General features: G+C 44.2%; 47 protein-coding genes. 34 read left to right on the top strand and 13 right to left on the bottom strand.

What is annotated here, in order from left to right; genetic code table 11:
* The first annotated feature begins 482 nt into the window (after positions 1–482).
* Positions 483–1,799, top strand: a complete 1,317-nt coding sequence (gene hemA, locus AAV90_RS06185) for a glutamyl-tRNA reductase (protein ID WP_046496700.1) — start codon at positions 483–485, stop codon at positions 1,797–1,799.
* A gap of 167 nt (positions 1,800–1,966) precedes the next feature.
* Here the strand turns inward: hemA and AAV90_RS06180 are convergent, their stop codons facing one another.
* The 4 genes from AAV90_RS06180 to AAV90_RS06165 form a co-directional block, all read right to left on the bottom strand.
* Positions 1,967–3,274 (bottom strand): cyclic 2,3-diphosphoglycerate synthase, encoded by a 1,308-nt coding sequence (locus AAV90_RS06180; protein ID WP_242847498.1) that lies wholly within the window; start codon positions 3,272–3,274, stop codon positions 1,967–1,969.
* A gap of 101 nt (positions 3,275–3,375) precedes the next feature.
* Entirely contained in the window at positions 3,376–3,813 is a 438-nt protein-coding gene (locus AAV90_RS06175; protein WP_052729633.1) for a GNAT family N-acetyltransferase, read from the bottom strand.
* Positions 3,814–4,078: 265 nt separating this feature from the next.
* Positions 4,079–5,419: an FAD-dependent oxidoreductase gene (locus tag AAV90_RS06170; protein WP_046496698.1), complete on the bottom strand. Its 1,341-nt coding sequence runs from the start codon at positions 5,417–5,419 to the stop codon at positions 4,079–4,081.
* Between the two features lie 276 nt (positions 5,420–5,695).
* Positions 5,696–6,856, bottom strand: coding sequence for a double-cubane-cluster-containing anaerobic reductase (locus AAV90_RS06165; RefSeq protein ID WP_046496697.1), 1,161 nt, complete (start codon positions 6,854–6,856; stop codon positions 5,696–5,698).
* A 222-nt stretch (positions 6,857–7,078) separates the two neighbouring features.
* Between AAV90_RS06165 and AAV90_RS06160 the strand changes: the two genes are divergently transcribed.
* Positions 7,079–7,861, top strand: coding sequence for a S1C family serine protease (locus tag AAV90_RS06160; protein ID WP_046496694.1), 783 nt, complete (start codon positions 7,079–7,081; stop codon positions 7,859–7,861).
* A gap of 69 nt (positions 7,862–7,930) precedes the next feature.
* Here the strand turns inward: AAV90_RS06160 and AAV90_RS06155 are convergent, their stop codons facing one another.
* Positions 7,931–8,392 (bottom strand): C-GCAxxG-C-C family protein, encoded by a 462-nt coding sequence (locus AAV90_RS06155; protein ID WP_046496693.1) that lies wholly within the window; start codon positions 8,390–8,392, stop codon positions 7,931–7,933.
* Positions 8,393–8,858: 466 nt separating this feature from the next.
* Positions 8,859–9,461, bottom strand: coding sequence for a hypothetical protein (locus AAV90_RS06150; protein WP_046496691.1), 603 nt, complete (start codon positions 9,459–9,461; stop codon positions 8,859–8,861).
* Positions 9,462–10,051: 590 nt separating this feature from the next.
* Between AAV90_RS06150 and ttdA the strand changes: the two genes are divergently transcribed.
* The 3 genes from ttdA to AAV90_RS06135 all read left to right on the top strand — a co-directional run bounded on the left by ttdA (position 10,052) and on the right by AAV90_RS06135 (position 13,788).
* Complete coding sequence (gene ttdA / locus AAV90_RS06145) at positions 10,052–10,951, top strand: L(+)-tartrate dehydratase subunit alpha (protein WP_046496689.1); 900 nt, start codon at positions 10,052–10,054, stop codon at positions 10,949–10,951.
* Positions 10,948–11,565, top strand: coding sequence for a L(+)-tartrate dehydratase subunit beta (gene ttdB, locus AAV90_RS06140; RefSeq protein ID WP_046496687.1), 618 nt, complete (start codon positions 10,948–10,950; stop codon positions 11,563–11,565). Before ttdA ends, ttdB begins: the two co-directional genes overlap by 4 nt.
* Before the next feature lie 801 nt (positions 11,566–12,366).
* Positions 12,367–13,788 carry an amidase gene (locus AAV90_RS06135; RefSeq protein WP_198142827.1) on the top strand — a complete coding sequence of 474 codons (1,422 nt, stop codon included), beginning with the start codon at positions 12,367–12,369 and terminating at the stop codon, positions 13,786–13,788.
* A 179-nt stretch (positions 13,789–13,967) separates the two neighbouring features.
* On the opposite strand, the gene AAV90_RS06130 is transcribed toward AAV90_RS06135, so the two are convergent.
* On the bottom strand, positions 13,968–15,584 hold the full coding sequence (locus AAV90_RS06130) for a class I adenylate-forming enzyme family protein (RefSeq protein WP_046496685.1): 1,617 nt from the start codon (positions 15,582–15,584) through the stop codon (positions 13,968–13,970).
* Between the two features lie 47 nt (positions 15,585–15,631).
* On the bottom strand, positions 15,632–16,435 hold the full coding sequence (locus AAV90_RS06125) for an N-acyl homoserine lactonase family protein (RefSeq protein WP_046496684.1): 804 nt from the start codon (positions 16,433–16,435) through the stop codon (positions 15,632–15,634).
* A gap of 314 nt (positions 16,436–16,749) precedes the next feature.
* Between AAV90_RS06125 and htpG the strand changes: the two genes are divergently transcribed.
* The 24 genes from htpG (at position 16,750) to glnA (ending at position 43,217) form a co-directional block, all read left to right on the top strand.
* Entirely contained in the window at positions 16,750–18,630 is a 1,881-nt protein-coding gene (gene htpG / locus AAV90_RS06120) for a molecular chaperone HtpG (RefSeq protein WP_046496682.1), read from the top strand.
* A 12-nt stretch (positions 18,631–18,642) separates the two neighbouring features.
* Complete coding sequence (gene ymfI / locus AAV90_RS06115) at positions 18,643–19,383, top strand: elongation factor P 5-aminopentanone reductase (RefSeq protein WP_046496679.1); 741 nt, start codon at positions 18,643–18,645, stop codon at positions 19,381–19,383.
* A 64-nt stretch (positions 19,384–19,447) separates the two neighbouring features.
* A complete protein-coding gene (locus tag AAV90_RS06110; protein WP_046496677.1) occupies positions 19,448–19,663 on the top strand; it encodes a hypothetical protein in 216 nt (71 codons plus the stop codon).
* Positions 19,664–20,123: 460 nt separating this feature from the next.
* Complete coding sequence (locus tag AAV90_RS06105) at positions 20,124–20,492, top strand: SoxR reducing system RseC family protein (RefSeq protein ID WP_046496675.1); 369 nt, start codon at positions 20,124–20,126, stop codon at positions 20,490–20,492.
* 518 nt (positions 20,493–21,010) lie between these two features.
* Positions 21,011–22,360: a tRNA (N6-isopentenyl adenosine(37)-C2)-methylthiotransferase MiaB gene (gene miaB / locus AAV90_RS06100; protein ID WP_046496673.1), complete on the top strand. Its 1,350-nt coding sequence runs from the start codon at positions 21,011–21,013 to the stop codon at positions 22,358–22,360.
* A 63-nt stretch (positions 22,361–22,423) separates the two neighbouring features.
* Positions 22,424–22,813, top strand: coding sequence for a YlbF/YmcA family competence regulator (locus AAV90_RS06095; RefSeq protein ID WP_046496671.1), 390 nt, complete (start codon positions 22,424–22,426; stop codon positions 22,811–22,813).
* 203 nt (positions 22,814–23,016) lie between these two features.
* Positions 23,017–25,590 carry a DNA mismatch repair protein MutS gene (gene mutS / locus AAV90_RS06090; protein WP_157609501.1) on the top strand — a complete coding sequence of 858 codons (2,574 nt, stop codon included), beginning with the start codon at positions 23,017–23,019 and terminating at the stop codon, positions 25,588–25,590.
* Between the two features lie 18 nt (positions 25,591–25,608).
* The gene (locus tag AAV90_RS06085; RefSeq protein WP_046496669.1) at positions 25,609–27,303 is read left to right on the top strand and encodes a hydantoinase/oxoprolinase N-terminal domain-containing protein; all 1,695 of its coding nucleotides are present in this window, start codon (positions 25,609–25,611) and stop codon (positions 27,301–27,303) included.
* Positions 27,300–28,652, top strand: a complete 1,353-nt coding sequence (locus tag AAV90_RS06080; protein WP_046496667.1) for a histone deacetylase family protein — start codon at positions 27,300–27,302, stop codon at positions 28,650–28,652. The genes AAV90_RS06085 and AAV90_RS06080 overlap by 4 nt, the downstream gene beginning before the upstream one ends.
* 17 nt (positions 28,653–28,669) lie before the next feature.
* Entirely contained in the window at positions 28,670–30,385 is a 1,716-nt protein-coding gene (gene mutL, locus AAV90_RS06075) for a DNA mismatch repair endonuclease MutL (protein WP_207642047.1), read from the top strand.
* Between the two features lie 149 nt (positions 30,386–30,534).
* The gene (locus AAV90_RS06070) at positions 30,535–31,314 is read left to right on the top strand and encodes a class I SAM-dependent methyltransferase (RefSeq protein WP_052729632.1); all 780 of its coding nucleotides are present in this window, start codon (positions 30,535–30,537) and stop codon (positions 31,312–31,314) included.
* 52 nt (positions 31,315–31,366) lie between these two features.
* Positions 31,367–32,281, top strand: coding sequence for a tRNA (adenosine(37)-N6)-dimethylallyltransferase MiaA (gene miaA / locus AAV90_RS06065; RefSeq protein WP_046496723.1), 915 nt, complete (start codon positions 31,367–31,369; stop codon positions 32,279–32,281).
* A gap of 52 nt (positions 32,282–32,333) precedes the next feature.
* On the top strand, positions 32,334–32,585 hold the full coding sequence (hfq, locus tag AAV90_RS06060; protein ID WP_046496663.1) for an RNA chaperone Hfq: 252 nt from the start codon (positions 32,334–32,336) through the stop codon (positions 32,583–32,585).
* A 167-nt stretch (positions 32,586–32,752) separates the two neighbouring features.
* Positions 32,753–33,640 carry an AAA family ATPase gene (locus AAV90_RS06055; protein WP_046496661.1) on the top strand — a complete coding sequence of 296 codons (888 nt, stop codon included), beginning with the start codon at positions 32,753–32,755 and terminating at the stop codon, positions 33,638–33,640.
* A 203-nt stretch (positions 33,641–33,843) separates the two neighbouring features.
* Positions 33,844–34,545 (top strand): GTP-binding protein, encoded by a 702-nt coding sequence (locus AAV90_RS06050; RefSeq protein ID WP_046496659.1) that lies wholly within the window; start codon positions 33,844–33,846, stop codon positions 34,543–34,545.
* Positions 34,538–35,368 (top strand): ATP-binding cassette domain-containing protein, encoded by an 831-nt coding sequence (locus AAV90_RS06045; RefSeq protein ID WP_046496658.1) that lies wholly within the window; start codon positions 34,538–34,540, stop codon positions 35,366–35,368. The genes AAV90_RS06050 and AAV90_RS06045 overlap by 8 nt, the downstream gene beginning before the upstream one ends.
* Positions 35,338–36,276: an ABC transporter substrate-binding protein gene (locus AAV90_RS06040; protein WP_046496656.1), complete on the top strand. Its 939-nt coding sequence runs from the start codon at positions 35,338–35,340 to the stop codon at positions 36,274–36,276. Before AAV90_RS06045 ends, AAV90_RS06040 begins: the two co-directional genes overlap by 31 nt.
* A 219-nt stretch (positions 36,277–36,495) precedes the next feature.
* The gene (locus tag AAV90_RS06035; RefSeq protein ID WP_046496720.1) at positions 36,496–37,206 is read left to right on the top strand and encodes an ABC transporter ATP-binding protein; all 711 of its coding nucleotides are present in this window, start codon (positions 36,496–36,498) and stop codon (positions 37,204–37,206) included.
* A gap of 25 nt (positions 37,207–37,231) precedes the next feature.
* The gene (locus AAV90_RS06030) at positions 37,232–38,266 is read left to right on the top strand and encodes an ABC transporter substrate-binding protein (RefSeq protein WP_046496654.1); all 1,035 of its coding nucleotides are present in this window, start codon (positions 37,232–37,234) and stop codon (positions 38,264–38,266) included.
* Entirely contained in the window at positions 38,238–39,017 is a 780-nt protein-coding gene (locus AAV90_RS06025; RefSeq protein ID WP_046496652.1) for an ABC transporter permease, read from the top strand. Before AAV90_RS06030 ends, AAV90_RS06025 begins: the two co-directional genes overlap by 29 nt.
* A 104-nt stretch (positions 39,018–39,121) precedes the next feature.
* Positions 39,122–39,964: a ModD protein gene (modD, locus tag AAV90_RS06020; RefSeq protein WP_046496650.1), complete on the top strand. Its 843-nt coding sequence runs from the start codon at positions 39,122–39,124 to the stop codon at positions 39,962–39,964.
* 131 nt (positions 39,965–40,095) lie between these two features.
* The gene (locus AAV90_RS06015) at positions 40,096–41,334 is read left to right on the top strand and encodes a methionine gamma-lyase family protein (RefSeq protein ID WP_076982614.1); all 1,239 of its coding nucleotides are present in this window, start codon (positions 40,096–40,098) and stop codon (positions 41,332–41,334) included.
* A gap of 36 nt (positions 41,335–41,370) precedes the next feature.
* Positions 41,371–41,829, top strand: coding sequence for a DUF456 domain-containing protein (locus AAV90_RS06010; protein WP_242847497.1), 459 nt, complete (start codon positions 41,371–41,373; stop codon positions 41,827–41,829).
* Positions 41,830–41,888: 59 nt separating this feature from the next.
* Positions 41,889–43,217 (top strand): type I glutamate--ammonia ligase, encoded by a 1,329-nt coding sequence (gene glnA / locus AAV90_RS06005; protein ID WP_046496647.1) that lies wholly within the window; start codon positions 41,889–41,891, stop codon positions 43,215–43,217.
* A gap of 52 nt (positions 43,218–43,269) precedes the next feature.
* On the opposite strand, the gene lexA is transcribed toward glnA, so the two are convergent.
* From lexA to AAV90_RS05985, 4 genes are all read right to left on the bottom strand, one after another.
* On the bottom strand, positions 43,270–43,890 hold the full coding sequence (gene lexA / locus AAV90_RS06000; RefSeq protein WP_046496645.1) for a transcriptional repressor LexA: 621 nt from the start codon (positions 43,888–43,890) through the stop codon (positions 43,270–43,272).
* Positions 43,891–43,957: 67 nt separating this feature from the next.
* On the bottom strand, positions 43,958–44,692 hold the full coding sequence (locus AAV90_RS05995; RefSeq protein ID WP_046496644.1) for a tRNA 2-thiocytidine biosynthesis TtcA family protein: 735 nt from the start codon (positions 44,690–44,692) through the stop codon (positions 43,958–43,960).
* Positions 44,693–44,701: 9 nt separating this feature from the next.
* Positions 44,702–45,997 (bottom strand): (Fe-S)-binding protein, encoded by a 1,296-nt coding sequence (locus AAV90_RS05990; protein WP_046496641.1) that lies wholly within the window; start codon positions 45,995–45,997, stop codon positions 44,702–44,704.
* Between the two features lie 56 nt (positions 45,998–46,053).
* Positions 46,054–47,454 carry an FAD-binding oxidoreductase gene (locus AAV90_RS05985; RefSeq protein ID WP_046496640.1) on the bottom strand — a complete coding sequence of 467 codons (1,401 nt, stop codon included), beginning with the start codon at positions 47,452–47,454 and terminating at the stop codon, positions 46,054–46,056.
* Positions 47,455–47,600: 146 nt separating this feature from the next.
* On the opposite strand from AAV90_RS05985, the gene murB reads away from it, so the two are divergent.
* The 5 genes from murB to AAV90_RS05960 all read left to right on the top strand — a co-directional run bounded on the left by murB (position 47,601) and on the right by AAV90_RS05960 (position 52,292).
* A complete protein-coding gene (murB, locus tag AAV90_RS05980; RefSeq protein ID WP_046496637.1) occupies positions 47,601–48,500 on the top strand; it encodes a UDP-N-acetylmuramate dehydrogenase in 900 nt (299 codons plus the stop codon).
* A 27-nt stretch (positions 48,501–48,527) separates the two neighbouring features.
* A complete protein-coding gene (locus AAV90_RS05975; RefSeq protein WP_046496635.1) occupies positions 48,528–50,258 on the top strand; it encodes a B12-binding domain-containing radical SAM protein in 1,731 nt (576 codons plus the stop codon).
* Positions 50,259–50,490: 232 nt separating this feature from the next.
* Entirely contained in the window at positions 50,491–51,135 is a 645-nt protein-coding gene (locus AAV90_RS05970; protein WP_046496634.1) for a phosphatidylserine decarboxylase family protein, read from the top strand.
* Positions 51,116–51,631 (top strand): CDP-diacylglycerol--serine O-phosphatidyltransferase, encoded by a 516-nt coding sequence (gene pssA, locus AAV90_RS05965; RefSeq protein ID WP_046496632.1) that lies wholly within the window; start codon positions 51,116–51,118, stop codon positions 51,629–51,631. The genes AAV90_RS05970 and pssA overlap by 20 nt, the downstream gene beginning before the upstream one ends.
* 37 nt (positions 51,632–51,668) lie before the next feature.
* Positions 51,669–52,292 carry an NUDIX hydrolase gene (locus tag AAV90_RS05960; protein WP_046496630.1) on the top strand — a complete coding sequence of 208 codons (624 nt, stop codon included), beginning with the start codon at positions 51,669–51,671 and terminating at the stop codon, positions 52,290–52,292.
* Between the two features lie 238 nt (positions 52,293–52,530).
* On the opposite strand, the gene AAV90_RS05955 is transcribed toward AAV90_RS05960, so the two are convergent.
* Entirely contained in the window at positions 52,531–54,723 is a 2,193-nt protein-coding gene (locus tag AAV90_RS05955; RefSeq protein WP_046496627.1) for a PepSY domain-containing protein, read from the bottom strand.
* Between the last annotated feature and the right edge of the window lie 261 nt (positions 54,724–54,984).

Genomic DNA, 54,984 nt, shown 5'->3' with positions numbered 1-54,984 from the left:
GTAGAGAATGATATAAGGGCAGGGCATTTAATACAAGTTGATATAGAAGATATTGTTTTTACGCGAGATTTTAATATTATTTTTCACAAGGATAAATACCATTCGGCATCATTAAAGGCCTTTATAGATTTTTGTTGTTCATATATAGAAAAGCGTAACAGAAATGTTTAAAACCAATACCTATAACCGACTAAGAAAATATACCTATAGGTGCAATGTAGCTGCTAACGATCAGGATATTACTAAATACTTATGTGGCTATAAATAAACTATATTATCCATAAATCTTTTCTGTGTCATATTCACTTTAAGAAGATGTTAGTGCAAGTATATTAAATATACTGCCCCTGCCTGCCTGAGCTTGCGGAACAACTAAAAAACTCCGATTTGGATATAGAAAAGCGTTGGAAATTGATAAAAAACAATTGACTCAGATCTGTAATGCAAGCAGATCGTGACGAAGTAGGGGAGCTGATCAGGTAATGTATGTTCTCCTTGCGGGAATTAGCCATCATACAGCTTCGGTCGAAATTAGAGAGAAATTTGCTCTAACTGATCTGAAAATGAAAAATTCCTATTGCCAATTTAAAAAATATGAGGTTATTGAAGGAATAGTAATTATTAATACCTGTAACCGTACTGAGTTGTATGCTTCTGCTCGCAATATCGTAGAAGGACAGGAAGTTCTGAAATCATTTATGATGGAATATTCAGGTATTTCAGAGGAAGAATTCTGGCAATATTGCTATCTGCAAACGTGTTACGAAGCTATTGCTCATCTGTTCAGGGTCACTTCCGGCCTGGATTCCATGATCCTGGGGGAAACCCAGATTTTGGGGCAGGTAAAGGATGCCTATCAAAAGGCTCAGGAGTTTAATGCTTTAGATAAAGTATTAAACGCTCTCTTTCAGAAAGCTCTATTTGTTGGTAAAAAAGTTCGCACTGATACCAGAATTGATCAACATTTAGTATCAGTAAGCGGTGCGGCAGTTGACCTTGCTCAGAACAGATTCGGTGACCTCCAGGATAAAACCGTACTCGTAGTGGGAGCTGGTGAGACCGGCGAATTAACCACCCGGCACCTTATGCTAAATGGGGTTAATTCAGTTATTGTTTCTAACCGTTCTTATAGAAAAGCAGAACAAATGGCAGCCCTATTTAATGGGAAAGCGGTACGTTTTGATGAAATGGAGTACGAGTTACAGAATGCTGACATCGTAATCAGCTGCACAGCCGCTAACCATTGTGTAATCCGTGAAGATAACTGTGGTGACATACTACGCAAGAGGAAAGGGTTCCCTATTCTATTTATTGATATAGCGGTGCCTCGGGACGTGGAAGTCAGTTTAAATGAGATTGAAGGGGTTTATATATATGATATTGACGACCTACAAGATATAGTTAACGCCAGCTACCACCAGCGATGTCGGGCATCATGGATGGCCGAAACTATAATTGAAGAAGAATTAACGGAATTTAAAAAATGGCTGGAGACGCTCTATGTCGTTCCGATAATTACGGCTTTAAAAAAATATGGCGAGACGATAAAACAAAACGAATTAAAAAGGGCTTTTAACCGATTAGGTAAAGTTTCCGAAAGAGAACAGGTAATTTTACAAAGCTTAGCGGCTTCCATAGTTAATCAGCTATTGCGCAGTCCCATTGTGAAGTTAAAAGAAATGGCAGCTAGTAATGAAGTACAGCTGTATCCCCAGATGGTAATGGAATTGTTTGCTCTAAATTTAAATGAGGAAAAAGAGAAAGATTATACAAACTTCGAGGTTGGAAAACCGGGGTAGTAGAGAACCGAACCCGAGATAGCCTTAGGGGTGTTAAAATATATTGGAGAGAATAAAATGTCATCGCTGATTCGCTGTTTCGGATCTTTACCAAAGCGAAAAATCGTTCTCATTCTACATTATTGCCGACAGGGAGATGAAATTAATCCCCCTGTCCTTGGGTATTTTTACAGTATTTTGGCTATAAGATGAAGTAACTTAGGAGTGCCGATCTCTTCCAGATCATATCTTACCCTTACGGCCGGTTTATTGATGGACATGATGCGGCGCAGATCTATAGGGGTACCGATGATCACCATTTCGGCAGGCGAACTATTAATGGTTCGTTCCAGTTCTGCTATTTGGGTTTTGCCATAGCCCATAGCTGGCAGGAGATTTGATAGATGATTATATTTTGCAAAGGTTTCGCGGATACTACCTACCGCATAGGGGCGGGGATCGATCAGTTCTGCAGCCCCTAAATCCTGGGCGGCGATACTGCCTGCTCCATAAGCCATTTCCCCATGAGTTAGGGTGGGACCATCTTCAACCACCAGCACCTTCTTGCCCTTTATGGATTCGGGCTGTTCAACCGTAATCGGTGAATTAGCCAGGATTATTTCTGCACCCGGATTGCTTTTTATCACAGCTTCCTTGACAGCCTCTACCCAGGACGGCTCGGCGGAATCAACTTTGTTGATGATAGCGATATCAGCCATACGCAGGTTGGTTTCACCTGGATAGTAGCTGGTTTCATGCCCGGCGCGGTGGGGATCAACGATGACAATATGCAGGTCAGATTCATAAAAAGGCAAATCATTGTTGCCGCCATCCCAAAGAATGACATCTGCCTCGGCTTCTGCCTGGCGTAAAATAAGCTCATAATCAATCCCGGCATACACAACGATTCCCGCATCGATATGGGGTTCAAACTCTTCTCTTTCTTCAATAGTACATTGGAACCTATCTAAATCTTCATAGCTGGCAAACCTCATAACTACTTGTTCTTCCAGATTGCCGTAAGGCATAGGGTGGCGGATAACCGCTACCTTTTGACCCGCATCGGTCAGCAGTTTGCTGACATAACGGGTAGTCTGGCTTTTTCCGCTGCCAGTCCGTATCGCGGTAATGGCTATCACTTTACGCTGCGATTTAAGCATGGTGTTTTTGGGCCCCATGATCCGGAAATCAGCCCCAGCAGCATTAACCACAGCCGACTTATGCATGATATAGTCGTAGGAAACATCACTGTAGGCAAAAACCACTTGATCAACGTCATACTTCTTGATTAATTCCGGAAGTTCCTCTTCAGCATAAATGGGTATACCATCTGGGTATTTTTCTCCAGCCAGGGAAGGGGGATAGACCCTGCCCTCTATGTCTGGAATCTGAGCTGCGGTAAAGGCTACCACCTGGTAAGCCGGATTATTTCGAAAATAGCAGTTAAAATTATGAAAATCCCTGCCGGCTGCACCCATGATAATTACACGATCCACTTTATTTGCCACCTCTCCAGTTTTAAAATAATGTATCTATAAGCTAAGCCTCCGTGGGGCAAAACTTTCTTTATGACTATTATTATTTCTATAGTTTCCGGTTAGCGTCCCGTATCCCAGGAAAAAACCTGGATATCGTGCCGGTTCTGCCAGCCCTGTCGCTCGTAAAAGGCTGCGGCGGTGGGGTTATCACGCAGAATAAAAAGATGCATTTTGCGAGCTCCCAAGGTCTGGAGTTCCAGTATGGCCCGGTTTAAAAGGGTCTGACCATAGCCTTTGCGCTGGTAGTCCTGATGTACTGCCAGGTGATAGATATAGCCGCGACGCCCATCAAAACCAGCCAGGACAGTTCCAATCAGTCCTTCCGCATCTCTTATCACCAGACAGGTGGAAGGATTGCGAGCCATAAATAGCTGCAGGGATTCTTCATCATCACCCTGTCCTATTCCCAGACCGGGAATACCCTGCCAAAAATGCAGCATGGCGGCGGCATCATCAGGTCGGGCCTGATCAACTTTGTAATCTTTATGAGCCAGCATCTCCTGTCCTCCCCATTGCTTTCCAGCTAATGCCAGGGTGTTTTCCCTATCAATAAGATATACACCTTCTTATATTTATAATCAAGGCCTTTTGCTTTTTTAAGCACTGCCAAAAAGTTTTCCGCTCTAAGCAGATCAGGTTTATATTTGACCGCTTTTTTAAAAAAGACCAGCCTGTTTCCAAAGGCTACAGAAAAAGTAAGGGGGCTACCTTAAGGTTAAGGATTGCCTGTCATAGTCTATTGCCTCTTAATACCAGGCAAGATTATGCAAACTGATTCAGAGCAATTAATACCGGATCCCATACCGGGCTGAAGGGCGGGGAATATGCCAGATCCATATCAATGAGCTGCTTTACCGTAGCACCGGTGGTTATGCTTGCTGCCAGGGTATCAATCCTTTTGGCTGCTCCAGAAAAACCGACTATCTGTCCTCCCAGAACACGAAGGCTATTATTGTCTACGGTTAACTTTACATGGATATCACCTGCGCCAGGATAATATCGAGCAGCCGTTTTGGCGCTGATGGTACGGCTGCTGACTTCAAATCCTAGGCGAGTACATTCATTTTCACTTAGACCCGTGCGTGCCATTTCCAAATCCAGAACCCGGGCAATGCCAGTACCTAGTACACCCGCAGACCTAGCATTGCCGCCGCCAGCATTCTCCCCAGCTATTTTCCCTTGCTTATTGGCGGTAGTTCCCATAGGTATATAGACTTCCTGACCGGTGAGCAGGTGATAGGTTACAGCACAGTCACCAGCTGCATAAATACTATCTGCACTGGTTTCCATCCGTTCATTTACCCGAATAGCGTTTTTTACACCTAGGGCCAAACCTGCCTCAGCAGCAATTTCCGAATTAGGGATCACACCGGTGGATAACAAAACGAAATCGCAGTCTATGTTTCCTTGTGAGCTTTCCGCTGCGCAGACTATCTTATTCTCACCGACCAAACCGTTTATATCAGTTGAAGTGAGAACGCTTACTCCTTTACTTTCCAGATAATCATGTACGATCTGTGCCATATCTTCATCCATATTAGGAACGATGTGCGGCGCTCTTTCGACCAGGATAACCTCACAACCGTGCAGAATCAGGTTTTCAATCATCTCCAGTCCTATATAACCGCCGCCGACCACCAGTGCTTTCTGGGGCTGCATTTCAGCAATATAGCGGCGAATATTCAAGCTATCATGAATCGTACGTAGAGTAAAGATGCCGTTTAAATCCAGGTTTTTAAGCGCAGGAACAAAAGGTCGGGCACCAGTAGCAATTACCAAGCGATCATAGCTGGTTGCAAAGATTTCATCGTTATTCAGCCGCTGCAAAATCACGGTTTTATCAGCTGGTTTAATCTGGATGGCCCTAACCGAAGTTTCCACCGCTATATCCTGCCGAGCAAATTGCTCCGCCGTTTTGGCAATAAGGTCTTGTTTTGCAAGGATTACATCTCCAATGAAATAGGGCAGACCACAGCCAGCATAGGATATAAACTCATCATCAGTATACACCTGTACCTCAAGCGCAGGATTAACCCGCTTAGCTTTGCTGGCGGCACTCATTCCCGCCGCAACTCCACCTATTACGACTAATTTTTCTGCCATTATAAATACCCCTTTCGAGATCTTATTACGCATAAGATAATTCTACCATAGGTGCCAGGTACTTATGGTAGAAAGTTATACTAGCCAAGGTGACGACCCTTATGCTAACCTTCCGCAAACCTTGTCTAAGTAGGTAACGTAATTTGAAACCTAGCTACCCTGATAGCTTGAAGGAGTACCCGCCAAGGGGAAGTCCTCTTGGCGGATACAAATTTTCAATTTAATTGAGGAAGCAAAAAGAGTGCCTCGTTTGAATATAGTCTCGTTTGGATTGTTTTATGCAGGGTTTATCATCTCCAGGAAGGCTTCAATGCGTACCTTTAAGCTTTCGCGGTCAGAGATGGAGTAGTCGGTTTCAATATGGAGAAAGGGGAGTTCAAGTTGGTCTTTAACCAGGCGTTCTATATGATAAGATTCTACATTGAACGTATGGCAGGCCTGCCAACTCAGATCAATAACCCCATCTATTTGGAAATCAAAAATCATTTCTTTTAAAATCCGTAGCCTTTCGGGATTAGGGGACATTATGCTGCACGGGATACTTAGGTACTTTTCGGCCAGCAGCAGAATGGGATCACGTGTGTCCTCCTCATCAATATATAACAGGTTACCTCCGTAGCCGTTACAATTTTGCATAGTTACCACAATGCCCCCGAGTTCTTCCACTAGAGCCACTACTTTTTCGCTGCCTAGTCCTACTGGGCAGCCAGCAAGCAGTATACGCGGTGAATCTGTATTTCCAACGTGGTAACCAGATAAAGCCTTATCCCGAATTTCGGTAGTTAATTGCTGTATTTGTCCCATGGTTTTCCAGCGATCGGCTGCGAACATAGTTTGAAATGAAACATTCAGCAGATCTAGTCCAGATATAAGTGCGGGGCGGTTAAAGTTTAATTCATATAGTTCCCGCAAGGTACGGGCTTCTTCGTTTGTCAAATGAATTGCTTCTAAAATGGCTTCATCAGTAATCGTTGTGCCTAAATGTTCCTGCAGCACTTCGCGCAACAAAACGATTTCACTATACCACATGGTGAGGGAAGATGGGCGTTCGGGCATCTTGGGCAGCTGCATGATGTGCATCGGCTTTTTTTGTTGCAGAATTTCAAACATTTTTTTCTTACCGTCACAGGTAGTTTCTCCAATAACCAAATCGGAGAAATGGAAAAATGGGCAGGTATCAGTAATGGCAAACCCGTAGGAAGATTTGATCAAAGGACATAGATTCCGCGGTAGATCCTGCTCTGCTGACGCGATGGGTTGATCACTGGTACCACATAACATGACCGGGATGGCTCCGCCCGCTAAGATAAGTTCGCGTGGACAAAAGCCGCAATACATTCCCACTACCGATTGACCTTCGTTTTCTTTTCTTTGCTTAATTTCCATTAAGTTCATTTCCCGTCCGGCGGTTATTTGCTCCATTAAGCTTGAGTTCATATTTCCATCTCCTAATTATTAATTAATATATTTAATTCTTTATTAATCATAACAAATCCTTCTACAATAAATAATAATTTATTATACATATTGCACGCCCAAGGGGACGCTTCTCCTATGTGAAAGTCCCAGGAGAACTGTCCCCTTGTGCCCCCAATTCCAAAACATTATACTCTAGTTATAATCTGGCGGAATGTATAGGGTAGGGACAGGTGATGAAAAATGTATGACGAAAATCAAACCCAAAACGAAAGTGATTATATAATTACCAGAGAAGAAGAGTTGGAAATAGCAGAAGAAGGGGATATTGGGGGAAGCAGACTAAACCGGCCGATTATTAAGATTTCTGCCGTAATTATCCTCTTGACTTTTATTGTTTTTTCCTTTGCCTGGCTGCCCATTTTTTGGCCGCCCCACCTGGACTTCCTAAAACAGAACCAAGCCTTATCAGAAGAAGAGTTGGTACGCCAATCAAAACATGCGGTAGTCAACATTCAGGCTACAAAAACAGCAGGAGCAACCAGAAGCCAAGGTACTGGCTTTAACCTTACGGCCCAAGGAATGATAATTACCAACCGTCATGTGGTTGAAGGAGCCTCTGCCGTAGAAATTACCTTTAGTGATGGAAAACGTTTATTCAGTCAGGACATAGACATTATTGACGGTTATGACCTGGCCGTAATAAGACTTAAAAGTAAAAACCTGCCTTTCTTACCGCTAGTCACAGATCAGTTGGTTGAATTAGGGCAAACCGTAACTATTATCGGTAACCCCCGCGGATTTCAGAGGGTTTCTTCTCGGGGTGAAGTGAAGGAATATTACCAAACAGAAACCGGTATGCAGGTATTTACCGTTGCTGCCACTATTGCTCCAGGCAGCAGCGGCAGTCCCGTCTTAGACGAAAAGGGGCGTCTGGTCGGTATCGTATATGCCACCGGAACCTTGACCATCGATGATAAAGAACAAAGTCGTGCTTTGGCTATCCCGGCCACCGCCCTAAATTAAATGCCCCAAGGGAAACGCACAAGGGGACGGTTTGAGACCACTGAAAAAGTACCCCTTGTGTCCCCCTTCTTACACTGCTCTCTTAGCGAGAATAATTTTTTTCATAACCATTTCAGTGGCTTGGCCGGTTAGATATGTACATTGCTGAATATGTTCTAAACCGCCAAACTCAAAATCTTTAATCAAAACCCGGCAACAAGTGCTGCGAAATTTTGTTTTGAACTCATCGTGTAACTCCTTGGATACCCTGAACATTTCAGGCATTTCTCCTTTGGGCTGAGTACGTCCAAATTTTATACCAAGAGCCATGATCCCGCCAGAAAGTGCTCCGCAAGTACAGCCTGCCGTGCCCATTCCTACTGGAAAGCCAGATGCTAATTTCACAGCCTCTGGTGGTAAGGGATTGCCTAGATAGTCATTTACGACTGTGAAAACAGCCTCTGAGCAAAGATAGTCGCCGTCAAGGTATAATTTCTCTGCCCGCTCTTTAGCTTCATTAATAAACTTTAATTCCTGGTCGTTAAATATCATCACAACGCCTCCCCAAATAGGTTTCTAATAGGCTTTCTCTGTTTCGTCTCAAAATCCTGCTGAATTATTATTAGTTTTAATTTTATTAATTCCATTTAGTTATACTAAAAGCACCTCGCTAAATGCAGCTACAAATTATTAATATCAGAGACAACCTTTTAATCTTTGAGCGTCTGTATTTAATTTATCTATTAAGACAGGCAGGAAATTTATATTGCTGATTTTGAGCATAGAAATAAGAATATGTTAGAGGCTGGCGTGGGCATGGAGTATATGACACTGAAAATAGCCCTTGAAAATGAGTGTTTGGCGAAAATTACCGGAGACAGTACAGCAAAAAATTCAACGAGCAAATGCAAATAGGCGGGTATTTAAAAAGCGAGGAAGAGGTTCAGATATAGATCCCCCTCTCTCGCTTTCCGTATACAGTTTACATTTTTTGAATTGACATATGATTCCGTGGACTTTAGGCGATACTTTTCTGTTTACTTTTTAGACGGGTGGTAATAGTTTGCTCTACCAGGGCTTGGCGGCAAATAGAGTAGGAGCGTACTATTTGACCTTCGGCCTCAAAATTTCCGTTGTAGGAAAAGTTGGAACGTTCCATAAGACGTTGCCCGCCGTCCGATATAGTAAAGGCTCCGATAGAACGGATATCAGGAAAATTAGGGGTTTGCTTCATAACAAAGTGCCTGTTGAAGTCATGTACCAGTGCTTTGGTATATTTTTTGTGCTGTTTATCTTCAATATCAACAATAACCGCTGCAATATATAGATAAAGATTGGGTTCATCAAAGGATTTGATATGGTCTATTAACTGGCTTTCCTTCATCTCTCCGGTCAGGATCTTCTTCCATTCCGAATGCTCCAGCGGGATAACCCAATAATACCCCTTGATCTTGCCATTTACCATGCAAACTCTAAACATCATCGGATCTTTCTTGATTAATCTACGTATAAGTGTGGGTTCGGAACACCAACAACTGGGGAAATATTTTTTTTCCAAACTCAGCATGAACGGAATATCCTGGATCTGGGCACATTTAACCTTACATGCTGGGTCTTCCATAATGTCACCTTCCTTTTACAATTATATATCTTGCGTATACTCCGGGAATTTTTAAGTTATCCCAGGCATAAAAAACAGCATTAAGAACTTGAGGGTCATTAACGTCTTTAATAAATGGGATTTTAAAAAGTGCTTGACGAGGAAGCTACAACGGGGAGAGGTTGATTGCGGCTTTATATGAAGTTGGAGTAATCATGTTTTCACCTTCCAGTGGCAGTAAGGCCAAGAACGTATTGCATCACTGCTATTACATTATATACCCTTATCCGACAATATTCATGCTTCAGGTATATATGCAAAATGGCGGTAATTAACGAAATTTTTATCTGATTGCTGGGAAGGCGCATTAATGCCAGTAAGCAGGCAAAGGTCGATCACTTAACGTTAGTAGCCGGAAAAATACCGGAATAAGAAGCGGTTTAAATAATATTATTTCTCGAATTTAAAAACTTGTAATTAAACGATGCCGTTTTTAATCGGATACCTACATTGCGCAGCAAACATGATTGCGCTATTATTAATCTAATTGAATTAAATAAGTGCAGGCTTAGTGTGCAGATATCTTAAGCCCATTAATTGGAGGAAAATGAATGGACAGGGAAGAACAACGCCAAAGATTTATTGATATAATGGCAAAATTTACTGTATATACAGGTAGATACCTTCCTGATGATGTTTTAAGCAGATTGGAAGAACTTAGGGAAACTGAAAACTCAGATCTGGCAAAGATTATCTATGATGCCATGTTTGAAAATCTTAAAATGGCCGAGGAATTAAATCGCCCCTGCTGTCAGGATACCGGCGTTATCCAGTATTTTGTTCAGGTTGGCACGAAATTTCCCCTAATCGGCGAGATAGAGGAGTGTCTGCGTGAAGCCGTACAAAAAGCTACCGTTATTGGGCCACTGCGGCACAACGCCGTGGAGGTTTTTGACGAAAAAAATACCGGCAATAATGTCGGTACCAGGATACCATGGATTGATTGGGAAATAATCCCGGATAGTGACGAGGTTATAATCTATGTCTATATGGCCGGAGGTGGCTGCAGTCTGCCGGGGGCAGCCAAGGTTTTGATGCCTTTGGAGGGTTATGAAGGGGTGGTTAAATTTGTATTTGATCAGATCACTTCTTATGGAATTAATGCCTGTCCTCCTTTGCTGGTCGGCATTGGTATTGCCGGTTCGGTAGAGGTTGCGGCCAAACTTTCCAAAAAAGCTCTGCTGCGTCCGCTGGGATCTCATAATAATAATCCGCGCGGGGCAGAGCTGGAAAAGAGAATCGAAAAAGGCCTTAATGATGTCAAGATTGGGCCGGGCGGACTTACCGGGGAGAATTCCGTGATGGGGGTTCATATTGAACAGGCAGCGCGCCACCCTGCAACTATAGCCGTGGGACTTTCTACGGGCTGCTGGGCTCATAGAAGATCGGTAATAAAAATATCTGCTGATATGGAATATGAGACTATTTCCCATAAAGGAGCAATATTATGAGTCTGAAAGTAATTAACACGCCGATTAAAGACGAAGATCTTGAGTCCCTGGTGATTGGAGATATTATTTACCTAAATGGTTATCTGGTAACCAGCCGGGATGATGTACACCAGCGTTTAATCAAACAGCATAAGGCCCTGCCGGTTGACCTAGCCGGGAAAGCCATCTTTCATGCCGGCCCCATTATGCAAGAAATTGAAGGCCAACCTGGCAGATACCGGGTTATTTCCATCGGGCCGACCACCAGTATGCGTATGGAAAAATACGAAAAAGAGTTTATAGCCCAAACCGGTGTCAAAATTATTGTAGGAAAAGGCGGCATGGGTCTTAATACAGTGGCTGGTTGCCAGGAACACAAAGCCATCCATACCGTATTTCCAGGCGGCTGCGCCCTGCTGGCAGCCAATTGTGTGGAAGAGGTGGAACGGGTAGAATGGCTGGATTTGGGAATGCCTGAGGCCATGTGGGTGATGCGCGTAAAGCAATTTGGACCGCTTATTGTTTCCATCGACACGAAAGGGAACAATCTTTTTGAGAATAACAAGCGGGAATTCAATTCCAGAAAAGAAGCGATTGTGGAAGCAATCTGCCCGTACGTAGATTTTTTAGAATAACCTTAGTAGCAAATAGACATAGATTTACGAGATTTAAGCGGATTAATTAGACACAGATTTACATAGGTTTTATATTTGACTGAAAAACGCTATCTGCACCATCATCGCATATTCTCAAAACCTGGTTTTCCTAGCGGATGTATTACCTTCCATTAGAAAAGAAGTATCCAAATCCGTAACCCAACACAGTTTTTAAAGGTGTCGGTGGGTGGCTAATTTAATTGGAAAATTAAAAATCCTAATGCTGCAACGTTTAAATCATGCACAAATCATCAATTGCTCAAATCGATTACCTGCAACGACATAATCAGCAATGCAGTTCAGGTAACGTAGTAACCTGATAACGACCTGCGCCTTCTACATTTGATTATATTAACATTTCCTTTCAAAATAGCTAAACTATAGGCTCCTAATTTGGGGCCTTTTTGCTTTTGGAGATTTTTGAACTCTCAATCTTCCTCTAAAGCGGGAAAGTTTTAAATGGCAATTCACCAAAAACATAGTATTATTGCTATAATAATGTATATTAATGTAAATTATTTTATTTTTTGGATTAAGGAGGTTGTTTCGATGTACTTTTAATATCAAGCAAGAATCACAGGCTATCCTTTCCAGGACAGTATTTAAGACCGTAACCGCCATTTGGAGCTAATCATACTTTTTTTGAATAGGAAGCGACATAGCTTTAATCAACTAATATTAAACTAGTTGAGATGTTAGTGAATGTACCCATTTAACACAAATGGCTGGCTGATTAGGTGTGATTCTTAAAAAAAGTGTGCTTTTTAGGAGGGATTAAAAGTGGATAAAAAAAGTTTGCTGGATATGGATGCAACCGAAGTGTCCCAAAAACTCAGAGCTGGTGAAATTTCGTCCCTTAAGGCTACTAATTCATATATTGCACACCTGGAAAAAGTTAATCCGGCTATTAATTTTCTAGTAGAAGATAGATTTGCCGAAGCCAGAAAAGAAGCTCATGCCGCTGATGAAAAGCTGTCCGCTAATCAAACCCCAGGCAGACTTTTAGGTGTGCCTATCAGCATGAAGGAATCATTTGATGTGGCAGGGATGAGAACGACTGGGGGACTTCCTTACCGTAAGGATATTATCGAAAAGCAAGATGCTGAAATCGTAGCTCGTCTTAAGCAAGAAGGGGCTATTATTCTGGGAAAGACCAATACCCCAGTTTTATGTTTCTGTCAGGAAACCGACAATAAGCTATATGGACGTTCTAACAACCCGTGGAATACTACCCGTACGGTGGGCGGTTCTAGCGGCGGCGAAGGTGCTTTAATCGCATTTGGCGGAGCAGCCGTAGGAATAGGCTCCGATATCGGAGGATCAATTCGTTTCCCCAGTCATTTTAATGGAGTTATAGGTTTTAAAAGCGGAAATAAACAAGTATCACAAAATGGTTCTTTTCCCCATATAGGGCATACCTTACAAGAACAAATGCTGGGAATAGGAGCTATGGCGAAATCAGTTCGGGATGCCCGCATGATTAATGAGATTCTAGCATTTGAATTACCTCAGCCGCGCTCTTTAGAGTCTTTTACTATAAACATATTGTATAACTCCTTACAATATCCGGTAAATCCGCCTACATTACAGGCTTTAGCTTCTATAAAAAGCTATATTAGCCGGGAATTAAAAGTAATTGATGAAAAACCTTATGGATATAATGAAGCCGCTGTATTATGGCAAATCATAATGTCCATTGATGGAGCTAAGGCAGTAGCGCAGTTAGCTTTTGGTAGTAAGCCGGTTCGTCCATTGCGGGAATATCTAAAAGAGGTCTTCTTAAATTCATCTGAAATACACCGTAATATGACCCGGGTTCTGGTTACGGCCAATATGATGAAGCCAAGCCGTAGTAAATTAAGGCGAATCGAACAGACTATCGCTAATGATTATGAAAAGATAGCCGATTACTTAGATAAAAAACTCATAATAATGCCGGTATATCATATTCCCGCCCCCCCGCACGGCACAGTAATAAAAGAGGTATTTTCCCCCTTTATGACCTTTAAACGTTATATGCCTTTTATCGCCTATGCTAATACTTGGGGGCTGCCGGCCCTAATTATTCCGGTTGCCGAGGATAGCTCAGGCCTTCCGATAGGAATACAAATAATCAGTAAAGTTGGCAATGAAGATGCCATTTTTAAGCTAGGGGAAATAATTGAGCAGAAATTTAGAGGTTATAAACGTAAAGAACTGTAGAATATGAAAATGCCGACCTTTGCTCACTTGAAGAAATTAAAACAGACCCATAACCTGCAGAACCAGTATCTCCTTGAGTACTACTAAAATGTTTTGTAAAGCTGGAGTTTTTTGTAGATGCTAAGATTTGCGTTGAAGGTGGGTTATGAACTTAAAATCCATAACCCACCTTCGGGTGGCTATTCAGCAGATGATTCCATTTGCCGAAGTTCCTTTTTCAGGATTTTGCCGGTCTGATTGCGGGGAATATTATTGGTTATATCAATAAATTCTGGAATCTTATAGCGCGCAATCTTATCCTTCAGAAAATCTTTTATTTCTTCGGCGGTGAGATCCGCATCCGGGCGGGGGACGATAAATGCCTTGACTCTTTCGCCTAAGGCCGGATCGGGAATCCCGATAACAGCTACCTCAGAAACCTGCGGATGGTTTTCAATGACGATTTCTATCTCGCGGGGATAAATGTTTTCACCTCCGCGGTTAATCATGTCTTTTTTACGATCTACGATATATATATAGCCATCTTCGTCCATGTAGCCGATATCTCCAGTATGCAGCCAGCCATCAATTATCGTTTCAGCGGTTGCCTGTGGCTGATTAAGGTAAGCCACCATATTAGCTTCGCCCCGGGTACATACTTCGCCGCGTTCTCCTTGAGGCACAGGTTGGTTGTTATCATCCAGGATCTCTACTTCCTGTTCGGGGTAACTTAACCCTACCGAACCTGATTTTTTAAGGCCTGTAGGCGGATTTACCGTAGATACACCGGTAACTTCAGTCAGACCATAGCCTTCCAGGATATCAACATTAAATTTTTCTTTAAATCCGCGGATTAGTTCAATCGGCAGGGGAGCAGCACCGCAAAAAGCATATCTGAGTTTAAGTTTACTTCTATCGATAGTATTGGGGTCAGCGGCTTGATAGATATAATTAAACATGGCCGGAACACCGAATACTATGTTTACGCCGTACTCTTGCACCGCTGGCCAGAAATCCTGGGGTGAAAAGGCTTTTCTGATACAGACCGTATGACCACCGTATATCAGAGGATAGGTCCATACACACAGGGGGTTGGTATGGAACATAGGCAGTATAATCAGCATCACATCTCGGCCTTGGAATAGTTTAATCCGGTTTTGGTCGCGGCATATGGAAAGCTGGGCGCGGTTAGGAAGCAGGATACCTTTGGGGTTGCCGGTAGTTCCAGAGGAGTAAAGCAGCATATAAGGATCATCCAGAGATTGAGGTACTAGAGCTTCCGTATCCGGGTAGCGATCCAGAATTTCATCCAGTCTGCACTCGGCGATCTGGACGTCATGTTTTACATCGGTTACTACTTCAACCACAATGGGTTTATGCTGTGCCAAGGCATAACCGGCCGCAAAATCCTGCATAAATTCACTGCCGACAAAAGCTACTTTAGGTTTAGAATCATCCAGTACAAATGCTATTTCCGGGCCTTTGAGCATATAGTTGATTGCCCCGGCAATGGCTCCTAATTTTTGGGCTCCGAACATGGTGTAGTAGATTTCAGGGGAGTTTAGTACCATTACTGAAACCACATCACCCTTTTGTACCCCTTTTTCCTTAAGGTAATTTGCAACTCGGTTAGCACGCTGGTTGGTTTGGGCATATGTGATTACCTGATCATAATACAGAACATGAATGGCTGTGGGATCCTCCTGAACCCGGGTATAAAACATTTCAGCTATGCTGTCAAATTGCAGCTGTCTACCCTTCAGATATGGAAGATCTTCAAGCTGGTCGATCGGGAACGGCAATCGTTTTCCAGTCATTTTAAAACCCCCTAACATTTATGAAGTTTAGAACGTTTCAAAAGGAACTATTCTTCCGGGAAGATCTTTCCCATCAGAGCTGGATCGTGACCAGGGATAATACGTTTGCGGCTGCCGGCGATTTTTAATACCCGCCAAACGCTGTCGTACCAGTCGCTAAGATCGGTGTGAATACCGGGGGGGTAAAAGGCATGACCGATCTGGGGCGTGCAGGTCACCAGATTGCCAAACATATCTGTCATTTCCGTTCTTTCCGGGTACATGTTGAGGTAGGTATACATCAAGTCACCGGCGATTACATAATTTCCATCGCTGGTGTTGACAATAACGGCTTGTTGGCCTTTGGTATGGCCGGGGACACAAATAACATTAATTCCGTCAGCAACTTCATAGCCATCATCAGCCAGAACCAGGTCATACTTTTCCAATTGACCCAGTAATTGAGTCAAATAAACATCTCTTTGCACCGGAAGAGGTGCTTTGGCATATTCCCATTCTTTTTTCTGTAAAATGAACTGAGCATTAGGAAAGAGACTGATATTGGCTGCGTGGTCGAAATGTAGATGAGTGATGATAACGATATCGATGTCTTCAGGTTTTAAACCTATTTCTGCAAGGGCGTTAATCATACCTTGAGGGCCTGAATCTACCAGGGGAAATCCATGAAAGCTATTGTCAGGGCCTGCGTCCAGTACTCCAGTGTCCACTAAAATCTTTTTTGGCCCGCCTTCGATATAAAAGGCCAGGACTGGAACTACTACTGGTGTCATCATGTCTACCATATGGGTGGCTACTCCTTTTACTGCTCCTATTTTGGCAGCTACGAGAGGACGAATGCGGTATTCAGTCATTTATAACACCTCCATGCCTTTCTGCGATATCTGCTACGATGAAATGTTTTATACTGGAATTAAGGTTTATTTTCACTCCTTCCCAAAAAATAATTTTTGAATTACCTATTTACATTATAAGAATAAGAAGCGGCCAAGTCTATAATTAGATTTAAAATCTTATATACTGGTTGAATCATGAAAAATGCGTGCTATCAGGCCTGATAAGGATTAAGTCGGTATTGACAGGGGGCATAAAATGAGTAAGATAATATTTACAGTTAGCACTCATTAAAAGAGAGTGCTAACAAGTTTAAATATAAGGAGAGAGTTCTTTGGCTACCAAACAGTTTAAGGCAGAGTCAAAAAGATTGCTGGATTTAATGATTAATTCTATTTACACGCATCGGGAGATTTTTTTAAGGGAATTGATTTCCAATGCCAGTGACGCTCTTGATAAGATTTACTACAAAACATTGATGGATGAATCATTAAGCTTTGATAAAGAAAGCTTTTATATAAAAATCACCGCGGATAAGCAAAACCGGATTTTAAAGATTTCTGATACCGGGATCGGTATGAGCCGGGAAGAATTAGATGACAATTTGGGTATTATTGCCAAAAGCGGTTCCCTGAATTTTAAAAAAGATATGGAAAATCAGGACGAAATAGATATTATAGGCCAGTTTGGGGTAGGCTTTTATTCTGCCTTCATGGTTTCCGAAGTTGTTACGGTTATAAGCAAAGCATTCGGTGGCGAGGAAGCGTTCAAGTGGGAATCCCGAGGTGTGGAAGGCTATACGATTGAACCCGTTGCCAAAGAAACGGTCGGAACTGATATTATCCTGAAGATAAAAGAAGACACGGAAGATGAAAATTATAGCGAGTTCCTGGAAGAGTATCGTTTAAGGGGGATTATCAAAAAATATTCGGATTTCATCAGGTACCCAATCAAGATGGACGTCACCTTAAGGCGCCTTAAGGAAGGCAGCGAGGATGAATATGAAGATTATACCGAGGAACAAACCATTAACAGTATGGTTCCCATCTGGAAAAAGAATAAAAACGAACTAACCCAGGAAGATTATGATAATTTCTATTTTGAAAAGCATTACGGCTTTGACCAGCCCATCAAGCATATTCATATCAGCACGGATGGCACCGTGAGCTACAATGCAATTTTGTTTATACCTGGCAGCACGCCGTTTGATTTTTACACCCGCGAGTACGAAAAGGGCTTGGAACTATATTCCAACGGTGTGTTGATCATGAATAAATGTGCTGATTTACTGCCGGATTGTTTTAGTTTTGTCAAAGGCATGGTCGATTCCGAAGATCTGACCCTGAATATTTCCCGGGAAGTTCTGCAGCATGACCGTCAGTTGAAGCTGATTGCCAAAAATATTAAAAACAAAATCAAGAATGAACTTGCCAGCCTGCTCAAAAACGAAAGGGAAAAATATGAAGGTTTCTATGAATCCTTTGGTCGCCAATTAAAATACGGTATCTACGATAACTTTGGAGCGGACAAGGAAATCTTAGAGGATCTTTTGATGTTTTACTCATCAAAGGAGAAGAAAATGGTCACTTTAGATGAATACACAGCCCGAATGCCTGAGGATCAAAAATATATCTATTACGCTGCCGGGGACTCCATTGAGCGGATTGAAAAACTACCGCAGGCCGAATTGGTAGCTGATAAAGGGTATGAAATACTATACTTTACTGATGATGTGGACGAGTTTGCCATCAAAATAATGATGACCTACCGGGACAAGGAATTCAAATCTGTTTCTAGTGGTGATTTGGGCATTGAGGTTGACGAGAACGACAGCACTTCCCAAGATGAAGAAAAGGATAATGAAGAATTGTTTGTCCGCATGAAGGAAGTACTATCGGACAAAGTCAAGGCGGTTAGAGCCTCCAAGCGTTTGAAGAACCATCCGGTATGCCTGGCTAATGAGGGTGAACTAAGTATTGAGATGGAAAAGATATTAAATGCTATACCTAACAATCAGAGCATAAAGGCGGACAAAGTTCTGGAGATAAATACCCATCATGAAGTATTTAAATCCCTTAAGGAGGCGTACACAGAAGACGCGGATAAGTTTAGACTATATACCGATATACTATATAATCAAGCCCTCCTTATTGAGGGATTGACCATAGAAGACCCGGTGGAATTTACCAATAATATCTGCAGAATTATGATATAAAGAGGTACACCTATGGGCAACAAAACCGTCATTATTACGGGAGCTTCCCGGGGCATAGGCAAATCTGCGGCCGAATTGTTTGGCCGCAGGGGGTTTAATGTGCTGGTCAACTACAGGCACTCTGAAGAAGAAGCAATCAAACTTGTCAACGACCTTAACAACCAAGGTTCAGGTTTAGCTACCGCCTATCAAGCTGATGTGGCTGACCGGATCCAGGTTGACCGGATGGTTCAATTTTGCCTGCAAAAATTCGGCGGTATTGATGTTATAGTCAATAATGCCGGTATCACCCGGCAGAATCTATTTACCGATATTTTGCCAAGCGAGTGGGATGAGGTAATGGATGTCAATCTCAAAGGCGTTTTTAATTGCTGTCAGAGCGTGCTGCCCTGCATGATGGAGAAGAAAAGCGGCAGTATTGTCAATGTATCCTCCATATGGGGTTTAACCGGAGCCTCCTGTGAAGTACATTATTCGGCTGCTAAAGCCGCCGTAATCGGGCTGACCAAAGCCTTGGCCAAGGAACTGGGCTCTTATAATATCAAGGTTAATTGCGTTTGTCCGGGGGTTATCAACACCGACATGCTGAATGAACTGAACCGGCAGGATATCGAGGAACTGGAAAAAGCAACTCCCCTAATGCGCCTGGGTACTCCTCAGGATGTGGCTCATTGCATCTATTTCCTGGCCTCCCCGGAAGCCAGTTTCATTACCGGTCAGGTGTTAAGTCCTAATGGCGGTTTCGTAATTTAGCTGATGTATGCATTTAACTTCCGTAATCGGAACAAGCTATATAAAAAATACGGAGGTTATTAGTATGGAAAGCGAAGAATTACTGATAAGCATTACCAGTGGCTTAAGCAAGGTGGGCAATCAACTGCGCTCCCTGGCAGATATTTGTGAATACAGCGGGAAGCGGGATAGTTATATCAAATTTTATCACCAGTTAAGCGAAATCAATGCTGAAATCTTAGAGGATCTTGGTCAGGTACAGGATGATGAATCATATACCGGCATCCTTGACCGTATTTGAGTAAAAAATAGACGCTGATAACGCGGATTTACGCGGTTATTTTAGAGATTATTAAACCACCTTAGCGGATGCTTTAGCTTCCGCAGGGAAACCCATTATCAGTATGCAATAAAACTCGATTATATGCCTTGGCAGAAGATCTTGGTCAGAGACAGGATGATGAATCATATACCGGCATTCTTGACCGTATTTGAGTAAAAATAGACGCGGATAACGCGGATTTACGCGGTTATTATAGAGATTATTAAACCACCGTAGCGGATGCTTTAGCTTCCGCAGGGAAACCTATTATCAGTATGCAATAAAACACGATTATCTGCCTTGGCAGCGGAAGCTTTAGCTTCCCCATCCTTAAATATCATAATATTTAGAGATTTGCTTGCTATTTTAGACCCTGGCTGATAATATGCTTTCATAAGTGTAACTTATTTCATGCCATTAAACAGAGAGGAGCAATCGGATGTCTGAAAACAAAGATACCATTTTGGTTGAAATTCTGCAGGGTACCCAAGCTGTCACCGGAGGCTGCAACTGCAGCGGCGGCTGTCCTTCTGCAGCTAGTTGTGGAACAACTAGTAATTATGAAGACATGACTATGGAAATGGCCAGCGAATTAAAAAAAGCCTATGGTGATAAAGTGGAAGTAAAATACGTAGATGTAGATAAAGAAGGTTTGGATAATTACCCCATTATGAATCGAGTTTTGCAAATGGGATATCCCTATCCAATTACCCTTATTAACGGAGACCCCAAATTTGCCGGGGGAATAATGATTTCTGAAGTTAAACAGAGCATTGCTGATTTATTTAAAGATGAATTGGCAAACTGATTGACTTATATTTGCCGTGCTTTATTAAACTTGAAAAATTCGGCATAGTCGTAAATTGCGGCTAGGCCGTTTTTTTGTGTTGGCTTGGATATTATACCGCTTTAATTAAAAAAGGACACGTAACCACGCGGCTAGTCCTCGCGCAGGGATTTTAAAGCACTTATACTGCATTACTACAGAGGCTTCTTGTGGTAAAAGAGGCTAAATTATTATACTGATTATAGATCAGCCAGAGTGGTCTAATTCCGTCAATAAAAAAACGGGTTTAGGAGTAAAAAAATGGATTGTTACTACAATAAATTACTAAGGGGAAAAAATAAGATTAAAACAGTATGATAATTCAGCAGGAGGGTAAAAACTTCAACATTTGCCTAGGCAGTTGGAGCAGATTATGTATCAGCTTGGCAGGAAAAATGCCTCCTTTTTATTTTTTGTATTGCTCGTAATCTATTCGTGATAGTTAGATATTTTCTTATAAACCTGTATAATATATTAACAATGAGGGGGTATATGCTGTAATGGACAATCAGGGGCCCTTGACCCGCAGTTTTTATTTGCTTACCTACGGCTGTCAGATGAATACCCGGGATTCGGAAATAATCAGCGGCCTAATGAAAAATAACGGATTTATAGCTGCCGCCCGGCTGGAAGAGGCCGATCTGGTTATTTTTAATACCTGTAGCGTTAGACATTCGGCTGAAAACAAGGTCTATGGCAAACTAGGAGAAGTAAACAAACTTAAATTATCGCGCCCGGGAATGTTGATTGCCTTTGGCGGATGCATGGCGCAGCTGCCGGAAGTAGTCAGCAAACTGAAAAATAGAGGTGTCGATATAATTTTTGGCACCCATAATCTTCATCAGTTACCCCAACTGGTAGAGCGGGTACTGTCCGGGGAGAAAAAAGCTATAGAGGTATGGGACGAACATGGGGAAGTAATAGAAGAACTCCCCTCGGTTCGTCAAGAGGGAGTAAGTGCCTTCGTTAATATAATGTATGGCTGCGATAATTTCTGCAGCTATTGTATCGTACCTTATACCCGGGGCAGGGAACGCAGCCGCCGACCTCAGGATATCATTAAGGAACTGCAGGAACTGGCTGGCGATGGGTTCAAAGAAGTAACCTTGCTGGGCCAGAACGTGAATTCCTATGGTCGAGGTCTAAATGAGATCATAGATTTTGCCGAACTCCTGCAGATGGCAGATAAAGTGGAGGGGTTGGAGCGGATTCGCTTTACGACTTCTCATCCCAAGGATGTATCGGATCGGCTGATCGATACTATTGCCGAAGGCCGTAAAATATGCGAACATATCCATGTACCGTTGCAAGCTGGCAGCAATACGGTTTTAAAACGCATGAATCGCGGGTATACCAGGGAGCATTATTTGGAACTAACCCAAAAAATGCGGGAGCGTATCCCGGGTGTATCGATTACCAGTGATCTTATCGTGGGTTTTCCGGGCGAAACCGAAGCGGATTTTCAGGACACCCTGGATATGGTGCAAAAGGTTCGTTTCAATGGAGCTTTTACCTTTATGTATTCCGTTCGTACCGGCACTGTGGCTCAGAAATACAGCGATCAGATTGAATTAGCTGTCAAGCAGGAGCGCCTGATGCGTTTGAACCAGGAACAATATAAAATCGCTCTTAATATTAATAAAGGTTTGGAGGGTAGTGTTCAGGAGGTACTGGTTGATGGCCCCAGCAAAACTAATCCTGCGAAGCTAACCGGGAGGACGCGACAAAACCATATCGTTATTTTTTCTGGGGCAGAAGACTTAATTGGCAAGTTAATAAATGTTAAAATAACTGAAGGAAAGACTTTTTCCATTTTTGGTCAACTCCAGGAAGAAACAAATGAACCCTGAAAATTCTACCATCTAACAAGCGGTGTGACTTTAAATGGGCATTATTAAGGAGGAGTAAAATTAATGGCAACCGAGGATATCATCAAAATGGCTTTTGAATTAGGCAGTGCTATTGCAGCGTCCGAGGAAATAGCAAGTTTAAGAATGATGCAGGTTAAATTAAGTGAAAACCCGGAAGCTTATGACTTGATCATGCGCTATCAGGATGCACAAACTAAAATTGAAAACAAATTACAGGAAGGCCTATTGGTTACCCAGGCAGAAGAAAACCATATCAACATCATGGAACAGCAGATCAATGCCAATCCACTGATTCAGGAATTGGTCGAAATCCAGGAAAAATTTGACAATCTTATGCAGGGTGTATATTTCGCCATGAATCAAGCCATATCCGGCGGCAGTTGCGCGCCAGATAGCTGTGACTCCTGCGGCGGTGGCTGCTCAGTGCAGTAACTGTAAACCAGACCAATAATGGACACTGGTATCCCATAAAGGATTGCCGGGCTTTCATTTTGCCAAAAAACCGGAAAATCCGGTTAACCACCTAAAGCTAGCCAAACCAATTTAGCTTTATGGTATAGGTTACTGGTGTCCATTGAGTCTCGCTGGGGACAAGGCTTTTTAAGGCTTAGTCAATTTTCTTAGGAGGACTTTTCTTGGCCAACTATACACCCATGATTGAGCAATACTTGCAGATTAAAAGGGAACACCATGATTCGATCCTCTTTTTTCGGCTGGGTGATTTTTATGAAATGTTCTTTGAAGATGCCCAACTGGCTTCCCGGGAGCTGGAAATAGTTTTGACCGCTCGGGACGGCGGCGCAGAGAAGATCCCGATGTGCGGTATACCGTATCATGCCGTTAACAACTACCTGCCGCGCCTGATCGCTAAAGGTCACAAAGTTGCGATTTGCGAGCAGGTAGAGGATCCTAAACAGGCAGCCGGTATCGTCAAGCGGGAAGTAACCCGAATAATTACTCCCGGAACACTGCTGGAAGAATTCATGCTGGATGAGGAGCAAAATAACTATTTGGCCGCTATTGATGTAAAAGGTGATCTGATTGGATTTGCATATATTGATATTTCCACCGGAGATTTTCGAATTACTGAGATGATGGGGCGGGAAGCCCGCCATGAATTAGACAGTGAATTAAGGCGGGTGTCTCCGGCAGAATGCTTGATATCCGCCCGTGCCACCAACAACTCGTTATGGAATGAGGACATGTCAGAACAAGATATTTTGCCCACCCTCTATCCTGAAGCTGATATGAACTGGGATGACTCCCTGTCAATCCTTTACAACCATTTCGGATTTGATGCCCGCGAGCAATTTGGGCTGCAGCAGTACAGTATTGGGATACAGGCTGCGGCGATGATCATACATTTTCTCGATTCTACCCAAAAAAGCCGACTGCTCCATATTGATCGCCTAACCGGCTATCACAGCAGTAACTACCTGGAATTGGATGCTTTCACCCGTCGCAATTTGGAACTCACGGCCGGAATACGTTCAGGTCGTAAAGAAGGTTCGCTCCTGGATATTTTAGACCATTGCCGAACCTCCATGGGCAAACGCAATTTAAGAAGATGGCTGGAACAGCCTCTGATGAACATCAACGATATAAATCTGCGGCTGGACGGGGTAGAAGAACTACTGCGGCAGATTAAGCTGCGGGAAACCTGCCGGGAGTATTTAGACCAAATATATGATCTGGAGCGTTTGTCCGCCAAAATAGGCAGCGGTCTGGTAAATGCTCGTGATCTTTTAGCCTTGAAAAAATCCTTGGCGGTTCTGCCGGAACTCAAGGAGTCCCTGGCAGGTTGTCAAAGCGCGATTCTGCTTGATATTGCCCATTTGGATCCGTTAACCGCCCTGGTGGAACTGGTAGACGCAGCTATTGACGAAGATGCCGGCCTGTCCGTAAAAGAAGGCGGTATTATAAAAACCGGCTATAACCCAGAAATAGACGAACTTAGAAACCTGAGCACCCAAGGTGCCAATTACCTTATTGAACTTGAAAACCGCGAAAAACTCCGTAGCGGGATCAAAAATCTAAAAGTCGGATATAATCGGGTATTTGGTTACTATCTGGAAGTCAGTAAGGCCAATATTAATTTGGTTCCGCCGGATTACATACGCAAACAAACCCTGGTAAACTCAGAACGATACATAACCGATGAATTAAAAAACTACGAACATAAGATTTTAGGTGCCCGGGAAAAACTTTTTGCCTTGGAATACCAAATTTTTCTGGAAATAAGACAGAGGCTGGAAGCCTTTATTCCATCGATTCAGGCTTCAGCCCAGGCAGTCGCTGATTTAGATGTATTAGTATCACTGGCGCAGTTAGCTTATTTGCATGACTATGTGCGACCTCAATTATCGCTGGACGGCAAACTGGATATAAAAGCAGGCCGGCATCCGGTGGTCGAGCAGACTTTAACCGATTCCCGCTTTGTTCCCAACGATATTCACCTGGATATGCAGGAGAATCGCTTTGCGATTATTACCGGACCCAATATGGGCGGTAAAAGTACATATATGCGTCAGGCAGCCCTTATTAACATTCTGGCCCAGATGGGCAGTTTTGTTCCAGCAAACGAAGCTCAGGTCAGCATTGTAGATAGGATATTTACCCGGGTAGGAGCCGCGGACGATTTATCTGCCGGACAGAGCACCTTTATGGTGGAGATGGTGGAGCTGGCCAATATCATAAAATTTGCCACCCCGCAGAGTCTTATTATTTTAGATGAAATTGGCCGGGGAACGAGTACCTATGACGGGTTAAGCATTGCCCAGGCGGTTAGTGAATATATTCATGACAAGATCAAGGCGCGCACCCTGTTTGCTACTCATTACCACGAACTGACGGCACTGGACGAGAGCAGATCCGGTTTGACCAACCTATCGGTTTCGGTAATGGAAACAGGAGAAAGCGTAACCTTTCTTAAAAAGGTTTTGCCTGGCAAGGCTGATAAAAGTTACGGCATCCATGTTGCTCAATTGGCCGGTTTGCCGAGGGTTGTAACCGACCGGGCCTATGAAGTTTTGGCGAGTTTGGAAAACGAAGCTTTCAAGCCGGGACGACCGCTAATTGAACAGATCAGTCTTTTTAATGAACCACCCAGCGAAATTTTGGAGGAACTGGATCGTTTGGATGTTGATAGCTTAAGCCCGCGCGAGGCATTGTCCATTCTGTACAAATGGAAGGAAAAACGCAGTATCTAGGAATACGGGGGTGAAATGATGTTAATTGGCATTGATGTTGGAGGAACGTTTACTGACGGTGTGCTTTTTGATACCCAAAACAGCCGCCTGCTTAATACTGTAAAGGTGGCAACTTGCAACGAAGATCTCAAATCCAGCCTGTTACAGGTGTTGGATCAATTGCTGGAAGGGCAGGACGCCCCAAATATTAAAAGGGTGGTTTTCAGTACTACCCTGGTAACCAATCTGCTGGCCACCGGTTCGGCTGAAACACTGGCTCTGCTGCTTATCCCGGGACCCGGTCTGCCGCGCAGTGCTTACGAGATCTTTCCCCATACTTATTTTTTAAAAGGCAGCAGCGATTTTAGAGGCCGGGAAACCGAAAAGTTGGATCGCGGCGAGATAGAAGCCCGCCTGAAGGATATCCATACTCAGGGTATATCCAAAATAGCGGTAGTAGGAAAATTCTCCATCCGCAATCCACAGCATGAAAAAGAGATCCAAACCATAATAGCTGAGCAATATCCGCATATACAGGTCGCCTTAGGGTCTGAAACAGCCGGTCAGCTAAACTTCATGCGCCGTATTGTGACCTGCTACTATACATTGATGAGTCAGTCCGCCTGGGAAAACTTTGTGCTCGAAATAGAGGCAGCTTTGACTAAGCGGCATCTGCAGCATGCTCAAATCGATATTTTGAAGGCCGATGGCGGCACCATGTCGCTGGCCAATTCAGTCAAATATCCTTGTGAGACGATTTTTTCCGGGCCGGCCGCTAGTACTATGGGAGCCATGGCGCTGGCAGATAAGGGCAAAACGGCGGTAGTGTTAGATATCGGCGGCACGACCACTGATATCTCCCTTTTGCTGGATGGACAGCCTCTGTACGCATCGTGCGGGGCCGCCATAAACGGGCATTACAGCCATATAAGTGCTTTTTCGACCCGTTCCCTGCCTCTGGGGGGAGACAGTCCCATCGTATTAACCCCGGATCGTCAAATTGCTATCAGCCCGCAGCGTTCCGATGTAGCCGCTTGTTTTGGCGGACAAGGGCCTACTGTAATTGACGTTTTTAACTGTAAATACAACCTGGGAATTGGAAATCCGAGCCAATCCGAAGCCCGATTAAAATCACTGTCGGAAAGTTCCGATCTGGACATGCCCGGCATATTAGTGTCTGCCGAAGAGGCTGTGATGGACAAACTGATGACCGCACTGCAAGAGATGGCTCAAGATTGGGAAAATGAACCGGCTTACCGGGTTTGGGAGATCGTTCATAACCGCCGTTTCGAGATCGAGGAAATAGTAGGTATAGGGGCTGCCGCCGCGGTTATCGTTCCTAAACTGGCCGAACGTATGCAGGTAAAAGCCCTAATCCATGAGTACAGCCCGGTAGCCAATGCGATTGGAGCTGCTATCGCCCGGCCGACCCTAACCTTAAATCTGCACGTTGATACTCAAAATGCTTACTACACGACCGATATAGATGGCATAGGAGGAAACCTTAGTATGGCTCGTACCATGCAAATGGAAGATGCTCATAATCTGGCCCGGGAGTTGCTTACCCAAATTGCCGCCGGGAAAGAGATGGACAGCTATGTGGAGGATGCCGAAGTTTTCCGGGCAGAACAGTTCAATATTATCCGCACCTGGGATACTCAGGGGAAAATCTTTACTATCGGTATTCAAATCAAGCCTGGCTTTATTGCCGAGTACAAGGAGGGGTCTTTATGAGGCGCACCGGTGTCATTTTTTTTCCGGCTTTTGATTGGGCAATTTCACCGACCCATCCGGAAAGGGAAGAGCGTTTGCTGTATACGCGGGATCAGATCTTTGAAGAAGGTATTATGGATCTGCCCCAGATTAAGGAATATAAACCCCGCCTGGCTGACCAAAAGGATATCGCCCGGGTTCATTTCTGCGTACCCAATATCGCTACCCAGGCCAGTGAAGCACACCTGGTATCCGCAGGTTCCGCCCTGGTTATTGCCGATGCCGTTATGAACAAGGAAGTGGATAATGGTTTCTCGATTGCCAGACCGCCTGGACACCATGCCATGACAGTGGCCCACGGCAATCGTGGTTTTTGCAATATTAATAATGAGGCCATCATGGTCGAATATCTGCGCAAAAAATACGGCATTCGCAAGATTGCTATAGTAGATACGGATGTGCATCACGGGGATGGCACCCAGGAGATATTCTATAATGATCCCGATGTTCTTTTTATATCTTTTCATCAGGATGGACGCACCCTGTATCCGGGAACCGGTTTTGTAGATGAAGCAGGCGGGCCTTATGCCTTAGGAAGTACCATCAATATACCCCTGCGGCCCGATACTACCGATGAAGGTATCTTAACTATCCTAAACCACCTGATTATACCTTTGTTAGGCATGTTTAAACCGGAGCTGATCGTGAATTCTGCCGGGCAGGACAATCACTATTCCGATCCCTTGGCCAATATGCGTTTTACCGCTCGGGGCTATGCCGAATTAAATCGCAAACTATCTCCGGATATAGCCGTGCTAGAAGGCGGTTATTCGGTGGAGACCGCCCTGCCCTATATCAACATGGGTATTTTGATGGCGATGGCCGGTATTGATTACAGCAACCTGCGTGAACCTGATTACGATTCCCGCAAATTCAGAGAATCACCAGCCAATATGGATTATATAAAAAATTTGATTACATTCCAACTGCATAATTTCGAGCAGCGGGCTGAAAAGATAGCCGAAAACCGCAGCCGTTACGGCTCGGAATTCAGGGAGCAACGTCAGGTTTTCTACGACACGGACTACATCAGCGAAAATCAATCCAGAAGGCTTAAGATGTGCCGGGATTGTCAGGGCTGGCACAGCATAGATTCAGCAGCCCGGCACAGGAACGGCGAGTATTATCATGTATTTTGCATCAGTATTCCGATCTATGCCTGTGCGAAATGCCAGCAAGAAGCTCAAAAGGCCTTCCAGGATATGCAAAAGAACGGTTCTTCAACCTATGACTACATTTACCTGCAGGATAAAGCAAATGATTTATATGTCAGTCTTAATACCGCAAACGGTCGGGAAGAGGTTATATAGGAATGCCCATAAGACTTTTGGAAGACAATTTGATAAATAAAATAGCCGCCGGTGAAGTCATCGAAAGACCGGCCTCAGTCGTTAAAGAACTGGTGGAAAACTCTATTGATGCCGGCAGTACGCGCATCAATGTAAGAATCGCCGGAGGGGGAGTGGACTTAATTGAGGTGGAGGATAACGGTTGCGGCATACCCGCCCAAGATGTAGGTACGGCACTGCAGCGTCATGCCACCAGTAAAATTACGTGTGCAGAAGATCTTTTCAATATTAATACCATGGGCTTTCGAGGGGAAGCCTTGCCCAGTATCGCTTCTGTATCCCGCCTGGAACTATATACCCGCTACGCGGACGAGCCGGGGGCGCGAGTGACGGCTGCCGGGGGAACGATTCAGGATACAGAAGCCTTTCCAGGCCCGGAAGGCACACGCATCGTTGTCAGGGAACTTTTTTTTAACACCCCGGTCAGAAAAAAATTTCTCAAATCTCCGGTAACAGAACAAAGCCATATCTATGATATTATGAGCAAGCTGGCCCTGTCCCGTCCTGATATCTCTTTCTCCTTAAACAGCGAAAAGAAACTCTATTTTAAAACACCGGGCAACGGCAATCTGCGCGATGTTTTAATAGCCATAAACGGAAAAGACTTTGCCGAGCAATTTATCGATCTTAAAATAAGCGGGGAAACTTGTTCAGCCTATGGTTTGATAACCAGACCTGAATTTCACCGGATAAACCGTAAAAATCAGATTTTTTATGTCAATAATAGAATCATAAAAAGCCCTATGCTGGCTCGAGCCGTAGATGAAGGCTATAAAGGGCTGTTACTGTCCCGTGAGTATCCTGGGGTTATCGTTTTTTTGACTATTGCACCGGGCGAGGTTGATATAAACGTCCATCCCCAAAAAACAGAACTCAGATTCACAGATGAGGGTCCTATTTTTCGCTTGCTCAGTAGGGGCATACGGGATACCGTAAACGGTCTGGCAATCAACTGGAGAGAAAATTACCGGGAGACGCAAGCACCAACGGAAAAGTATTATGATTTAAGCTATATTGAATATCCCCGCACTATTCCGGCTATGGTTCGTGATCAAGAAATCCCTTTTGTTCATCAACCCTCAAAAGTTTTTTTAAGGGACTTGTCAACAAGTCCCGCCGAGGTTGTAGATGACGATGAATACCTGCGTATACTGGGGCAATGTTTTAACAGTTATATTCTGGTGGAAACAGAGGGCTGCTTATGGATGGTTGATCAGCATGCCGCCCATGAACGCATAATATACAGCCGTTTAAAAAAGGCGGCCCAGTCAGGAGAACCAGAAACCCAATTATTAGCCGTTCCCCTGACGATTGAATTATCTGTCCCGGATATAGAATTAATTATTAAACAACCACACTTATTAAGCAAAATAGGCTTATTAGTCGAGCCTCTAGGTCCGGATACCTTGATAATCAGGTCATCTCCTCCGGCGTTGCAGGGACAGGAAAAGGAATTGCTGCTTGAAATTCTGCAGATGTTAAGGGATAATCGTAACGATGACTGCCTAGATGCGGCCCAGTGTCTGCTGGCCTGCAAACGAGCGGTAAAAGCCGGTCAGATTTTGAGCTCTTTGGAAATGGAACAACTGCTTAAAGATCTTTTAGAGACGGATGATTTCCGCCACTGTCCGCATGGACGGCCCACAATTATAGAAATAACCCACAGCGAACTGGATAGAAGGTTTAAAAGATAAATACGTCTTAGACTAATTGTCTATCTCCAGCGCTCCGCGATACTTAGCCCGACCTTGAGCCGGGTTAGTGGCAACTTGCACCTGCTGAGTGTCGGGTGTGGTTAAGGTTGCCGCGTTATACGCGTATACTTCAACAAAAGGCAGGAACCATGAATTTTATTGTAACTACAACCCAAACAGAAAAAAACTGCCCGCCCTTGCTGGCTGCCTTCCTAAAGGACAGCGGTTTTGAATTTGTCCCCCGCGGCCGCAAAAGCCTAGAGGCACTGACCGCGGAAAATCAGGCCGATGGAGTGATTGTATGGGAAAAACAAGGACCGGTGCTTTATGTGGAGGATAAGAAGTTTTTTTTCCATCCCAGCATGGCAAAGAACCGTATAGCTTTTTATCGCAATGAGAACAGATCTGATCTGTTGATACAAGCCTGTCAGCTGGAAAAAGGGGACAGTTTTTTGGATTGTACACTGGGACTGGGGGCTGATTCCATCGTGGCCTCCTATTTTTCTCAAACCGGTTGCATAACCGGGCTGGAGCGTCAGATGGCAGTAGCCTGGGTTATCTCCTGGGGAATGAAACTCTATCAGAGTCGTATGCCCTGGTTAGATGAGGCAATTAAACGGATTAAGGTGGAAAATCAGGATCACAAGCTTTATTTGTCAAACTTGGCAGACGGTGCCTATGATCTGGTATATTTTGATCCGATGTTTCAGAAACCCATATTAAGCAGCCAGGCTATTTCCCCTTTGCGAAAACTGGCTGATCACTCTCCTTTGGAGGTTGATACCATTAAAGAGGCATGTCGGGTAGCCAGAAAAAGAGTAGTAATGAAAGATCTGTCAACCGGACAGGAGTTGGAGAGGTTAGGTTTTACGAAAATCGTTGGCGGCAGACACAATCGCCTTGCTTACGGGGTTATAAATCTCCAATAAGCAAAAGCTTAGATTATAAACAAATGATTAGGTGTTGATTGTTTTGCGATTAATGGCTATAGTAGGCCCGACCGCAGTAGGTAAAACTGCCTTATCGATTGCGGTGGCTCAAAAGCTTAATGCCGAGATTATTTCCTGTGATTCCATGCAGGTCTATAAGGGGATGGATATTGGTACTGCCAAAGCTACTCCCGAGGAAAGAGCCCGAGTCAAGCATCATCTGATTGACTTGCTGGATCCTGACCAGCCTTTTACGGTGGCAGATTATCAAAAACTAGCTAAACAAGAGATAACCAGACTTAACCAGCTGGGAAAAAATCCCCTGCTGGTGGGTGGAACCGGACTTTATTATCAGGCCGTAGTTGATGACTATACGTTTTTTCCAATGGAGTCGCAGTATCAAGTGCGCCAAAAATGGGAAAGCATTTGCCAGGAAAAAGGTCTGTACTTTATTTATGAGCAGGTAAAGGCAATTGATAGAGATTATGCCCTCAAGGTAGGTCAAAATGATAAAAAACGCCTTATACGAGCCTTGGAAGTGTGGGAATTGACGGGGGAGCCATTTTCTGATCTGCAGGTTAAAAATCAGGCGGCCTATGAATTGAGTGTAGTAGGTCTATACTTGGAGCGCGCCAGTCTCTATGAACGCATCAACCGGCGCGTTGAGCAAATGATATCCGGCGGACTGATTGATGAAGTGATCGGGCTTAGGGAGAAGGGTTATGATCTATCCCTGAACAGCATGAATTCTTTAGGTTACAAACAGGTGAACTATTATTTGGAAGGCCTGTTGACAGAAGATGGAATGCTAAAGGAAATGAAACGGGAAACACGTCATTTTGCAAAAAGACAGTATACATGGTTTAATAAGGACAAACGTATCATTTGGGTTAATGCTGAAGAAAAATTTGAAAGCTTGGTAAATAAAGTTGTTTCTATTTGGGGAGGACAAAAGCAGACGATATAGAATATTAGTAGATATGGATAGAAGCACTATTTTTGATTGGAGGTAACACAACTTGACAAATAAAAACCAGCTTAATCTACAGGATGCATTCTTAAACCAGGTTCGTAAAGATAAAACCCTGGTAACCGTCTTCCTGGTTAACGGCTTTCAAATAAAAGGCCTGGTCAGAGGATTTGATAATTTTACTGTAATCGTTGAACTGGATAACCGCCAGCAATTAGTATACAAACATGCTATTTCTACGGTTAGCCCGGTTAAACCGATTAATGTCATTAATCTTGACCCAAAACTGGATGAAGAGTAGTGTTCATACATTAAGTGCAGCAATTATATAACTATTAATGCAGGTATACCGTCTGACTTTATCGGGATACCTGCATTTTTATTGACTATTCCGTAGATTGCCAAAATGTCACCACTTTTGTTTGTTTGGCATATACTAATTTAGATTTCCGTGAGAGTGGTGATTTAATGGCAATTTCCCTGAAGTATGCCAGTCCCGGTCATTATAACCAGTTAAGTCCAGCAAATAACAACCTTAATGATTTCACCTTTTGCAGTTCCGATGCCTTTATAGAACTGGAAAATCTAATCGGGCTTAAACAGGTAAAAAGAACCATAGCTGAAATAACAGCCTTTTCATTAATACAAGGCAAACGGCAGCAGCAAATGCTCAAAGCCTCTCCCGCAGCTTTGCACATGGTTTTTCGGGGCAATCCCGGAACCGGTAAAACCAGTGTAGCCCGCATACTGGGGAAAATTTTCAAAGAAACTGGGATATTAAGCAAGGGACATCTGCTGGAAGCTGAAAGAGCCGATCTGGTAGGTGAATATATAGGACATACGGCGCAAAAAACCAAAGATATACTTAAAAAGGCCCAGGGAGGGATTTTATTTATTGATGAAGCCTATACCTTGGCGCAAGGCGGGGAAAAGGATTTTGGGAAAGAATCTATTGCTACCCTGGTTAAAGCTATGGAAGATGAGCGGGATAACCTTATCGTAATTTTGGCCGGATATTGCCTGGAAATGGACTTTTTTATGCAATCCAATCCGGGCTTGCGTTCCCGTTTTCCAATTCAGATTAATTTTCCTGATTATAGTTGCGATGAACTGTTTAGTATAGCTGTACAAATGTATACTGAGCGGGATTACGAATTGAGCAATAAATGCCGCTGGAGACTAAAATGTATTCTGGATAATTTTGTAAAACAACAACACCCCCACAGCGGCAATGCCCGATATGTGCGCAATCTGGTGGAAAAATCGATCCGCCTGCAGGCCTTGCGCATTGTAGACAGGGAATACTTAAGCCGCCGGGATCTAATGACCATTGAGGAAACTGACCTGCCGCATTAGCTGAGCCATCGTTTAGAGGCTAGAGCTGACCATAAAGACATGATCCATCAATGGATTTGTTGGGTTATGTTAATTCTAAATTTGCGAATTTCGCAATACTCCTATATATAACATAAGATAAAGTAATGTGCTAACATTTTAAAAAACATTGTAAGAATAAATCAAAAAATCAATGATGTAAAAGGAAAGTGTGTGTCACTAAAATGCGTTTTGTGGTCGTCGCTGGTACGCCATCATCGGGCAAGACTTCAGTTATGGTACATACCATTCGTCATTTATTAAAAAATAATCTGCAAGTAGCCGTATGTAAAATCGACTGTTTGCAAACTTCAGATGATGAGCGTTACCTTAGCTTAGGCATTCCGGTAGCGGTTGGTCTGAGCGATTATATTTGCCCAGACCACTTTTATGTTTCTAATCTGGAAGAGATTGAAGCCTGGGCCAGGGAGCAAAAGGCTGATGTGTTAATACTGGAAACGGCCGGGCTCTGCCATCGTTGCGCCCCGGCTGTTTTTGATTGCCTTTCGATCTGTGTTATTGATAATTTAATTGGGGTTGATACCCCGCAGAAAATAGGTCCCATGTTAAGTTCGTCAGATATTGTAGTAATAACCAAAGGTGATATCGTCTCTCAGGCCGAAAGGGAAGTATTTCGCTATAAAGTGGAAATGGTTAACCCTGAAGCCAGCATCCTGGATTTTAATGGACTGACCGGACAAGGTGCCTTGGCGTTAAAGAATGAGATCCTTGCCAGCGAGCCGTTAGCAGGCATTACCGGCAAAGTATTAAGAAGTCCAATGCCAGCCGCCATATGTTCCTATTGTGCCGGGGAAACTATCATCGGTCAAAGCTATCAAATGGGCTTTATTAAAAAAGTAGATTTTGGGAGAGTAAAAAGTGATTAAACATATTACTATTCTGGGTGGTTTTGACAAGAACGGTAACCAGGAAAAGATATCCGAGCTAAAGGTTTGCTCCGGTGAGGTTCTAGCTGTAGTTGGCCCCACCGGTTCAGGTAAAACTCAATTAATATCGGATATTGAACAATATGCCGAGGAAGAAACTTTGACCGGCCGAAAGATCCTTATAAACGGCCAGCCGGTGGACAAGCCGGGAAAAAAATCTTTAAGCCGTTTGGTTGCCCAGGTTTCCCAAAACATGAATTTTGTTATCGATTTGTCCATCAAGGATTTTCTGCTCATGCATGCCCGGGTTCGAGGAATCTCCAATCCAGAACAAATCTTACCGGAATTGCTGTATGTAACCAACCTGTTATCCGGTGAACCGGTGACCTTAACGACCAATCTGGCACAGTTAAGCGGTGGACAGTCAAGGGCATTGATGGTAGCAGACGTTGCAATTATCAGCAATGCCCCGGTAGTGTTAATCGATGAAATTGAAAATGCCGGGATTGACCGTCTTCAAGCCCTGAAAATTCTGACCGGGCAGGGTAAGATTGTGCTGGTGGTCTCACATGATCCCACTTTGATGTTAATGTCTAAACAAAGGGTGGTCATGAAAAACGGAGGAATGGATAAAATCTGCCAGACAACCGAGCTGGAGAAAAGAGTGCTTAAAGATCTGATTGGACTGGAAGAGCAGGTAGCCAGCCTGCGAGAACGCCTTCGCCAAGGTGAAAATCTAGGCGCAGAGGATGGCATAAAAGCAGATGTTGAGGAAAAGGAGCGGCGGATTTTATGGCAAGAGTATCGGTACACCTCCCTTTAAATATCAGTCGTGCTTTGGCGGAAATGCTCAAAGAATTCGTACCCCGGATTGAAGAAACACATGGAATTAATATCACGGTTGATAATGAGTTTCGCTGCCAGACAGTAAAACCCGCAAAAGGGGATAACTCATTAGCCCTGGAAGCAGAGGAAGCCAGCCTGCCGGATATGGTCATCGGTCATATAGATTCCTTTTTAAGGTTGCCCGACAATTATTTAAAAGACTATTTTCGCCCTCTGCCGGGTCGTTTTCCCATCCGACCTGAATTGTCCGAATTAGGGTTTGAGGATCCGGAGGGTTATTTTCATCCCTTTGCGATTGTCCCGTTCGCAGTACTTTATAATCCCGATCTAATTTCGGAGTCCGAGCTTCCCGCGAGTTGGACAGATTTGCTGAATCCCCGCTGGCAGGGGGGAATCTGTATGCCGGATCCCAATCATATGGCACCTCAAGTTATCCGCGCTTATTTGCGAGCCAACTATCCGGATAAATTTGATACGTTTCTTAATAATTCGGTTTATTTGGGAGTACCGCTGAACGTTATTAATGCAGTAGACGCGGGCCAATATCCGCTAGGAATTACCAATATATCTTTCGCCCGCCTTACGCGCGGTAAAAATATCCGCATGCTTTGGCCTCAGGATGGCATGATCTGCATGCCTATGATGATGATTTGGAGCAAAAAAGCAGATGATTGCTTGCTGGAAATAGGGGATTATTTAATGTCCCGGCGAGTGCAGGAATATCTGGCCATGCAGACGTTTGTGCCAGTAGCGTCCGAGGTACCTGTACCTCAGCTGCTTAGCGAAAACAATTATCGTTTACTTTGGAACGGATGGGATGATTTCCGGATGGCATTAAAAGCCCTGGTACAGACTAAACAGACAGATAAGTTAGACCCTAATTAATATTTTCATAATACACTTCAAATTAGCCTAGCCACATAAAAAAACCGGTCGGGGGCAAGGCTTTTGCTTAAAGCGCCGAAAGAATCCTTGCATACAAATTATCGCTGCGGAGGGCTTTAGTTTCCGTGTGGATACGAAGTACCTTAATCAGTAACACGCGGCGATTATCATAAATGGTTCTGTTTTGCCGTCAGGGGAGGGAATTTTAACTTGTTTCACATGGAGAACGTTGTATTAAGATACGGAGATTTAACCGTGCTGGATCAATTTAACCTTTGCTGCGAAGAACGACAGTTCATTTGTCTTTTTGGGCCGTCCGGAGTTGGTAAAACCAGTGTTTTAAATATCCTGGCCGGTATTAATAAACCTCAAGCAGGCAGTATCAAAGCTGATTACAAAAGATTGGCATACGTCTTTCAAGAGCCGCGCCTGCTTCCGTGGCTGACCGTGGAGCAGAATCTTAAGGTGGGCCTTTTTAATCTGGGTTTAAATTCCAGACAACGCAACCAATGTGTATCAAATCTGCTGCCGCTGCTGGGTTTATCTGGATTTGGCGGGTACTACCCCGGACAATTAAGCGGAGGAATGAAGCAACGGGTTTCATTGGGGCGTGCTTTTGCAATTCAACCTGATCTGTTGTTGTTGGACGAGCCTTTTACAGGATTGGACGAAAACTTGAAAACAGATATGCTGGATCTGTTGTTTTCATTGGGGCAATGGCATGCCTGTACTACGGTCATGGTCACCCATGATATAAAGGAGGTGATAAAGATAAGCGACCGAATAGTGGTGATGGCAGGGCGGCCTTGCCGGATCGTGCAGGATATCGTAACTGCCCCCGAGCAAAGACGTGATCCGGCCTTTATCCGCAAAACTGAAGCAGGTTTGGTGGATATGCTTAATCTGAATAAAGCTTGCGCGGTTTTATAATTTTAAAAAGTCGGGGGAATTAGAAATGAAGATCAATAATAAACGTATTACTGTATTGTTGTGTCTCGTATTAATTGTAGCCTTGTCAGGTTGCGGACAGAAAACTGATATAGAATCAGCAAACAATGCCCTTCCTGCCAAACAGTCCGAAGATACAGTCAAACTCGAAGATCTTAAACTTACTATCGGGAGTGCTCCTGGCCCAGTTACATATCCTTTAGCGCAAATGGCCGAAAAAAACAGCCAGATTGTGCTCAAACCCTGGCAAAACGGCGAGCAATTAACCGCCATGATTACTGCCAAAGAAGTGCAGCTTTGCAGCACTCCGATGAGCAATGCCTTGCTTTGTTACAACAAGGGTCTGGGAGTGCAACTACTTTCCGTTACTGTTTGGGGAATGCTATACGTTATGAGTACCGATGACAGTATAAAAAACCTGTCCGATCTAAAAGGCAAGGAAGTTGCCCTAACCGGCAGAGGCGGTATTCAAGATCTGATATTCAGACATTTGCTTATTAAAAACAACATAAATCCTGATACTGATTTAACCCTGACCTATCTGGATATGCCTGAAGCATCTGCGCGCTTGGCAGATGGCCAGTTAAAATATGCGGTTTTAAATGAGCCGCAATCCAGCATCGCGGCTTTAAATACTAAGAAAAACGGACGGGAGTTGTTTCGGGTTTTGGATCTGACCAAGGAATGGAACAAACTTCCGGGACAAGAGCAGGCGCGCATGCCAATGGCCGGAATAATCGTAATAAATGATACCGGTTTAACCCCGGCACAGGCAGGCGGTTTTGAAAAGATCTACATCGAAACTGCTGATTACGTAAACAAAAACAGTCAGGAGATTAGTCCTATCGTGGAAAAACATGTTCCCACGATGAAGGCGCAGGCAGTCAGCGAATCCATGAAATATGCCCGCCTAAAACCTGAACATGGTGCTGATTGTCAGGCAGAAATAGAGGCTTTCTTTAAGGAATTGAGTCAAACTGCCGGCTTGCAAGCCTTTGGAGGCAAATTGCCTGATGCCAAATTCTACTATCAGTTCAAGTAAGGTTTATTATTTCTGCGGGGTAGGTTTGCTGGTGCTGGGCTGGCAGTTTCTGTCCATGGTCTATGGCGCGGTGTTGGTTCCATCACCGGCAGACACCCTGCGGGCTATTGGGTTGCTTATAAAAACCGGCGAATTAGGCGAAAACCTGTTGATTACTTTTCGCCGCCAGATCTGCGGGTTGAGTCTGGGTATCATGTGCGGGTTTTTAAGCGGTTTTCTGGCCGGATGTTTTCAGCGTCTGGAATGGCTGATGCAGCCGTTAATTAGCTTTTTACTGGCGGTACCGGCAATTATCTTTGTGACCATGGCCATGGTTTGGTTGGGGATGGGTGATAAAATGACGGTGTTTTTAGTGGCCTTGCTGGTATTTCCGATAATGCATATAAATACCATGGAAGGGATTAAAACTATTGATCGTGCTTTACTGGAGATGGCACAGGTCTATCGTTTGCCGCTGCTGCAAAAAGTTAAAAAGATTTATCTTCCTGGTATGAAACATGGTTTGATTGCCGGTTTTTCGCTGGCCATGGCTTCGTCAATCCGTCTGACGATTATGGCGGAGATGCTGGGGGCGCGTGAAGGAATGGGGCAAAGGGTGGCAATCACCCGTGCTTATCTGGAGACCGACCAGCTGTTTGCCTGGGTATTGGTACTGCTCACAATACTTATCAGCTTGGAATTTATAATTATAAGACCACTGAAACGTTCTGTGAACCGGACTAAACAGTTAAATAGTCCAACTGCCGGCTAGTTGGGCCCACAAATGAAGGAACGGGACATAATGGTGGATCACTTGCCGCTGATCTTATTTGCTGGTATGAATCCTGCCATTATGCAAAAAAAGGAGGTAAAGCCATGTATATTAGCGATGAGAGCCTGGAACGCTTTATTCATGAAGATGTGCCATATCTAGATTTGACCACCGTTTTGCTTGATATTGGGCAAACACTCGGTAAGATATCTTTTGCGACCAGGGAAAAAGGAGTGATCTGTGGCTGTGAGGAAGCAGACCGCATCTTTTCTAAGCTGGGAGCCCAGACAGACTTGCTTATACCTAGTGGAACCATGGTGGAGCCGGGCCAGCCTTTTCTGGAGGCTACCGGAAAGGCTTCCAGTCTGCATTATGCCTGGAAAGTCTGCCTTAACATTTTGGAATACTGCAGCGGGATTGCAAGCCGCACCCGCACCTTACTGGATAAAGCCCGCAATGTTAATCCCGACATTAATATCCTTTCCACCCGAAAAATGTTTCCCGGAACCCGAGAACTAGCTATCAAATCCGTAATAGCAGGAGGAGGTTTTCCTCATCGGCTGGGATTATCGGAAACCGTATTGATATTTCCTCAACACATCAATTTCCTGGGCGGAATGCAGGAACTGAGTTTTAAAATTCCCGGGCTTAAAAAACAGGCCTGCGAGAAAAAAATAATCGTTGAGGTTCAGAACCTGGATGATGCCCTGCTAATGGCAGCGGCCGGAGTAGATGGCCTGCAATTTGACAAGCTGTCTGCGGATAATCTTAAGATTATAATCGAGGAAATTAAAACCGCTTATCCTAAGCTGCTTTTGATCGCAGCTGGGGGAATAAAGGAGACCAATGTTGTCGAATATGCCGCAACGGGCGTTGACGGCATCGTAACAACCTCCATGTATTTCGGGCGCCCCCTGGACATTTCCGCCACTATGCAGCCAATCTAAGATCTGCGCAGGAAAGACAATATACTCCCTCGCCTGTTTATTGTATACCTGGCAAACCTGCTTGCATGATGATTATAATATGATAGACTAGGGAAATAACGAATTTCCTTTAGAAAGTGGTGCTTTTTTTTTTGGAGTCTTTACGTTTTATTCGTTCGGCTGAAAAGGAAATGCAGACGATTTTCCAATTCTATGAAGAAACGGCTTTTAACAACCAGCAGAAGGTGCTTAAAGCACTGCAGGATCATCGGGTTAGGGACAGCCATTTTACTAATACCACCGGCTATGGTTACCAAGACCTAAGCCGCGATGAACTAGAGAGTATTTATGCCCAGATTTTTGGAGCCGAAGACGCTATGGTACGCTCGCAAATAGTATCAGGAACACATGCGATATCGGCTTGTCTGATGGCGGTTTTGCGTCCGGGTGATGAACTTCTTTCGGCAGTGGGCAGTCCGTATGATACCTTGCTTAACGTGATAGGGGTTAAAACAGCACATAAGGGCAGTTTGATAGAGCGCGGCATACGTTACCGGGAAATTGCTTTGCACAGCAACGGAGAACCTGATCTAGAAGCCATTCGCGCTGGAATAAAAGCCGATACCCGTATGGTGCTCATCCAACGCTCCCGGGGCTACAGTCTGCGTCCGCCTCTACGGGTAGAGCAAATTGAACAGATAATTAAGGTCATTCGCCAGGTTAATAAAGATATTATTATTTTTGTGGATAATTGCTATGGAGAATTTGTCGAGCAACATGAACCCACCCAACTGGGAGCAGATTTAATGGCGGGCTCCTTGATAAAAAACCCCGGCGGAGGTTTGGCACCTGCAGGCGGATACGTTTTAGGACGCAAGGATTTGGTCGAGGAAGTAGCATATCATGTCACAGCCCCCGGGTTAGGCAAAGAACTGGGTGCCAGCCTGGCCAATAACCGTTTGCTGTATCAGGGATTATTCCTGGCCCCTCATGTGGTGCTCCAGGCAATAAAAACCGCCTGCCTGCTGGCGTATGTTTTCGAACAATGTGGTTACGAAGTCTCTCCACGTTGGAATGACAGACGCGGGGATATTGTCCAAGCAATCCAGATGAATACCGCTGACGAGGTTATCCGTTTTTGCCAGATTGTGCAAAGTACTTCGCCGGTGGATAGTGATGTAAAACTAGAGTATGCTGGTATGCCTGGCTATGCTGACCGGGTGGTTATGGCTGCCGGTACTTTCGTTCAGGGCTCCTCGATTGAACTATCCTGTGACGCTCCGCTGCGGGAGCCTTACACAGTATATTTCCAGGGTGCATTAACATATGAGCATGGACGTTATACAGCTTGGCAACTGGTGGATAATTTTAAGAGGGAAAAGCGCCAGTAAAAGGAGGTTCGTCTTATAAACATTGGTGCGGTCGTTTTGGCCATTATTGGGATCCTGTTAGGGATTGCAGGAACAATTATACCCTTTATACCGGGTATACCTCTGATTTTTATTGCTATTTTGGGGTATGGATGGTACGAGGGTTTTCACTCCATAGGTACGACCTATCTGGCCGTAATGGGTGGACTGGCCATCTTATCACTGGCGGTTGAATACCTGTCCTCCACCTTGGGAGCCAAGTACTACGGATCAACCAAAAATGGCGTTATAGGGGCATTAATCGGAACGATGGCAGGTATATTTATCTTTCCTCCCCTGGGTATTCTGGTTGGCCCCTGGATCGGTGCGGTGATGGGGGAGGTACTGGCTGGTAAAGATATTGTAGCGGCTGTGCGGATAGGGCTGGGTACTATAGTCGGGATCTTCTCCGGTTTGCTGTTTAATCTATTGATTGGGATAATCATGCTGATTTCATTTTTAGTCGTAATCTTTTAATACAGGTAAATCAGTTTGTTCGGGATTTTCTATAAACTCTAATCTACAGGAGGTTTTTTATGGATAAGGCATATATTATGCAAAAGGCTCGGGAAGAAAACATACAGTTTATTAGGCTTCAGTTTACTGATATTATGGGTGTGCTAAAGGCTATTTCCATTACCGTTGATCAATTGGAAAAAGCCCTGGATGGAGAACTGATGTTCGATGGATCTTCGATTGAAGGTTTTGTGAGGATCGAGGAATCCGATATGTATTTGAAACCTGACCCGGATACCTTCCTGATTCTGCCCTGGACCAGCCCTACTTCCTCTGGTAAAACCGCCCGTATTATCTGCGATATATCAGATGCTAACGACCAGCCTTTTGAGGGAAGCCCCCGTTATGCCTTAAGCAAGGTTTTAAAAGAAGCCCTAGCCATGGGGTATACGATGCAGGTTGGACCGGAACCGGAGTTTTTCTTGTTTAATCTTGATCACAATGGATTACCTACCTTGGAAACCAATGATAAAGCCGGTTATTTTGATCTGCCTCCGGTGGACAAAGGGGAAGAAGCGCGCCGGGATATGGTGGAAACCCTGCAGACATTGGGTTTTGAGATAGAAGCTGCTCATCACGAAGTAGCCCCCGGACAACACGAAATTGACTTTAAATATGCAGAGGCCTTAAAAACGGCCGATAATATAGTTACCTTCAGAATTGCTGTGCGAACGGTGGCTCAGCGCCATGGCCTGCATGCTACGTTTATGCCCAAACCGGTTTATGGCATTAGCGGATCCGGTATGCATATGCACTGTTCCTTATTTAAAGATGGTGTTAATATCTTCTATGATCCCGATAAGGAGGACGGACTAAGTGATACCTGTCGTTACTTTATTGGCGGAGTAATCAAACATGCCCGAGCCATTTGCGCCATCACTAATCCAACCGTTAATTCCTACAAACGTTTAGTTCCCGGCTATGAAGCCCCCGTATACATTGCCTGGTCTCACCAAAACCGCAGCCCGCTTATCAGGATACCGGCTCGCCGTGGTATCGGAACCAGGATTGAAGTGCGTCATCCTGATCCCACCTGCAATCCATACCTGGGACTGGCGGTTATTTTAAAAGCAGGTCTGGAAGGAATCAAAAAGCAAATTGATCCTCCGGCATCGGTTGAACAGAATATTTACGAAATGGATCTGGCTTCCCGCAAAGAACACGGTATTCTGTCATTGCCGGAAAACCTATACGAGGCTCTGCATGAATTGAGTGAAGATGAAGTAGTGCAGGAAGCTTTGGGAAAACATATCTTCTCCCGTTTTGTGGCCGCCAAAATGAAGGAGTGGGAAAACTACAGCTCCCGGGTCTATGATTGGGAAATAGATGAGTATCTGGCCAAATTCTAGCCAACCGCAATAACACCAGGGGATGGGGTTAAGAAAACCCCATCCCCTTAACTTATATTCTGCGCAGCAGGCCGGCAACTTTGCCTAGAATGGTCAGCTCGCGGGTAATAATTGGCTGCAGGGCGCTGTTTTCCGGTTGTAGCTTGTAATGATCGGACATTTTATAATACCTTTTCACAGTTGCCTCATCTTCCAACAAGGCCACTACGATTTCTCCATTGGCGGCATCCCTTTGTTCCCGCACAATAACGTAATCATTATCTAAAATACCGGCATCAACCATGCTGTCTCCCTTAACACGGAGGATATAGTAATTGCCATTGCCCAATAAATCTACCGGCACGGCCATATAACTGTCGATATTTTCTTCAGCCAGGATAGGTGCGCCGGCTGCTACTTTGCCCAGTACCGGGATATGGCGCACATTATTTTCAAAAGTTTCTTCTGGTTCGTCCTGAACAACGATAATTGCTCGGGGTTTGGAGGGATCTCTTTTTATATAACCTTTCTCCTCGAGTTGCACTAAATACATATGCACAGTGGAACTGGATTTTAGTCCAACGGCTGCTCCGATTTCCCGAACCGAAGGGGGATAACCCTGAGTCTTGGTTTTTTTCTGGATGAACTGTAGGATTTGGCGTTGCCGTTCATTTAGAGAATCAAGCCGGGTCATATGCTACCTCCGAGTTTTTGTTAAATTATAGCATAGAATAGGTTTAAAAAACAAACGTTCTATATTATTATTGCTGGGGTTGCCAAAAACTGTCCCGATCTACATTTTCTATGCTGGTCAGAATCCTTTTGCGGGCACCGGGGAAGCGGTTTTCAATATCTGCCACCAGCTTTTTCATCTCTTCCCGCATAGTATATCCATCAACCGGGCAAGGATTTTTGACAACCTTAAAGTCAGTCGATTCAATAAAGCTTTCAATATCTCTTTCTATTACATAAATCAGAGGCCGTATGACCGTAATATCTATCCGATCCAGGTAGGTTACCGGTTTAAAGAGATGATAACGACCTTCAAAGATCATGGACATAAGCATAGTGTCAACTACATCATCAGCATGATGCCCTAGGGCTACTTTATTACAGCCCTGATTTTTGGCAATACGGTTAAGGGCTCCCCGGCGCAAAGTGGAGCATAGCGAACAGGGGTTTTTTTCCTGGCGGGCTTCAAAAACCACCTGAGCAATATGAGTTTCTTCAATAATCAAGGGCAACTCCAGGGAAGCGCAATAATTCTCAATGCTTTTAGTATCGGCTCCCAGGTTCAGATCCAGATAGATGGGAATCAAATCAAAATCCACGGGTGTATATTTTTGCAGCATGGACATAAAAAAAAGCAGAGCAGCACTGTCTTTGCCTCCCGACAGTCCTACGGCAATTTTATCACCGCTTACGACCATGTTATATTTTGAGTTGGCTTTGCGTACTTCCCGAAAGATTTTTTTATTAAGTCCCTTTTTTACCATATAGAATACCTATACTTTCAAAGCAGGGGTCTTTTTATAGCATTCAGCAAGCAGAACAACCGGGTGGACGACTTCTGCATCCCAATTATTACGGTTAGCTCCAAAGCGCAGTTGCATCATGCAACTGGGACAGCAGGTAGCCAGTTTGGTGGCACCGGTCATCATGGCATTGTCCATTTTTTTATCCAAAATTTTCATGGACATATCATAATGGGTCAGGCTGAACGTACCCGAGCCGCCGCAGCAACGATTAGCATCCTTCATTTCAATCAGCTCCACGCCGGGTATGCGGCGCAGCAATTCCCGAGGCTCCTCTTTGATCCCCTGGGCATTGGCCAAGTGACAGGGATCATGATAGGTAACCCTGATCTTTTTTGCCTTTGGATTGGCTGGAGGTTCTACGTCCAAAACCTCAATCAGAAACTTGGTTAAATCCATGGTTTTATCAGCAAATTCAAATGCCTGATCCTCGATTTTCAATCCTCCCAGCAAAAACTCAATATTTTTATGGCTGATGGCGGAAGAGCAGGAAGCACAATCACTTATTATATAATCACAATCATAACTATTAAAAAGCTTCACATTGTGAGCAGCCAACTGCCGGGCGGTTTCCATTTTGCCATTGGCAATATGAGGTAATCCACAGCATTTGATATCTTTGGGAATAATTACTTCACAGCCATTATGGGTTAGAACCTCTACTGTAGCTTTGGCAACCTCCGGGTTTAAAAGGTTAGTGGCGCAACCTAAAAAATAGCCCACCCGATATTTTTTCTCACCCTGGGCCGGATTGACCTCGCCTAGTTGGTTTTTGGCCGCTCGATAGGGAACATCGGTCAGAATCTTCTCAGCTTTGGGCAGATCGCCCGGTAATAATTTGGTGATACCTATAGTTCGGCCTAGTTTCTGCAGACCGCTTTTTTGGGCAAACCACATTAAGCGAACCGAGTTTTTAAGAAGCCCCGGCCGGGTCCACATAGTATCAAATACCAATTCCTTCCCCACAGACGGATTTTTATCATATATATAAGACCTGGCAGCCGCATTTAGTTCATGGATATCGATTCCGGAAGGACAATTAACCGAACAGGTTTCACACATAAGACAATTGCTCAGCCTTTTATATACATCCTCTGTGGGCTCCACCTTGCCATCCCTTAACATGCCCACCATAAATACATGACCGCGCGGAGCTGCCGTTTCATCTTTTATTTCCGCGAAAGTAGGGCAGACACTGCGGCATTTGCCACAGCGCACACATTTCATTATTTGCTCTTTTACAGGGGGCAATTCCTTGAATTCCATATGAATCTTCCTTCCTAAAATCCTGCTGCGACATATGGGGTAAGATTAGAAACGTATTAGAAAAGCTTGCCGGGATTCATGATGCCTTTGGGATCAAAGGCAGCTTTGGTTTTTTGCATGTATTCCACGGCCTGCCCGTGTTCCTGCTTGGCATAAGGGCGGCGCACCACACCTACTCCATGTTCACCGGTGGTTGAACCCTGCATTGCAATCGCCAGGTGGTGAATCTCATCAACCAGTTTCATAACCCTTTCTACTTCTGCGGGGATTTCTGGATTGATGACCGGTGCGGTATGGACATTGCCATCCCCAATATGTCCGTAATTTACTACCTGGATTCCGTATTTTTCGCCAAGCGCTCGAATCGCCCGTAAGGTGTCCGCAACCTTGGACAGCGGTACACTGACGTCTTCACCGGCAAAAACCCGGGTTCCATCGGCCCTCACCCGGGAGGCTGCTGAGGCAGTCACACTGCGGCCTTCCCAGAGCTGGGCCATGCGCTGAGGGTCGGTTGCCCATTCTACCGAGCGCGCCCTGCGGTCGGCAATTTCCTTTATCTGTCTACCTTCATAATCAACACTAGGGGGATTGCCATCCACTTCAAAAAGCAAAATAGCTTCGCAATTGGGCAGGTTGATTTCCGGTTTAAATTCGTTGACGGCCTTAATCGCGGAACTGTCCAGAATCTCAATCCCGGATGGGAGGATACCGGCTTTATATACATCAAGAACGGTAGCCGGGGCATCATCGAGCTGATCGAAAACAGCCATGGCAATTCCGCGGGCTTTGGGTTTAGGCCAACAGCGCAGACGGATCTGGGTGATGATACCCAGTACACCTTCCGAGCCAATCATTAGTTTAGTCAGATTCAGGCCGGATACGTTTTTAATACACCTGGCCTGCATACCACCGGTGTAAATAATATCTCCAGTGGGTGTTACTACTTCCAACCCCAGTACATATTGTTCGGTAGTACCGTATTTGACCGCCCTTAACCCACTGGCATTATTGGCCACCATGCCGCCAATGGTGCACATCTGGCTGCTGCCCGGATCAGGCGGGAAAAACAGGTTAAATGGGCTGAGTTCTTCGTTTAAACGTGCATGGATTACCCCAGGACGGACAATAACCTGCATATTACGGGCATCAATTTCTACTATTTCGTCCCATTTGGAAAGATCTAACACGATTCCGCCGTTGACGGCAATACAGCCCCCGGTTTCACCGGTGCCGGCCCCGCGGGGAATAATGTTGATATTATTCTCATACGCAAAGCGTACCACTTTTTGAACTTCCTCGGTACTGGTGGGAAATACTACCGCTTGGGGAACCGAGGGCTCCATTTGCGTAAAAAAAGAGCTGTCATAGGAATAATACATCAGATCCAGTTCTTCGGTCAGTAACTTATCTTTACTCAGAATTTTGGCCAGCTCATCTTTAATTGCAGCAAAATCCATAATTTCACTCCTTAAAGGCCACATACGGTCCCATATTTGTTACTTCGATATTATATCATAATCCCCGCCAGGATTATAAAATTATGTTCCGTAAGGTATAATTAAAAATACGAGTTTCATAGTATTACGAAAAAAGGAGTTTTTTAATGTACGATGAACTGCGTGGACTGCTCGCTGAGGAGATTGTTTTGCTGGACGAACCTATGAAAAACCATACTACTTTCAAAATCGGCGGTCCGGCCGATATGTTGGTTTGTCCGCGGCATATTGAAGAAATTAAGATAATCATGAAATACTGTAATCAACAGCAGATTCCGTTTATGGTCCTGGGTATGGGCAGCAACTTGCTGGTCAGGGATAAGGGTATAAGAGGTGTGGTTGTGAAGCTGGGGCAGAATTTTCAAGCCCTGCGTATGGAAGGAGAACAGATTTGGGCTCAATCCGGAGTCGGACTGTCGCAACTAGCCCACTGCGCTGCCGAGGCCAGTTTAAGCGGTCTGGAATTTGCGGAAGGAATTCCGGGCAGTCTGGGTGGTGCTGTGGCAATGAATGCGGGCGCCTATGAAAAGGAGATGCAGGACGTTATCATCGAAGTCGAAGCTATAGACAGGACTGGGGAAATCCATAGGTTTTCTGCTCAAGAAGCAGGTTTTGCCTACCGAAAGAGTATATTTCAGGATAACGGATTTATAATCGTATCTGCCAGAATGCAGCTTAATAAAGGTTTTCGCGAAGATATTGAGATGAGGATGCAGCAATTTGCCAAAATCCGTCGTGAAAAACAACCCTTGGAATACCCCAGTGCCGGGAGTACCTTTAAAAGACCGCCCGGTATGTACGTAGGCCCGATGATCGAAGAACTGTCTCTTAAGGGCTATCGTATCGGCGGGGCAGAAGTATCAACGAAACATGCTGGTTTTATCGTTAACCGTGGTGATGCCAGTGCGGCTGATGTTATAAACCTGATTGACAAAATACAGAGCGAGGTGCGCGCCAGTTTTGGCGTTGATCTGCAACCGGAAATCCGCATTGTAGGTGAAGCCTGATAGCGGTTCATGAGGAAACAATATATAATGAAATCTATCCTATTATGTACCTTAAATGCCAAATACATTCATACCTCTCTGGCTTTGCGCTATCTTAAAGCATATTGCCTGCAGGACGCTGACCTTAAAATTGAGCTAAAGGAATATACCATAAATGAGTTATTGCCCGATGTTATGGCTTCCATTTATTCATTTCAGCCGGATATTCTCTGCTTCTCCTGCTATATATGGAATATCCGCTCCATTTTAGAGCTGTGTCACGATTACAAAAAGGTAGCCCCGCAGACTATTATCATCCTGGGCGGTCCAGAAGTATCTTATGATAGCCTGGCGCTTTTAAAGGAAAACCCGGCTATTGATTTTATCGTCCGCGGGGAGGGGGAAGTCAGTCTAAAAGAACTGCTTATTGCCCTTGATAATAATCAACCTGTCAATAATGTCCGGGGTATAACCTGCCGTCAGGGCGCCGAGCTTAACTACCATCCAGATCAGCCCTTGATAGAAGATTTGGATAACATTCCTTTTCCATATCCGGCTGACTTGCGGGAGTATAAGGATAAGATCGTCTATTACGAAAGTTCGCGCGGATGTCCTTTTAACTGTGCTTACTGCCTTTCTTCAACCCAACGGCAAGTCCGTTTTTTTTCCTTGGAGCGGGTCAAAAAAGATTTGACGATACTGCTGACCCAGGAGGTGCGGGAGGTCAAATTTGTTGATCGCACCTTTAACTGCAATGAAAATCGCGCCCGGGAGATAATCAAGTTTCTGGCTGATCAGGAAGCAATCAGCAAATTTCACTTTGAACTGGATGCTGCCTTAATATCGGATCAGATGTTGGAGTTTTTAAAAAACTTGCCTGCCGATCGCTTTAATTTTGAGATAGGTGTCCAATCAACCTATCCGGCTGCTTTGCAGGCTGTGCAAAGAACCTCCTCCTGGGAACGGCTCAGCCGTAACGTCCAACAGCTAAATTCATCTGGGAATATACATCTGCATCTGGATCTGATCGCCGGACTGCCGTATGAAGGTTATGCTGAATTCGCCCAATCCTTTAATAATGCATATGCCTTAAATCCGGATGTTCTGCAGTTGGGATTTTTAAAATTGCTCAAAGGCTCCCGATTAAGGGATGAGGCTCAGCAGTACGGTTATGTATTCCAGGAACAACCGCCCTATCAGATTTTGGCCAATAACTACATTAGTTATGATCAGATGATAAAACTAAAACAAATAGAAGAACTTCTGGAAAAATACTATAATTCAGGCGATATGTCGCGTAGTGTTGCATATATTATCAACTATGTATATGATGAGGATGCCTTTGCTTTTTTTGAGGGTTTGGCTTTTTACTGGGAAAGGAATCAGCTATTTGCGGTTGCTCATAAGAAGGAACGCCTCTATAGTATTTTGATTGACTTTATAAGGGGGTATCATAGCCCCCATTTAGACGTTGTCAATGATCTGCTAAAATTTGATTTTTTGAATAAAAACCGTACCGATGTCCTGCCGGCTGGACTTTGGAGTCACAATCCGGCGCATATTAAGGAAGAGATCTACGCCTGTATCAAGGATAAGGAATTTATTAAGAAACATTTACCGGGTAACCTGCCCGCCAGCCCTCGGGAGATTAAAAAGAACCTGCATCTGGAATATTTTCATTGGGATCCAAACCAGGTTCTGCCTGATAGTGAGGAGGTTAAGATAATGTTTGTCTATGATCCCATAAAAAAACTGGCCGTTAAAAAAATCCGCCTGTAAAAGGCAGAATAATAATCTGTTTTCCGGGTACGTTTTTTATATCAAGACCTAGCATGCATGCAACGGCTTACGGTTTTTTAAATTATCCAGTACTTGCAAACCTTACGCTTAGGAAAAGAACTATAGTTATTCTATGTTTTACGTTAGAATTAGATTATGCCACGAATTAGATTATGCCATTTAGAAATATGCAAAGTCGCCCGGCTTACCGTTTTGGATAGGAGTATTTACTGTGAAACATCATAATGAGATTATTGCCCGCGAAGGTTGGGTATTCGTATTCTTATTTCTGCTTGTGACCGGTATAATGTATTATTTTAGGGCTTTTTCAGGTGCCTGGCTTACTTTTATACTGGCTTTGTTTTGTGCTTTTTTCTTTAGAAACCCTAAACGCAGTATACCCGATAGCATAGGGACGGTAGTATCCCCGGCCGATGGTCGAATCATGGACATAGAAAAGGTATATGAAGATCAATATCTTAACCAGTCGGCCTTACGGGTGAGGATTTTCTTAAGTTTGCTTAATGTTCATATTAACCGGGTACCGATTAACGGTGAGGTAGAATGGGTGCAAAGGGTGGCCGGTCAATTCCTGCCCGCCTATAAAAGTGAGGCAGGTACTAAAAATGCGCGTAATTATATTGGTGTGGCAACTCCCTGGGGTAGGGTATTGGTGGTACAGGTTACAGGTTTGGTAGCGCGCAGGTTAGTATGCTGGGTAAAACCCGGGGATGATCTGCAGACCGGGGAACGTTTTGGACTTATCCGTTTTGGCTCCTGTACCGAACTTTATCTCCCTCCTGAAACCACGGTATTGGTTCAGGCAGGTGAGAGAGTAAAAGGGGGTGAAACCATCCTTGCCAAGCTTTCCGAATAAAAGTTTAGCTAATGCCGTTACTTTGTGCAACATCGTTTTTGGATCGTTATCCCTGGTTTATACATTAGATCAGCAATTCGGTTTGGCTGCAATATTTATCCTGATTGCCGCTGTCTTGGATGGGTTGGATGGGCGTATTGCCCGGCGGTTGGATATTATGTCGCCTTTGGGAAAAGAGCTTGATTCTCTATGTGACATGGTATCTTTCGGGGTAGCTCCAGCTTTATTAATATATGCCCAGGTTTTAATCAACTACACTTATTCCCTGGGGTTAATCACGGCATTACTATATATCGTTTGCGGCGCTTATAGACTGGCACGTTTTAATGTATTGGATATAAGCGGTTATTTTTTAGGTATCCCTATAACGCTAGCCGGGACATTCTTGGCACTTTTGGCATTGTTTGCGGCATATTTGCCTGCCCACCTCATTTTGGCTCTTTTATTGCTAATGGCCATTATGATGGTTAGCAACATAAAAATACCGAAGCTTTAAAACCGGCTATCATGGTACTTGTTAAAGGAGAATCAAGATGGTTAATATAGATTGGCAGAAGTTGCGCCACAGGAATCAAAACATACTTGGTTTTGAACAATCGTTGCTTTCGGCGGTTTTTCTACCGCTGGTGGAAATTGATGGGGAGACCTGTATCCTTTTTGAGAAGCGTTCTCCTGATCTTAAGGTTCAACCTGGAGAAATTTGCTTTCCCGGCGGGAGAATTGATGATTCTGATATCAGTCCGTCCCAGGCCGCCCTACGCGAAACCATTGAAGAATTAGGGCTGGCCCCTGAAGATTTAAGCATACTGGCTCCTCTGGATATAGTAGTCAGTCCTTTTTCAGCCATTATCTACCCTTTTGTAGGGCAAATCCATAATCCTCAAAGTATACAAATAAACTACAGTGAAGTGGCTGAGGTGTTTTATGTGCCCCTTGATTATTTAATGCAGCAGCAGCCTATCGAACAAAAAATAATTTTAAAGGTGGATTTCCCAGAGGATTATCCCTTTGAGCTGGTGCCCGGGGGTAAGAATTACCCCTATAGGGATGCGATCATACCCCAGCAGTTCTATATCTGGCAGGATCGAATCATATGGGGGCTGACCGCCCGCATACTGCACCATTTTTTGAGTCTGGTAGATACCTCATCGTGCTGATTAATGCGAGGATAGGCGCGCATAACTTGGCAGCGGAAGCTTTAAGTCAAATCACCGTAAGGGATGTTTTAGCATACGTTGGGAACCCCATTATCAGATCTGCAATAAAATCGATTATCTGCCCTGGTAGCGGGACGTTTTAGCTTACCCATCCTTATCATACAAATATTTTCATACGTGTTTAAGCCCGGCCTCAACATAGAGGTCGGGCTTAAATTATATTAAGTGCCTATTGTGGTTAGTTTTTTATAGACAGGGTTTTTACCAGAGCTACCGCGGCTTCACCCCGGGTTATGGTATGCTGCGGGTTAAATGTTTTGCCATCGGCTTTTATTATGCCTAATCCCCAACATAAGGCTACATAGGCCTGCAACTGGGGTGACATTTTATTTGCGTCCAGATAGGATACCCGGTAAATATCCTGAACCTGGGTCAGGTAATCAATGTTTAGAAAACGAACCATTAACTGGGCCAGTTGTTCGCGGCTTACGTTGCTGTCTGCCGGGGTATCTTTTTCAATCCAATTCAGAACCTGGCAGCGTTTAAGAACCTCTTCATCACTTATCCACATCGTACTGTAAATTCCTTCTTTGACAGTTAACATAGCCTTTAGAAGATCAGCCAGTTTAATATTTTCATTCGGGTGGAAGCTTGCTCCATATTCACCCAATAAACCCGCTTGCCCCAGCAAGGCAATCTCTTGCTCCCCAAAATGGCCTTTAATATCATTAAAAACCAGGGCCTGGGGATTTTTAGTTACGGGTTTGCCTTCTGTATTCAAGGCGGCCCCGCTCTTAGCATCCAACATGTAAAAGCCATCTTTGTATTTCGGCAGATATACCAGCCTCATGATCTCCTTTAATCCTTTGGAATTCGGAATTTTGGCATAACTTAAGGTCAGGGGAGCGGATTGGAAGAACAGATCGTTAGCCCGCTGGCTGTCAAGGACTCCTTGTGCAGACGGAAAATTCTCTTTACTCCATTTTAATCTGTAAGTGGTAACCTGTTTGCTGCCGGCGTCAATAGATATTTCGATGCCATTGTTAGGAACCAGGATGCCATTTACCAGCCGCACATAATTAAATGACCAAGTGGGGGGATTCAAATCCATCGGTCTAAGCAGAGAATCCAGATTGTCTAGTTTAATTTCTGACCAACGCTGGGGTGCTATTTTTTTAATAAAGGACTCCGCCAATGATTGGGCGGTCTTCTGATCGATCAAATCACTACTGCTAACCGGTTTTTGCGGGGGAAGATTAAGATTAAATCCAGTTAATTCCCCGCTAACGGCATCCAATTGAGCCCAAACATATGCGCTTTGACCTGGTTCCGGGCTGTCTTTACCCCAACCAAATTGCCAGTAGCGATTGTTGGGATTGCGCCAGTCCTTTTCTAAAGAAGCTGAATTTAACTGCATATCATTTATAGCCGGCAACCACTTTTTTACTATGTCAATTGCTTCGGTCTGACTGATAAACCGCGCCGACCTATCAACTTCCTTTTGTTCATCCGGGCTTAACACTGGGGCTGCTCCGGCCTGGGGGGCTATGGAGGATCCCATTCCACCATCTTTCATCAGGTTTTCTAAGCTATAATTATAACCACCTTGATTTAGCGGTTGGCCTGTGAATGCGTCAAGCATTCCATTGGATGGATGTCTGATTCCATAGACAAGTTGGGGCGATGATTCCTGCCCACGCGTAATAGGTTGGGCATATTGAAGTTTTAGTATTTCCTGGCTGACAAAAGATTTTTCAGCCTGATCCTGGTTAATAACGTTTTGCGGATCGGTTAAGTCAGTATAGGTCCAGTTTAAGTTGTAATTTACTATTTCGCCGGTCTGCATATCAATTTCCATATAGGCGTTATCCATGGCTACATTTATGCCTTTATAAATCCTGTTCCATCTCATCGAATAAGTAGGGGCTTGATACGTCCCTAAGGCCAAAGGATTGGAATCGCTAACCAGTTTTAAACTGGGACTCTTGGCGGGCAACAGGCGGTTAAGGGTTTCCTGGCCAATTTGTTGGGCTTTTTGCACCGATAGGGCAGGGGTCTTACTAAAGGAAGGATCTGCCGGTCTTGTCCAGCGATTCAAGCTGATTATTTCCCCGGTTGTGGCATCAACTTCGACCCTGAAATCACCTTCTCCTCCATCCGGGGCAGTCCAGAGTAAAACCCAGCGCTGGCGGTCGCCGTAGCTATCAAATGATGAGGAAAATTCCGTAAGACCGCTGGGGATGGTTAGATTTTTCTTGACATTTTGAATCGCTTGCTCGAGGGGCAGACGGGTAGCTTCATCCCTAACAGCGGAGACGGAACCGACCTGGCTTTCCGGTGCCAGCGTACTTGGCGCTGCCACGGCCGACTTGGGCATCTGGGCAGCAACAAACAACATTATTAGCAGTCCGGTAAGCAACTTGTTTTTCATTAGCAACACTCCTTTATAAGTTATTGAGTAAATCCAGAACTAGGAAACTAGTCGGAATTAATACGTGTATATAAATACGAAACACAACATAAAAACTGACAGTTTAATTAAACAAAAAAACAACCAAAATCGACGCGATTTGTTTCACAAACCCCGAGTTATTTAAAAATCATTAGACCCGCTATTGAGACACAGCCATAATTATTACAATCGGATATATAATAATTATTTTATGGCATAATTATAGATCTATATAATACC

This window comes from Syntrophomonas zehnderi OL-4 (assembly GCF_000983115.1).
Taxonomy (GTDB): Bacteria; Bacillota; Syntrophomonadia; order Syntrophomonadales; family Syntrophomonadaceae; genus Syntrophomonas_B; species Syntrophomonas_B zehnderi.
Note: the sequence above shows the minus strand (reverse complement) of the source record. Positions and strands in the feature narration are given on the sequence as shown.

Excerpts from the sequence above, each read along its gene's own strand:
- AAV90_RS06155 (WP_046496693.1), bottom strand. The coding sequence starts at position 8,392 with ATGATATTTAACGACCAGGAATTAAAGTTTATTAATGAAGCTAAAGAG.
- miaB (WP_046496673.1), top strand. The coding sequence starts at position 21,011 with ATGGACAATCAGGGGCCCTTGACCCGCAGTTTTTATTTGCTTACCTAC.
- AAV90_RS06035 (WP_046496720.1), top strand. The coding sequence starts at position 36,496 with ATGGAGAACGTTGTATTAAGATACGGAGATTTAACCGTGCTGGATCAA.
- AAV90_RS06160 (WP_046496694.1), top strand. The coding sequence starts at position 7,079 with ATGTATGACGAAAATCAAACCCAAAACGAAAGTGATTATATAATTACC.
- AAV90_RS06125 (WP_046496684.1), bottom strand. The coding sequence starts at position 16,435 with ATGACTGAATACCGCATTCGTCCTCTCGTAGCTGCCAAAATAGGAGCA.
- AAV90_RS06165 (WP_046496697.1), bottom strand. The coding sequence starts at position 6,856 with ATGAACTCAAGCTTAATGGAGCAAATAACCGCCGGACGGGAAATGAAC.
- ttdB (WP_046496687.1), top strand. The coding sequence starts at position 10,948 with ATGAGTCTGAAAGTAATTAACACGCCGATTAAAGACGAAGATCTTGAG.
- AAV90_RS06050 (WP_046496659.1), top strand. The coding sequence starts at position 33,844 with ATGCGTTTTGTGGTCGTCGCTGGTACGCCATCATCGGGCAAGACTTCA.
- AAV90_RS06085 (WP_046496669.1), top strand. The coding sequence starts at position 25,609 with ATGTTAATTGGCATTGATGTTGGAGGAACGTTTACTGACGGTGTGCTT.
- AAV90_RS06130 (WP_046496685.1), bottom strand. The coding sequence starts at position 15,584 with ATGACTGGAAAACGATTGCCGTTCCCGATCGACCAGCTTGAAGATCTT.
- AAV90_RS05995 (WP_046496644.1), bottom strand. The coding sequence starts at position 44,692 with ATGGTAAAAAAGGGACTTAATAAAAAAATCTTTCGGGAAGTACGCAAA.
- murB (WP_046496637.1), top strand. The coding sequence starts at position 47,601 with ATGTACGATGAACTGCGTGGACTGCTCGCTGAGGAGATTGTTTTGCTG.
- AAV90_RS06080 (WP_046496667.1), top strand. The coding sequence starts at position 27,300 with ATGAGGCGCACCGGTGTCATTTTTTTTCCGGCTTTTGATTGGGCAATT.
- lexA (WP_046496645.1), bottom strand. The coding sequence starts at position 43,890 with ATGACCCGGCTTGATTCTCTAAATGAACGGCAACGCCAAATCCTACAG.
- AAV90_RS05960 (WP_046496630.1), top strand. The coding sequence starts at position 51,669 with ATGGTTAATATAGATTGGCAGAAGTTGCGCCACAGGAATCAAAACATA.
- AAV90_RS06175 (WP_052729633.1), bottom strand. The coding sequence starts at position 3,813 with ATGCTGGCTCATAAAGATTACAAAGTTGATCAGGCCCGACCTGATGAT.
- AAV90_RS05985 (WP_046496640.1), bottom strand. The coding sequence starts at position 47,454 with ATGGATTTTGCTGCAATTAAAGATGAGCTGGCCAAAATTCTGAGTAAA.
- modD (WP_046496650.1), top strand. The coding sequence starts at position 39,122 with ATGTATATTAGCGATGAGAGCCTGGAACGCTTTATTCATGAAGATGTG.
- AAV90_RS06150 (WP_046496691.1), bottom strand. The coding sequence starts at position 9,461 with ATGGAAGACCCAGCATGTAAGGTTAAATGTGCCCAGATCCAGGATATT.
- miaA (WP_046496723.1), top strand. The coding sequence starts at position 31,367 with ATGGCTATAGTAGGCCCGACCGCAGTAGGTAAAACTGCCTTATCGATT.
- AAV90_RS06055 (WP_046496661.1), top strand. The coding sequence starts at position 32,753 with ATGGCAATTTCCCTGAAGTATGCCAGTCCCGGTCATTATAACCAGTTA.
- ttdA (WP_046496689.1), top strand. The coding sequence starts at position 10,052 with ATGGACAGGGAAGAACAACGCCAAAGATTTATTGATATAATGGCAAAA.
- AAV90_RS06105 (WP_046496675.1), top strand. The coding sequence starts at position 20,124 with ATGTCTGAAAACAAAGATACCATTTTGGTTGAAATTCTGCAGGGTACC.
- AAV90_RS06170 (WP_046496698.1), bottom strand. The coding sequence starts at position 5,419 with ATGGCAGAAAAATTAGTCGTAATAGGTGGAGTTGCGGCGGGAATGAGT.
- AAV90_RS06110 (WP_046496677.1), top strand. The coding sequence starts at position 19,448 with ATGGAAAGCGAAGAATTACTGATAAGCATTACCAGTGGCTTAAGCAAG.
- AAV90_RS06095 (WP_046496671.1), top strand. The coding sequence starts at position 22,424 with ATGGCAACCGAGGATATCATCAAAATGGCTTTTGAATTAGGCAGTGCT.
- glnA (WP_046496647.1), top strand. The coding sequence starts at position 41,889 with ATGGATAAGGCATATATTATGCAAAAGGCTCGGGAAGAAAACATACAG.
- AAV90_RS05975 (WP_046496635.1), top strand. The coding sequence starts at position 48,528 with ATGAAATCTATCCTATTATGTACCTTAAATGCCAAATACATTCATACC.
- AAV90_RS05955 (WP_046496627.1), bottom strand. The coding sequence starts at position 54,723 with ATGAAAAACAAGTTGCTTACCGGACTGCTAATAATGTTGTTTGTTGCT.
- AAV90_RS06030 (WP_046496654.1), top strand. The coding sequence starts at position 37,232 with ATGAAGATCAATAATAAACGTATTACTGTATTGTTGTGTCTCGTATTA.
- AAV90_RS05990 (WP_046496641.1), bottom strand. The coding sequence starts at position 45,997 with ATGGAATTCAAGGAATTGCCCCCTGTAAAAGAGCAAATAATGAAATGT.
- AAV90_RS06040 (WP_046496656.1), top strand. The coding sequence starts at position 35,338 with ATGGCAAGAGTATCGGTACACCTCCCTTTAAATATCAGTCGTGCTTTG.
- AAV90_RS06070 (WP_052729632.1), top strand. The coding sequence starts at position 30,535 with ATGAATTTTATTGTAACTACAACCCAAACAGAAAAAAACTGCCCGCCC.
- hemA (WP_046496700.1), top strand. The coding sequence starts at position 483 with ATGTATGTTCTCCTTGCGGGAATTAGCCATCATACAGCTTCGGTCGAA.
- ymfI (WP_046496679.1), top strand. The coding sequence starts at position 18,643 with ATGGGCAACAAAACCGTCATTATTACGGGAGCTTCCCGGGGCATAGGC.
- AAV90_RS06025 (WP_046496652.1), top strand. The coding sequence starts at position 38,238 with ATGCCAAATTCTACTATCAGTTCAAGTAAGGTTTATTATTTCTGCGGG.